Source organism: Gordonia iterans (assembly GCF_002993285.1).
In the GTDB taxonomy this organism is placed as follows: Bacteria; Actinomycetota; Actinomycetes; order Mycobacteriales; family Mycobacteriaceae; genus Gordonia; species Gordonia iterans.
The window spans coordinates 1,783,148-1,840,818 of record NZ_CP027433.1 but is presented as its reverse complement, the minus strand read 5'-3'; the positions used below and the strand labels follow the sequence as shown (position 1 = coordinate 1,840,818).

The 57,671-nt window shown below is 69.5% G+C and carries 46 protein-coding genes, 1 tRNA gene and 1 pseudogene (2 of these 48 running past the window's edge); 34 read left to right on the top strand and 14 right to left on the bottom strand.

The features are described 5' to 3' along the window. Both C6V83_RS08410 and C6V83_RS08405 read right to left on the bottom strand, forming a co-directional pair. Nucleotides 1-1,333, bottom strand: partial view of a LuxR C-terminal-related transcriptional regulator gene (locus tag C6V83_RS08410; RefSeq protein ID WP_105942018.1) — the 5' portion only. The gene continues 1,232 nt to the left of window position 1, outside the view; 1,333 of the gene's 2,565 nt are visible here — the first part of the coding sequence; its start codon is at nt 1,331-1,333; its stop codon lies beyond the left edge, outside the window. A gap of 196 nt (nt 1,334-1,529) precedes the next feature. Beyond that, on the bottom strand, nt 1,530-4,136 hold the full coding sequence (locus C6V83_RS08405) for a helix-turn-helix transcriptional regulator (protein ID WP_105942017.1): 2,607 nt from the start codon (nt 4,134-4,136) through the stop codon (nt 1,530-1,532). 136 nt (nt 4,137-4,272) lie between these two features. On the opposite strand from C6V83_RS08405, the gene cmrA reads away from it, so the two are divergent. The 3 genes from cmrA to C6V83_RS08390 all read left to right on the top strand — a co-directional run bounded on the left by cmrA (nt 4,273) and on the right by C6V83_RS08390 (nt 6,001). Further along, complete coding sequence (cmrA, locus tag C6V83_RS08400; protein WP_105943819.1) at nt 4,273-5,082, top strand: mycolate reductase; 810 nt, start codon at nt 4,273-4,275, stop codon at nt 5,080-5,082. Between the two features lie 148 nt (nt 5,083-5,230). Next, complete coding sequence (gene orn / locus C6V83_RS08395; protein WP_105942016.1) at nt 5,231-5,827, top strand: oligoribonuclease; 597 nt, start codon at nt 5,231-5,233, stop codon at nt 5,825-5,827. Between the two features lie 101 nt (nt 5,828-5,928). Next, nucleotides 5,929-6,001, top strand: a tRNA-His gene (locus C6V83_RS08390). Between the two features lie 251 nt (nt 6,002-6,252). On the opposite strand, the gene C6V83_RS08385 is transcribed toward C6V83_RS08390, so the two are convergent. The 3 genes from C6V83_RS08385 to C6V83_RS08375 form a co-directional block, all read right to left on the bottom strand. Further along, nucleotides 6,253-6,444 carry a hypothetical protein gene (locus C6V83_RS08385; RefSeq protein WP_159067477.1) on the bottom strand — a complete coding sequence of 64 codons (192 nt, stop codon included), beginning with the start codon at nt 6,442-6,444 and terminating at the stop codon, nt 6,253-6,255. A 96-nt stretch (nt 6,445-6,540) separates the two neighbouring features. Beyond that, nucleotides 6,541-7,023: a hypothetical protein gene (locus tag C6V83_RS08380; RefSeq protein ID WP_105942014.1), complete on the bottom strand. Its 483-nt coding sequence runs from the start codon at nt 7,021-7,023 to the stop codon at nt 6,541-6,543. Between the two features lie 103 nt (nt 7,024-7,126). Further along, nucleotides 7,127-7,453 (bottom strand): 4a-hydroxytetrahydrobiopterin dehydratase, encoded by a 327-nt coding sequence (locus tag C6V83_RS08375; protein ID WP_105942013.1) that lies wholly within the window; start codon nt 7,451-7,453, stop codon nt 7,127-7,129. 103 nt (nt 7,454-7,556) lie between these two features. On the opposite strand from C6V83_RS08375, the gene C6V83_RS08370 reads away from it, so the two are divergent. Together C6V83_RS08370 and C6V83_RS08365 are read left to right on the top strand one after the other, a co-directional pair. Next, entirely contained in the window at nt 7,557-9,644 is a 2,088-nt protein-coding gene (locus C6V83_RS08370; protein WP_105942012.1) for a sigma factor-like helix-turn-helix DNA-binding protein, read from the top strand. Nucleotides 9,645-9,748: 104 nt separating this feature from the next. After that, the gene (locus tag C6V83_RS08365; protein ID WP_105942011.1) at nt 9,749-10,516 is read left to right on the top strand and encodes a DUF6319 family protein; all 768 of its coding nucleotides are present in this window, start codon (nt 9,749-9,751) and stop codon (nt 10,514-10,516) included. 173 nt (nt 10,517-10,689) lie between these two features. On the opposite strand, the gene C6V83_RS08360 is transcribed toward C6V83_RS08365, so the two are convergent. Continuing rightward, a complete protein-coding gene (locus C6V83_RS08360; RefSeq protein ID WP_105942010.1) occupies nt 10,690-11,193 on the bottom strand; it encodes a GNAT family N-acetyltransferase in 504 nt (167 codons plus the stop codon). 150 nt (nt 11,194-11,343) lie between these two features. Here C6V83_RS08360 and C6V83_RS08355 point away from each other — a divergent pair, with 150 nt between their 5' ends. From C6V83_RS08355 to C6V83_RS18320, 20 genes and pseudogenes are all read left to right on the top strand, one after another. Then, nucleotides 11,344-11,769, top strand: coding sequence for a response regulator transcription factor (locus C6V83_RS08355; protein WP_105942009.1), 426 nt, complete (start codon nt 11,344-11,346; stop codon nt 11,767-11,769). Nucleotides 11,770-11,971: 202 nt separating this feature from the next. Next, entirely contained in the window at nt 11,972-12,334 is a 363-nt protein-coding gene (locus C6V83_RS08350) for an NADH-quinone oxidoreductase subunit A (RefSeq protein WP_105942008.1), read from the top strand. Between the two features lie 59 nt (nt 12,335-12,393). Next, nucleotides 12,394-12,948, top strand: a complete 555-nt coding sequence (locus tag C6V83_RS08345; protein WP_105942007.1) for a NuoB/complex I 20 kDa subunit family protein — start codon at nt 12,394-12,396, stop codon at nt 12,946-12,948. Between the two features lie 10 nt (nt 12,949-12,958). Then, nucleotides 12,959-13,687: an NADH-quinone oxidoreductase subunit C gene (locus tag C6V83_RS08340; RefSeq protein ID WP_105942006.1), complete on the top strand. Its 729-nt coding sequence runs from the start codon at nt 12,959-12,961 to the stop codon at nt 13,685-13,687. Continuing rightward, nucleotides 13,684-14,994, top strand: coding sequence for an NADH dehydrogenase (quinone) subunit D (nuoD, locus tag C6V83_RS08335; protein ID WP_105942005.1), 1,311 nt, complete (start codon nt 13,684-13,686; stop codon nt 14,992-14,994). Before C6V83_RS08340 ends, nuoD begins: the two co-directional genes overlap by 4 nt. Next, nucleotides 14,991-15,902 carry an NADH-quinone oxidoreductase subunit NuoE gene (gene nuoE / locus C6V83_RS19135; protein ID WP_105942004.1) on the top strand — a complete coding sequence of 304 codons (912 nt, stop codon included), beginning with the start codon at nt 14,991-14,993 and terminating at the stop codon, nt 15,900-15,902. The genes nuoD and nuoE overlap by 4 nt, the downstream gene beginning before the upstream one ends. Further along, nucleotides 15,899-17,296 carry an NADH-quinone oxidoreductase subunit NuoF gene (nuoF, locus tag C6V83_RS19130; protein ID WP_105942003.1) on the top strand — a complete coding sequence of 466 codons (1,398 nt, stop codon included), beginning with the start codon at nt 15,899-15,901 and terminating at the stop codon, nt 17,294-17,296. Before nuoE ends, nuoF begins: the two co-directional genes overlap by 4 nt. Then, nucleotides 17,293-19,833 carry an NADH-quinone oxidoreductase subunit G gene (locus tag C6V83_RS08320; RefSeq protein ID WP_105942002.1) on the top strand — a complete coding sequence of 847 codons (2,541 nt, stop codon included), beginning with the start codon at nt 17,293-17,295 and terminating at the stop codon, nt 19,831-19,833. Before nuoF ends, C6V83_RS08320 begins: the two co-directional genes overlap by 4 nt. Further along, a complete protein-coding gene (gene nuoH / locus C6V83_RS08315) occupies nt 19,830-21,146 on the top strand; it encodes an NADH-quinone oxidoreductase subunit NuoH (protein ID WP_105942001.1) in 1,317 nt (438 codons plus the stop codon). The genes C6V83_RS08320 and nuoH overlap by 4 nt, the downstream gene beginning before the upstream one ends. Further along, nucleotides 21,139-21,678: an NADH-quinone oxidoreductase subunit NuoI gene (gene nuoI / locus C6V83_RS08310; protein WP_105942000.1), complete on the top strand. Its 540-nt coding sequence runs from the start codon at nt 21,139-21,141 to the stop codon at nt 21,676-21,678. Before nuoH ends, nuoI begins: the two co-directional genes overlap by 8 nt. Further along, nucleotides 21,675-22,424, top strand: a pseudogene (locus C6V83_RS08305) (NADH-quinone oxidoreductase subunit J); the annotation flags it as partial. The gene nuoI and the pseudogene C6V83_RS08305, both read left to right, overlap by 4 nt. Nucleotides 22,425-22,657: 233 nt before the next feature. After that, complete coding sequence (gene nuoK / locus C6V83_RS08300; RefSeq protein WP_105941998.1) at nt 22,658-22,957, top strand: NADH-quinone oxidoreductase subunit NuoK; 300 nt, start codon at nt 22,658-22,660, stop codon at nt 22,955-22,957. Between the two features lie 4 nt (nt 22,958-22,961). Then, nucleotides 22,962-24,905, top strand: coding sequence for an NADH-quinone oxidoreductase subunit L (gene nuoL, locus C6V83_RS08295; protein ID WP_105941997.1), 1,944 nt, complete (start codon nt 22,962-22,964; stop codon nt 24,903-24,905). Next, nucleotides 24,902-26,452: an NADH-quinone oxidoreductase subunit M gene (locus tag C6V83_RS08290; protein WP_105941996.1), complete on the top strand. Its 1,551-nt coding sequence runs from the start codon at nt 24,902-24,904 to the stop codon at nt 26,450-26,452. Before nuoL ends, C6V83_RS08290 begins: the two co-directional genes overlap by 4 nt. Further along, nucleotides 26,449-28,119 (top strand): NADH-quinone oxidoreductase subunit NuoN, encoded by a 1,671-nt coding sequence (gene nuoN / locus C6V83_RS08285; protein ID WP_105941995.1) that lies wholly within the window; start codon nt 26,449-26,451, stop codon nt 28,117-28,119. The genes C6V83_RS08290 and nuoN overlap by 4 nt, the downstream gene beginning before the upstream one ends. Nucleotides 28,120-28,163: 44 nt before the next feature. Next, on the top strand, nt 28,164-29,186 hold the full coding sequence (locus C6V83_RS08280; protein WP_105941994.1) for an isopenicillin N synthase family dioxygenase: 1,023 nt from the start codon (nt 28,164-28,166) through the stop codon (nt 29,184-29,186). A 15-nt stretch (nt 29,187-29,201) separates the two neighbouring features. Then, nucleotides 29,202-30,221 carry a YihY/virulence factor BrkB family protein gene (locus tag C6V83_RS08275; RefSeq protein WP_105941993.1) on the top strand — a complete coding sequence of 340 codons (1,020 nt, stop codon included), beginning with the start codon at nt 29,202-29,204 and terminating at the stop codon, nt 30,219-30,221. 160 nt (nt 30,222-30,381) lie between these two features. Then, nucleotides 30,382-30,570: a hypothetical protein gene (locus C6V83_RS18325; RefSeq protein WP_159067476.1), complete on the top strand. Its 189-nt coding sequence runs from the start codon at nt 30,382-30,384 to the stop codon at nt 30,568-30,570. Then, complete coding sequence (locus C6V83_RS08270; protein ID WP_105941992.1) at nt 30,567-31,244, top strand: response regulator transcription factor; 678 nt, start codon at nt 30,567-30,569, stop codon at nt 31,242-31,244. Before C6V83_RS18325 ends, C6V83_RS08270 begins: the two co-directional genes overlap by 4 nt. Nucleotides 31,245-31,390: 146 nt before the next feature. Further along, the gene (locus tag C6V83_RS18320) at nt 31,391-31,750 is read left to right on the top strand and encodes a Rossmann-fold NAD(P)-binding domain-containing protein (RefSeq protein ID WP_159067475.1); all 360 of its coding nucleotides are present in this window, start codon (nt 31,391-31,393) and stop codon (nt 31,748-31,750) included. 32 nt (nt 31,751-31,782) lie between these two features. Here C6V83_RS18320 and C6V83_RS08260 read toward each other — a convergent pair whose 3' ends face one another. Next, nucleotides 31,783-32,805 carry an LLM class flavin-dependent oxidoreductase gene (locus tag C6V83_RS08260; RefSeq protein ID WP_105941990.1) on the bottom strand — a complete coding sequence of 341 codons (1,023 nt, stop codon included), beginning with the start codon at nt 32,803-32,805 and terminating at the stop codon, nt 31,783-31,785. A 174-nt stretch (nt 32,806-32,979) separates the two neighbouring features. Next, nucleotides 32,980-36,180, bottom strand: a complete 3,201-nt coding sequence (locus C6V83_RS08255) for a type I restriction endonuclease subunit R (RefSeq protein ID WP_234353927.1) — start codon at nt 36,178-36,180, stop codon at nt 32,980-32,982. A gap of 1,081 nt (nt 36,181-37,261) precedes the next feature. Here C6V83_RS08255 and C6V83_RS08245 point away from each other — a divergent pair. Then, entirely contained in the window at nt 37,262-38,968 is a 1,707-nt protein-coding gene (locus tag C6V83_RS08245) for an HNH endonuclease signature motif containing protein (protein ID WP_159067474.1), read from the top strand. Nucleotides 38,969-39,280: 312 nt separating this feature from the next. On the opposite strand, the gene C6V83_RS18315 is transcribed toward C6V83_RS08245, so the two are convergent. The 3 genes from C6V83_RS18315 to C6V83_RS08230 are packed head-to-tail and all read right to left on the bottom strand — an operon-like array spanning nt 39,281 to nt 44,057. After that, on the bottom strand, nt 39,281-40,444 hold the full coding sequence (locus tag C6V83_RS18315) for a restriction endonuclease subunit S (RefSeq protein WP_159067473.1): 1,164 nt from the start codon (nt 40,442-40,444) through the stop codon (nt 39,281-39,283). Beyond that, entirely contained in the window at nt 40,441-42,021 is a 1,581-nt protein-coding gene (locus C6V83_RS08235) for a type I restriction-modification system subunit M (protein WP_105943817.1), read from the bottom strand. Before C6V83_RS08235 ends, C6V83_RS18315 begins: the two co-directional genes overlap by 4 nt. Beyond that, nucleotides 42,018-44,057 (bottom strand): DNA-binding protein, encoded by a 2,040-nt coding sequence (locus C6V83_RS08230; protein ID WP_159067472.1) that lies wholly within the window; start codon nt 44,055-44,057, stop codon nt 42,018-42,020. Before C6V83_RS08230 ends, C6V83_RS08235 begins: the two co-directional genes overlap by 4 nt. 140 nt (nt 44,058-44,197) lie before the next feature. Between C6V83_RS08230 and C6V83_RS08225 the strand changes: the two genes are divergently transcribed. The 8 genes from C6V83_RS08225 (at nt 44,198) to C6V83_RS08185 (ending at nt 54,119) form a co-directional block, all read left to right on the top strand. Continuing rightward, on the top strand, nt 44,198-44,872 hold the full coding sequence (locus C6V83_RS08225; protein WP_105941985.1) for a DUF4352 domain-containing protein: 675 nt from the start codon (nt 44,198-44,200) through the stop codon (nt 44,870-44,872). 112 nt (nt 44,873-44,984) lie between these two features. After that, nucleotides 44,985-46,094, top strand: coding sequence for an AAA family ATPase (locus C6V83_RS08220; protein ID WP_105941984.1), 1,110 nt, complete (start codon nt 44,985-44,987; stop codon nt 46,092-46,094). Then, nucleotides 46,091-47,356, top strand: a complete 1,266-nt coding sequence (locus tag C6V83_RS18310) for a vWA domain-containing protein (protein WP_159067471.1) — start codon at nt 46,091-46,093, stop codon at nt 47,354-47,356. Before C6V83_RS08220 ends, C6V83_RS18310 begins: the two co-directional genes overlap by 4 nt. Further along, complete coding sequence (locus C6V83_RS08205) at nt 47,356-48,084, top strand: hypothetical protein (protein ID WP_105941983.1); 729 nt, start codon at nt 47,356-47,358, stop codon at nt 48,082-48,084. Before C6V83_RS18310 ends, C6V83_RS08205 begins: the two co-directional genes overlap by 1 nt. Continuing rightward, nucleotides 48,081-49,259: a hypothetical protein gene (locus tag C6V83_RS08200; protein ID WP_105941982.1), complete on the top strand. Its 1,179-nt coding sequence runs from the start codon at nt 48,081-48,083 to the stop codon at nt 49,257-49,259. Before C6V83_RS08205 ends, C6V83_RS08200 begins: the two co-directional genes overlap by 4 nt. 122 nt (nt 49,260-49,381) lie before the next feature. Further along, nucleotides 49,382-51,298, top strand: a complete 1,917-nt coding sequence (locus C6V83_RS08195) for a membrane dipeptidase (protein ID WP_105941981.1) — start codon at nt 49,382-49,384, stop codon at nt 51,296-51,298. After that, the gene (locus C6V83_RS08190) at nt 51,295-52,647 is read left to right on the top strand and encodes an MFS transporter (RefSeq protein ID WP_234353926.1); all 1,353 of its coding nucleotides are present in this window, start codon (nt 51,295-51,297) and stop codon (nt 52,645-52,647) included. Before C6V83_RS08195 ends, C6V83_RS08190 begins: the two co-directional genes overlap by 4 nt. Then, a complete protein-coding gene (locus C6V83_RS08185) occupies nt 52,644-54,119 on the top strand; it encodes a pyridoxal phosphate-dependent decarboxylase family protein (protein ID WP_105941980.1) in 1,476 nt (491 codons plus the stop codon). The genes C6V83_RS08190 and C6V83_RS08185 overlap by 4 nt, the downstream gene beginning before the upstream one ends. 13 nt (nt 54,120-54,132) lie before the next feature. On the opposite strand, the gene C6V83_RS08180 is transcribed toward C6V83_RS08185, so the two are convergent. The 3 genes from C6V83_RS08180 to C6V83_RS08170 all read right to left on the bottom strand — a co-directional run. Further along, a complete protein-coding gene (locus tag C6V83_RS08180) occupies nt 54,133-56,433 on the bottom strand; it encodes a protein kinase domain-containing protein (RefSeq protein ID WP_105941979.1) in 2,301 nt (766 codons plus the stop codon). 123 nt (nt 56,434-56,556) lie between these two features. Continuing rightward, the gene (locus tag C6V83_RS08175) at nt 56,557-57,114 is read right to left on the bottom strand and encodes a DM13 domain-containing protein (RefSeq protein WP_105941978.1); all 558 of its coding nucleotides are present in this window, start codon (nt 57,112-57,114) and stop codon (nt 56,557-56,559) included. 20 nt (nt 57,115-57,134) lie between these two features. Further along, a protein-coding gene (locus C6V83_RS08170; protein WP_105941977.1) for a wax ester/triacylglycerol synthase domain-containing protein crosses the window boundary here: on the bottom strand, nt 57,135-57,671 show its 3' portion. Its footprint extends 933 nt past the window's final position; only the last 537 of its 1,470 coding nucleotides appear in the window; its start codon lies beyond the right edge, outside the window; the stop codon is at nt 57,135-57,137.

Below are 57,671 nucleotides of genomic sequence, written 5' to 3'. Positions count from 1 at the left end.
CCGTGGACTCCACCCGCGGTTCGAACTTGTCGAGCACCGCGACCGCCGCAGCGTGATCACCGTCTCCCGCGGTGTGGTTGATCGCGACGGTGATCGCGTAGCCGGCCAGGTCCGCCTCGCGCAACGAGTCCGGTTCGACTCCGTCGAGCACGGCGAGCGCTTCACTGGCCTGGCCGATGCCGGACTTCGCCCGCGAGAGCTGCAGCAGCGCAGGCAAGCCTGCTCCCCGATCGACGGCCTCCTCCGCCAATCGGGCCGCGAGCGGGAGGTCGCCCAGGAAGTACGCCGTCGACGAGGCTTCCGTGAAGGGCGCCGCATCGAGGGAGATGCCGTACTCCAGACACAGTCGGGCCCGGTGCAACCCGGCGACCGGGGTCGCCACCTCACCGAGCGCGTCGACAAGGTCGACGACGAGCCCGCGGCGCTGCAACTCTCCCAGCTGAGCACGGCGGATCTCGGTGAACATCGCCTGTCCGGGAACAACGAAGTCGTCGAGTGGAAGTACCAGTTCGCCCTCGGCGGCACCGATCCCCTCGGTGAGTCCGAGGCGGTCCACCACTACCCGTGGCAACGGCTCGCACAGACTCAGGAGATCCAGAAGCCTCAGTTCGGCCGGGTCCGCCGACGCGAGTCGTTCCACACCCACGCGCCGCAACTCGTCACTCACCCCCGCCGGCCGACGCAGCCGCCAGACCCTGTCGGCGCCGGACACCAGATCTCCGGCGCGCAGCGCGCCGTCGACGTACTCGATCAGATAGAACGGATTGCCTCCGCACACCCGGTGAATCCGCACGGTATCCGCGACCGCGAGCGGCCCACACAGTCGTTCCTCCACCAGCTCCGTCATCGCGCGAAGATCCAGCGGCGCCAGCGTCACCTCGACGATACCCGCCGCATCCAGCACCGTCCGCAGAGCTGGATCGACGGCGGTCTGTGTCGTGACGAATCCGGCGCCTGCTATCGACGTGAAGACTCGGCCCACGACCGCGGCAGATGTGGAATCCAGGTGTTCGGCCGCCTCGACGACGAGGACCGCTCCCCCGGCGAGCCGTGCGCGCAGCTTCTCCACGATCGCCCCGACATCGTCGCCGGCGTCGATGTGCACCGCGGCGCTCACCGCGCCGAGCGGTGTATCCGCCATCGCGGGCGTTCCGATGATCCAGAACGGCGTCCGGCCCAGAGTCCCGGCGAACTGTCGCGCGAGCGTGGTCTTGCCCAGTCCCGGCGCACCGGTGAGCAGGATCGGGCGCCCAGCCTCCCAGGCCGAGGTCACCGCATCGAACTCGGCGGTGCGGCGGTATCTCCACGCGACCACCTTCGGATTATCGGCCACGACAGGGTCGTCTCCGGACGATTCCGGCGGATCCGGGCGCACACCTTCTGAGCGGCCGACACCCGACGACCGCTGGCACGTCCGCTATCGAGACCGGTGAGCCGGTACGCCGGTGTCGGCCATGTACTTGGGGATGCCGTAGACGCGAAGCCGGTGATGCACCTGGTTGATCAGATACCTGTCCACGGGGAGAGCATCAGACGGACGATCCCAGATCACGCCAGCACTCGGCGAGTGCCCTTCTGTCGCGGACTCCGAACTTCCCGCAGGCGCGCAGCAAGTGTCCTTCGACGGTTCGTACCGAGAGCTGCAATCGTTCGGCAATCTGTGCGTTGGTGAGTGACTCGGCGGCCAGACTCACGATCTCCTGCTCGCGCCGGGTCAGGACCGGCGCGACGACCACTCGCTGCATCGGTGTTGCGAGACCACCCACCTCGCTGACCAGCTTGTGCGCCGCAGACGCACTCGCCAACGCCGCGTCGGTACGGCCGTCCACGCGGTGCGCGGCGGCAGCCTGGACCAACGTGTCCGCCGCGACCGGCAACTCTCCCCGGCACCGGAACTTGTCCGCAACGACGTCGAGACCTTCACCGTCGACTTCGAGGATCGCCCTCGCATACTCGGCGAGGAGCTGGACCCGAGACACCGGCTCCATCTGCTGCTCAACAGTGTCGGCGAGCCCAGCCAGCCGGCGCGACTCGGCCGTGGCCCCCGGGACCAGGAACCGTGCAGCGGTCTCCAGCTGCTCGACGGCCAACGCGGGCGCAGTGTCGACCATCCGCTCGCCGGCGCCGAGAAGAAGGTCGACGGCAGAGCCGGCCTCGCCCGCAGCCGCCAATGCCCACGCCCGGTCCAATCCACGCTCGGCCGCGGTGATCAGATCGTACGGATCGACCGGAATCGCCTCCGCGGCCTCCGCTTCAGCCGACTCCACGCCATTCCCCACGGCGCCGTCCCCCTCCGAGCGCGACGGCCCAGCGCCGGTCATCGCCTCGACGCGCCTGATCAGGCGAGACGGCCAGTCCGCGAGCCGCGTCCGGGCCAGAAACGGCGCGCAATCACGCAGTTCTCGCACAGCCTCGCCGAACCGCCCGGCACCGGCATGGGCGACGCCACAGGTGAAGTCGGCTGAGGCACACACCTGGTCACTGCGCCAGACGTTGGACCGCCGTTCCTTCTCCGCCAGACCGCTCGCCGACGCGCTTCCGGCAACCAGCTTCTCGAGCCGCTCGTCGACCAGCACCAGATGGAAGATGAGCAGGCCGTCGTCTTCGGCCGCCGGTCGCGCGGTGTCTAGCAGTGCGCGCGCCTCTCGGCAGCGGCCGGTCAACACCGCTGCCTCAGCGACCAGAACGCCGAACCAGGCACCGCTCAGCCGATCCCGGATCATCCACTCGGCGACGCTGCCGAGCAATCCTCCGTGCGCCGAATCGTGCCGAGCAAGAAACTCCCGCGAACCCACAGCCCTTCGTTCAGCGAACTCGACGAAGAAATCTGCGAGTCCTCGCCAGGCGGGCAGTGGATCCTCGCCCCATTCGCCGAGCATCCCGTAGATGGCCTCGTTGTCGTTCAGGTGGACGAGCGCCCACGTCGCAAGCGCGGCGAGCTCGGGATCGCGCGCCGAGTCCGGCGCGGTGCTCAGAGCGGCGAGGGTTCGGGCGGCCGCAGCGTCACCGAGACGCAGAGCGCCACGCACTGCGGCGCGTCGTTCCGCCGCTGAAGGCCGGCCGAGCGACGACCGCGTCAACAGGCCGGTCAGTGTGAGGGCCTCGGCACCTCGGGCTTCCGATGACCTGTCCGAGGCCTTCTCGATCGCACGGGCGAGTTCGCCTGCCAATTGCGCCCGCCGCAATGCCGGGGTTCGCGCAGCCACCACGTCCGCCAGAAACGGAACGGTGAGTCGAACGCGTGTCGAGTCGGCGATGATGACACCGCAACGCTCTGCCTCCAGGAGGGCGTCCATGCCGGCAAGTTCCACCATCGGCGGCAAGGGCAGCCAATCGAGCATTCGACCGCCGATCACCGGGATCGCCGCCCCGAAAGCTTCGACGACCGACAGGATCTCCGGCGGCATCATCTCCACCGATGCCGCCAGCGTCTCCACGAGGTCGGGCGGCGGCACCGGGCGGTCCGCCAGTATCGCCACCCCGTTGATCACCTGCCACTGACTCGTCACCATCGACGAAGCCACCAAGTCGACGAGAACTCCCGGGTCGCCTCGAGACCAGCGGGTGAACGCATCGATGTCCCGAACCGTCACCGGTGCCCCGACCACTTGCTCGAGGTAGTCACGCACCTCCGTATCGCCGATCGGCGCCAAATCGATTCGCGGCAGGTATCCGTCTTTCCACAACGATCGCAGCACCGGTGGGATCGACGGGCCGCCGTCGACCGCGACGGCCAGATAGACCGGCACCGCGTCGTGCACGACCAGTGAATGGACGATCGACGCCGCATCCGCGTCCAACTGATCGGCATCGTCGATGAAGAGCGCGGTCACCGCCCGCTCCTGAATCTCGTCTGCCACCGCCCAGCGCAGCCAGATCGCGAATCGACTGTCGCCCGACTCTTCCGGCACAAACTCGGACAGCAGATGCCCGAACACCAGGCCCGCAGTCTTTCGCAACCCGCTGATCTCGATGACCGGGCCGACGATCCGGTCCCGCAACGCGGCCAGTGCCGTCGTTTTACCCGACCGCGACCGCCCGGTGAGGACGCAGCCTTGCACCGGAAGGTCTCGTTCCATGCCCACGCGCTTGAGCACCTGAGCAGAGCGGATACCCGCCTCATCTACCCCGGTCATCGGTCGATTATCACTCCGATGACCGGGAGCCGCGCCAGTACCGAAGGTTGTCGGTTATGTCCGGTCGGCGTTGCAGTGAGGCCGGCGCGCACACTCGGACGGAGGTGCCACCGGTCCGCCCCCTAGGATGACCGGCATGGCCCTTCCCGCACCGAACCCCTCCGCCCGCGCCGTCGTGACCGGTGCCTCGTCCGGCATCGGCATGGCGCTGGCCTGCGTCCTCGCCGACCGCGGCCACTCCCTGATCCTGGTCGCCCGGCGCGGCGAGATCCTCACCGAACTCGCCGACGAGCTGGAACGGCGCTGCGGAGTCACCGCGGAGGTCCGTGCCACCGACCTCTCCGACCCCGTCGCCACGAAGACTCTGTGCGACGAACTCGCCGGTCGGGAGATCTCGATCCTGTGCAACAACGCCGGCATCGCGACGTTCGGCCCGCTCACCGAGCTTGATCCCGACTACGAACGCGCCCAGGTGTTGCTGAACGTCAACGCCGTTCACGACCTGACCCTGGCCGTGCTGCCCCAGATGGTGGAGCGCGGCGCCGGCGGAATCCTCATGGTCGGCTCGGCCGCCGGGAACATGCCCATCCCGAACAATGCGACCTACGCCGCGACCAAGGCCTTCGTGAACACCTTCAGCGAGTCGCTGCGCGGTGAGCTCGGCGGCACCGGCGTGCACGTGACGCTGCTGGCGCCCGGGCCGGTCCGCACTCACACGCCGACCGAGGAGGAAGCCTCCATCGTCGACAAGATGGTGCCCGACTTCCTGTGGCACTCCAGCCAGCGCGTCGCTGAGATGAGCCTGGATGCCTTGGGCCGCAACAAGATGCGTGTGGTGCCGGGAACCCTGTCGAAGGCGATGTCGGTGGCCGGCGGATACACGCCGCGCGCGATCGTCGCCCCCATCGTCGGGACCTTCTATGCCAAGCTCGGCGAAGATTCCTGACCGTACTGTGGCATAGAACTGCGGTGAGAGCACTCGTCGCGGGCGTTCTCCCAGGCTCACGCGTTCGAGGCGCTCGGTGTACGCCACAGTACGGTCAGCGAGCACTCCCCTCCGGCGCGACGACCGCGCCCGGTTAGGCTCAGTACCCGTGGAAGACAAACTCGTCTGGATCGACTGCGAGATGACCGGCCTTGACACCGGGTCGGACAAACTCATCGAGATCGCGGCCCTGGTCACCGACAGTGACCTGAACGTGCTCGGCGACGGTGTGGACGTGGTGATCCACGCCGACGACGCCGCCCTGGCGTGCATGCCTCCGGTCGTGGTCAAGATGCACCGTGACTCGGGCCTCACCGAGGAGGTGCGGGCGTCGACGGTGTCAGTCGCCGAAGCAGAGCAGATGGTGCTGACCTACCTGCGCGAGCACATTCCGGGCGGCGGCGTGCCGCTGGCCGGCAATTCCATCGCCACCGACCGCGCCTTCATCGCCCGCGACATGCCCGAGCTGAACGGCTTCCTGCACTACCGGATGATCGACGTCAGCTCGATCAAGGAACTGTGCCGCCGATGGTTCCCGGCGATCTACTTCGGCCAGCCGGAGAAGGGTCTGGCGCACCGAGCGCTCGCCGACATCCGCGAGTCGATCCGCGAACTCCGCTACTACCGGCAGGCCGCGTTCGTTCCGGAGCCGGGCCCGGACGCCGAAGCCCTCGAGGCCATCGTCGAACAGCTCGGACCTGCGTGAACGACACCGGGGTAATCCGATTGGAGTTTCACCCCGGATAGCGGCTAGAGTATGAGCCTGGCTCGCACGCAACGTGGAAGCGAAGCGAACGGGCCGAGATGGTGACCGTAGTTCAGTTGGTAGAGCACCAGGTTGTGATCCTGGCTGTCGCGGGTTCGAGTCCCGTCGGTCACCCCGAAGAGAAGGACCCCGGCCAGATGGCCGGGGTCCTTCCTCGTTCATCGCCGCGACCGCTTCGGCGGCGAGGGCCTCGGCCCCCACGCCCCAACGTCCGCATGATCGATCACGAGGTCGATTCGACCAGCGTCGCCATCGAAGTCGGTGTTCGCAATGCGCTCCCCGCCAGGCCCGCGATTCAAGTGCGCGAGCTCTTGATCGTCCCGCCCGGCAGCAGGCTCCTGGCGAATGACGCGTCTCGCCGAGAATCAGTCTTCCGGGGGCCGCCGCTGCTGGTAGCCCACCGACATCGCCCCCACGACGACCCCGAGGCCGGCGCCCACCGCGACCCACACCGCGAAGTCGCCCAGCAGCAGGCCGAGCACGATCCCGAGCGCGGTGAACAACGCGATCGAGGTGCCCACGTTCCAATAGTCGGCCATCTTCCGGGGTGCGGTCACGACCACTCCTCTGCCCTCGCCAGGCGGGCGATCCGCCCGGGGATCCGCCCCCAGGCTAGTGGCTCGCGCGAGGTCCGGCTCTCCGAGCGGCTTCGCTCAGTAGACGACGATCCGGGCGGGCGGCGCCGCGATGTGTGCCAGGGCGGGCGCCAGAGCGAACTCGACCGCGCCGGAGCCGGTCCGGACGTAGCGCTCGATGCCGCGACCCGGCGCCGGCGCCACCGAGATCACCCCGGACACCACTCCGCCGAAGCTGCCCGCGGCGCCGGTCCGCAGGTTGCGCCAGTGCACACGCACGGAGAGGTCACACGGGTAGGGAGTGCCCGAGATCCCGAGGAACGAGCCCTGCACCCAGAACCGGACCATCCCGCGGTTGTCGACGGTCGACCCGTCGGGATTGTGCAGCCGCGGAGCCGACGTGGCCGAAACCGTGGAGAAGCCGCCGCAGACGGGACCGTTCGCCTGAGTCCAGGTCTCGGCCTGACTGACCTGCCGGACCGCCTGCGCCGGAGCCGCCGCAGCCAGCGAGACTCCCAGCACCGCATACAGCACGACTACGACGTATCCGATTCGCCGCATCGTCGCTCAACCTCCACCGGGTTCGACGATTTTCCTGCTAATGGGAGAATCGGCAACCCAGTGCCGGACGTTACCCACGACGGCGAGTCGCTGCGCGCCGCGGCTACGCGGTGTTGCGCGGCTCAGGCGTCAGTCCGCGCGCTGCGGCGATCTCTGCGATCGTCTGGGCGAGTCCCACATCGGCCGTGGTCAGTCCGCCGGTGGCATGCGTCGAAAGCGTGAACCCCACGACGCCGTAGCTGAGTTCCACGTCCGGGTGGTGGTTGACGGCCTCCGCAGCGATCACGACCCGGTTCACGAAATCGAGACCCTTGATCATCGAGCCGGTGCGGTAGCCGGCCGAGAGCTCGCCGTCCCCGACGAACCAGCCTTCCGGGGCCTGCGCGGCAGCCTGCGCCTCGGTCAACGTCGTGTAATGCTGATCGCCCATGCAGTCGAGTGTAGGCCGCGACGGCGAGAGCCGAGGCCGCTCGCGACACGCGCACCAACGCTATCGGGCACGCGAAGGCCGCCGGTACGCAAGACTGACACCCATGAGCACGGCTCCGCCCGAGGGCTCGTCGCCGGGCTTCGAAGAGCCTCCGGTGACGTGGGCCCGCCTCGCACCCTGGCTGGAAGACCGACACAGCGACCCGGAATTCTTCTGGCTCGACGACGACCCCGCCGACACCGATCCCGAGGTCCGGAAGGCCAACTACGACCTGATCGCGGTACTGATCGCCGAGACCCGCGACGAGGTCCCCCTCGGCGACCTGCTGCCGCTCCTGCCCGACGGCATCGATCTGATCCCGGACGAGACGCTCCCTTCCCGCGCCGCGAACTGGCTCCTGCAGTCGTCGACGTTCACCACCGGCCGGATCAAGGACATCACCACCGCTCACCTGCTGAATCAGCGCGGGATGGGCATCGGCTCAGTGCTGCCCCTCCTGGCCCGGCTGGTGGAACTCTCGACGCGCCGGCCCGGTCACGGCGCCGACGCGGCCGTCCGTTCCGGCGACGCGCTCCTGGCCGACCTGTCCGTGATCGCCCGCTGGCGCACCGCACTCGGGCAGTCCTCGACACCGCTCCTCGCGCCGCTGCCGGATTTCGCGCCCGCAGAGCTCCACGCGGCCCGCGCCCGTCTTGACGCGCTGACGGCCCGGGACCCAGCGCTCGGCGGACCGGCGCGCGCGAGCGTCGCTGAGCAGCTCTCCGCCCGCCTGGACGACCTCGGCGAGCGCGACTTCGAGGTCTTCCTCGCACGACGCCTCCGGGACGACCGCACGCGCCTGGAAGCACTCGGCGAACGCTTCGGCGTCTCGCGCGAGCGGGTGCGCCAGTACGAGGCCCGCGCGCTCGACGAGCTCCAGCTGTGGCTGCGCGACACCGCCGACGCCCGGTTGCTGGTGGACGCGCTCACCCGGGTCATCGGCACCGTCCGGCCGCTGGCCGACGTCCTCGAGGCGGTACCCGCCGCCGGGGAGCGCGTCGCGGCCGCGGACCTGCCGCTCTGGCGGGTGCTGGCCGGGATCGGCGTGCCGTTCGAGGTCTCCGGCGACTGGGCCGCCGCACCGTCGATCGACGCCGCCCGGCAGAGCACCGAGCATCTGCTGACCGAGCGGGCCGACGATCACGGTGTGGTCGATCCCGCCGACCTCGCCGAGGCCGGCGCCCGGACGCCGGGCGGCGCCCAGTGGCAGACCCGCTGGGCCCGCGAACTCGGGCACGTGGTGTTCGCCGACCGGATCCTGCTCCGCACCGCCACGGTCGAGGACTACGCCGCCGCGATCCTCTCGGTCCGCGGCGAGCCGATGACGGCCGACGAAATCGTGGACGCCTTCCACGTCGAACGCTCGGCGCGATCGGTGATCAATCAGATGACCGGGGACGACCGCTTTCAGCGCACCACCCGCACCGGCTGGGGCCTGAGCGCATGGGGCGGACCCGGCTACCGCTCCATCCGCGTCGCGATCGGAGAACTGCTCGACGCCCGCGGCGGCGAGGTCGCGCTCACCGACCTGGTCGCGGAGCTGACTGCCGCCTACGACGTCAAGTCCAGCAGCGTGGCCGCCTACGCCGCAGCGCCGCCCTTCGTCACGCACGACGGCGTGGTCCGACGGGCCGAGCAGGCACCGCAGGCCCGGAAGTCACCGGCGCAGACTCGCAACCTCTATCGTGTCGGCCGCGCCTGGAAGCTGCGCATCTCGGTGAACCGGGAACACCTGCGCGGGAGCGGCACGCCGCTCCCGGTGGCCCTGGCGACCGCCCTCGGCCTGGAGCCGGGCGAGACTCGCGGCCTGGTCTCCCCCGACGGCGAACAGCACCTGTCGTGGACCGCGCTCCAGCCGACGCTCGGCAGCACCCGCCGGTTCTTCGCGGCGCTGGGCATCGCCGACGGCGACGAGGCCTTCTTCGTGTTCACCGACTGCGGCGGGTTCGACGTCGAGGCGGTCTCCCGCGCCGGATCGGGCGCGGCCGGGCTGCTCGCCCTCATCGGCGCCCAGAAGACAGACGAACCCGACACGGTGCTGGCCGCCCTCGCCGCGGCGGTCGGTCTGCCCGCCGACAGCACCGTGACCGCGATCCGGGCCGCGTACCAGGCACGCGGCGAGGACGACGTCGTCGCCGGCCTCGGCGGCTGAGCAGACCCGATCCGCACGCCTGTTCGATTCCGCCGGACCGGTATGACACAGTGGACACCACGGAGCGAAACAACACCCGCAGTTCACGACCGGAAGGCCCGCTCATGCCACCGCGCCGCCGCTCGGCCACCGCCGACTCCCTGACCACGGATGACCTGGCGAGACTGGCCGCCGCCGTCGCCGAGGGCAAGCGCGCGACGGTCTACCTTCGCGAGGGCACCCCCAGTCTCGGTCTCGCGCCAGGCAGTTCCGCGCGGGTCGTCTCCGTCGACGGCACCACCCTCGTCGTGCGTCCGCGCGGCGTCGACGACGAACTCCCCTACGAGGCCGACGAGCTGCGCATGACCAAGAACGTCCCCGAGGCGCCCGCCCCGAGAACCGCCAAGCGCTCGGCGAAGCCGGCCGCCGGCTCCGGTGAGCGCCCGTCCGCACCGGCGCGACGTGCCGCGACTCAGCCGGCACCGGCCGCAGCGGCGAAGCCGACCGTCGCGCCCGCGGCCCCGAGCACGCCGACCGCACCGGCCGCCCCGTCGAGTACCGGGTCATCCTCCCGGAAGGCGACGCCCGGCCCCGCGGCTCGTCGTTCGGCGGCGCGAGGAGCGCCCAAGTCGGTCACCGTGACCCTTTACGGCTCCGCGGAGAACGAGTGGTCGGTGGCCGTGACGCGCGGGGCCCGCAAGCCCCAGCGCTCACGAAAGGTGACGCCCGAGTCCGTCGACGCCGCGGTCCGCGAACTCGGCGACCCCGCCGCCGCCGAGGCGGTCACGACGCTGCTGCACGCCGCACGCGAGGAGGCCCAGCGCCGCGTCGAGGAGCTCAGCCGCGAACTGGAAGCCGCTCGCCAGGCCCTCGCCGCCCTCGACGACAGATAAGGGCCGAAGCAAGGGTGCCGGGCACCCCGATCTCGGTCTGGCACCGTCGACTGGGGGTGCCAGACCGAGCCGGAGGTGCCGGGCACCCCTGTCTCGGGCCGCACCATGATCACACCCGGGCGAACCGGCCACCTCGGTGCAGTCGGTGTAGTCGGCGCAGGGCGGCGCGAACCCTAGCCGAGGAAGTCGCGCTGGAAGATCGCCATCCGGGTCACGTCCTGATAGGCCCCGTCGGCGAAGTACTCCTGCCGGAGCACCCCTTCGGTGACGAAGCCCGCCTTCTCGTAGACGTGGATCGCCGCCTTGTTCTCATTGTCGACCAGCAAATACACCTTGTGGAGGTTCAGCACCGCGAACGCATACCGCAGTGCGGCGCGGGTCGCCGCGCCCGCGTATCCCCGGCCCTGACACTCCGGGTCGACGATGATCTGGAACTCGCAGTTCCGATGCCGCAGATCGATGCTCACCAGCTCGACGATGCCGCAGCGCCGCCCGCCGTCGTCGATCACGAAGCGGCGCTCGCTCTCGTCGTGCATGCGCCGGGTGTACTGGTCCTCCATCGCGGCCAGCGAATGGGTCGGTTCGACGAACCAGTAACGCATCACCTCCGGGTCGTTGAACAACCCGTGCACGAAGGGGATGTCCGCCCGCTCCAACGTCCGCAGTTCCGCCGTCATCGACTCGTCTCCCGACTGTCCGGCGCCTTCCGCCGGATCCGCTTCCAGCGTAGGCGGTGCACGACGCACACCGCTTCGCAGGCCCGGAGCCCGAACCGTCCCGCCCCAACGTCCCCCGCCCGCCGATGGCACCCACTAAGGTCGGGACCCATGAGCAGCCCCCAGGGTCCACGGCCCCCGGACGACGGAGTCGTGGTCCGGGTGCTGGTGTACTCCGACGCCGCCACCACTCGCCGTCAGGTACGGCAGGCACTCGGTCCGCGCCCACACCCGGACCTCCCGGAGTTGGAGTACGTCGACGTCGCCACCGCGCCGATGCTGCTGCGCGAATTCGATCGCGGCGGCCTGGCCCTGGCGATCCTCGACGGCGAAGCCAGTCCGGCCGGCGGTCTCGGGCTGGCCAAGCAACTCCGCGACGAGTACGAGCCGTGTCCACCGCTGCTGGTGCTCGTCGCCCGTCACGCCGACCGGTGGCTGGCGGACTGGTCGCGTGCCGATGCCAGCGCGACCCTCCCGGTGGATCCGATCGAACTCCCCCGCACCGTCGCCCGTCTCCTGCGCGGCGCCCGCGACTGACACCGTCGCAGACCCGACCCGCGAAGCGGTGACCGGCCCCGATCCTGCGCAGGTCGCCGCCCAGGTCAGCAGCCCGCGCGACGACATCCCCGTGAATCGACGAGCAATTTCCGGCCACCGCGATTAGTGTGTGTTGTGGGTCACACCATCGACCCGACCACGCAAGTGAAATCGGTTGCCCCACAAGGAGGACTGAGTCGGTATGAACGCGTACGTACCGATCCTGGTCCTGGGCGCGATCGCCGTGATCTTCGCCGCGGTCTCGGTGGTGATCGCGTCCGTGGTCGGACCGCGCCGCCTCAATCGGGCCAAGCTCGAAGCCTACGAATGCGGAATCGAGCCCCTGCCTCCGACGGCCGGTCTGGTCCAGCGGTTCCCGGTGAAGTACTACCTGACCGCGATGCTCTTCATCATCTTCGACATCGAGATCGTGTTCCTCTACCCGTGGGCGGTCGCCTCGGACAGCCTCGGCTGGTTCGGCCTGATCGCCGTCGGCCTGTTCCTCGTCAACGTGTCGGTCGCCTACGCCTACGAGTGGCGACGAGGGGGGCTGAGCTGGGACTAGACCTGCAGTGTCGATCACGACCAGCCCACGCACGATCGATCGGAGAACGGAGGACCCGCATGGGGATCGAAGAGCAGTTGCCCGCAGGCTTCCTGCTGACCACCGTCGAGAAGCTCGCCGGTTTCATGCGGAAGGGATCGCTGTGGCCGGCCACCTTCGGTCTCGCCTGCTGCGCCATCGAGATGATGGCGACGACCTCCGGCCGCTACGACCTCGCGCGCTTCGGCATGGAAGCCTTCCGCGCCTCCCCGCGCCAGGCGGATCTGATGATCGTCGCCGGCCGGGTCAGTCAGAAGATGGCACCGGTGCTGCGGCAGATCTACGACCAGATGGCCGAGCCGAAGTGGGTGCTGGCGATGGGCGTCTGCGCGTCGTCCGGAGGCATGTTCAACAACTACGCGATCGTGCAGGGCGTCGACCACGTCGTCCCCGTCGACATCTACCTTCCGGGCTGTCCGCCGAGGCCGGAGATGCTGCTCAACGCCATTCTCGCGCTGCACGAGCAGATCGGCGACAGCCCGCTGGGCGTACACCGCGAGGAGGCGATCGCGGCCGCCGAACACGCCGCGCTCAGCGCCCCCACGACCCTCGAGCTCAAAGGACTGCTGCGATGAGGGGCCCGCGATGAACGACGAACTCAACCCCGCCGACGCCGGGAGCGCAGCGATCGGGCCGACGGGTACCCGCCGCGACCGCGACGTGCGCGGCGTCGCGCGCGGACTCTTCGGCCCGCCGGGCACCGGTGACACGTCCGGTTTCGGCGGTCTGGTGGCCCGGATCGAATTCCCGGCGGCCGCCGAGCGTCCGTACGGGGGCTGGTTCGACGAGGTGGTCGACGAGCTGCGTGCCGGGCTGACCGCGCGCGGAGTGGACCCCGATGCGGCGATCTCGCGGGTGATCGTCGACCGCGAGGAACTGACGCTCGTGGTCGCCCGCTCGGGTCTGCTCGCCGCGGCCGCCACTCTCCGGGACGAGCCGCAGCTGCGCTTCGAGCTGTGCCTCGGCGTGAACGGCGTGCACTACCCGGAGCAGCGCGGACAGGAATTGCACGCGGTGTACCCACTGCGCTCGATCACCCACAACCGCCTGATCCGGCTGGAGACCACTGCGCCCGACGCCGATCCGCGGATTCCGAGCCTCATGGGCGTCTACCCCACCAACGACTGGCACGAGCGCGAGACCTTCGACTTCTTCGGCATCGTCTTCACCGGCCACCCGTCGCTGACCCGGATCGAGATGCCCGACGATTGGGAAGGCCATCCCCAGCGCAAGGACTACCCGCTCGGCGGAATCCCGGTGGAGTACAAGGGTGCGACGGTGCCGCCGCCGGATGAGCGGAGGGCGTACCGATGACGGGGTCGCAGCAGACCGAGAAGACCTTCACCGTGGGCGGACGGGACTGGAACGACGTCGTCGACGCGGTGGCCGATCTCGGCTCGGCCGAAGAACGGATCGTCGTGAACATGGGGCCGCAGCACCCGTCCACGCACGGGGTGCTCCGCCTGATCCTGGAGATCGAAGGCGAGACGGTGACCGAGGCCCGGTGCGGCATCGGGTACCTCCACACCGGAATCGAGAAGAACCTCGAGTACCGGAACTGGACGCAGGGCGTGGCGTTCGTGACCCGAATGGACTACCTCGCACCGTTCTTCAACGAGGTCGCGTACTGCCTCGGCGTGGAGAAGCTTCTCGGCATCACCGATGCGATCCCGCAGCGCGCCAACGTGATCCGCGTGTTGCTGATGGAGCTGAACCGGATCTCCTCACACCTGGTGGCACTGGCCACCGGAGGCATGGAACTGGGTGCGGTGACGCCTATGTTCCTCGGCTTCGGAGCCCGCGAGACCATCCTCGACCTGTTCGAGGAGATCACCGGGCTCCGCATGAATCACGCCTACATCCGGCCCGGCGGTGTCGTGGCGGATCTCCCGGAAGGCGCCGAGCGCCGGATCGCCGACGTGCTCGACGCCCTGCCTGCCCAACTCGGCGAGGTCGAGGCGCTGCTGACCGAGAACTACATCTGGAAGGCGCGGACACAGGGAATCGGGTACCTGGACCTGACCGGATGCATGGCACTGGGCATCACCGGCCCGGTGCTGCGCTCGACCGGCTTACCGCACGATCTACGGAAGTCCGCCCCCTACTGCGGCTACGAGAACTACGCGTTCGACGTCGTCACCGACACCGCCTGCGACTCCTACGGCCGCTACCTGATCCGGGTCCAGGAGATGTACGAGTCGATCAAGATCGCGCGCCAATGCCTGGAGGCGCTGGAACCCGGACCGGTGATGGTCGCCGACCCCAAGCTCGCCTGGCCGGCCGACCTGACCGTCGGCCCCGACGGTCTCGGCAACTCCCCCGCGCACATCGCCCGGATCATGGGCGTCTCGATGGAATCGCTGATCCACCACTTCAAGCTCGTCACCGAGGGGCTGCGGGTACCGGCCGGACAGTGCTACGTGGCGGTGGAAGCCCCGCGCGGGGAGCTCGGCGTGCACGTCGTCTCCGACGGCGGCACCCGACCGTATCGCGTCCATTTCCGGGATCCGTCGTTCACCAACCTGCAGGCGGTGGCCGCGATGTGCGAGGGCGGGCTGGTGGCGGACGTGATCACCGCCGTGGCCAGTATCGACCCAGTGATGGGAGGCGTTGACCGATGACCACCGAACCGGTGTTGCTGAAACTCACTCCGCCGGGAGCGTTCACCACCTCGACCCCTCACCCACCGGTCGAGTTCGCCGGCCCCGAGAACTACTCCGAGACCGACGCCGCGACGCTGCGCGCCGACGCCGCCCCGATCATCGCCCGCTACCCGCAGGCCCGATCCGCGCTGCTCCCCCTGCTACACCTGGTTCAGGCCCACGACGGCTACGTCACCCGCGCCGGCATCGGCCTGTGCGCGGACCTGCTGGATCTCACGCCCGCGCAGGTCGCGTCGGTGGCCACCTTCTACTCGATGTACCGCCGCGAACCGACGGGCGAGCACCTCGTCGGAGTCTGCACGACGACGCTGTGCGCGGTGCTGGGCGGCGACGCGATCCTGGCCGAGCTGACCGATCGGCTCGGCGTCGCGCCCGGCGGCACCACCGACGACGGCACGGTGACGCTGCAGCACGTGGAGTGCAACGCCGCCTGCGACTTCGCCCCGGTGGTGATGGTCAACTGGGAGTTCTTCGACGACCAGACCCCGCAGTCCGCGGCGCGGCTCGTCGACGAGCTGCGCGCGGGCAGTCCGGTCACGCCCAGTCGCGGTGCGCGGTCGCTGTGCTCGTTCCGGGAGAACGAGCGCCTCCTGGCCGGTGCCCCGCCGGTGATTTCGACTCCTACGACCCCCTCGACGGTTGAGCGAGCGCAGCGAGTCGAAACCAAACCCCCCAACGAGATTTCGACTCCTTCGTCGCTCAATCATCGAGAGAACTCCGGCCCGTCCCCCTCGACGGGTGAGCGCCCGTCCCCCACGACGGCCGAGCAAACGACCCCCTCGACGAGTGACCGAGCGACCCCTTCGACGGTTGAGCGAACGCCCCCTTCGACGGTTGAGCGTCGAAAGGAGGAGGGCGAACAATGATCACCGTCGACCTCCCCTCCGCTGAGCCCGAGCCCGCGCAGGCCCCCGTCCTCAGTCGGCACTGGTCCGACGACGAGTCGTGGACCTTGAGAAACTACCTGCACCGCAACGGGTATCAGGGACTCAAGGCCGCCTTGCAGATGCCGCCGGACGACGTGATCGACCTGGTCAAGGCCTCCGGGCTGCGCGGGCGCGGGGGCGCCGGATTCCCGGTCGGGCTGAAGTGGAGCTTCATCCCGCAGGGCGACGGCAAGCCGCACTACCTCGTCGTCAACGCCGACGAGTCCGAGCCGGGCACCTGCAAGGACATGCCCCTGATGCTCGCGGCCCCGCACATGCTGATCGAGGGCATCGCGATCGCGGCCTACGCCATCCGCGCTCAGCATGCGTTCATCTACGTCCGCGGCGAGGTGGCCCCGGTGATCCGCCGCCTGCGCGAGGCGGTGCGCGAGGCGTACGACGCCGGGCTCCTCGGGCAGGGGGTTCTCGGCTCGCGGCTCGATCTGGACCTGGTGGTGCACGCCGGCGCCGGCGCCTACATCTGCGGCGAGGAGACCGCGCTGCTCGACTCGCTGGAAGGACGGCGCGGGCAGCCCCGGTTGCGTCCGCCGTTCCCCGCCGTCGCCGGGCTGTACGCGAGCCCCACCGTGGTGAACAACGTCGAATCCATCGCCAGCGTGCCGTCCATTCTGCGCAACGGCACCGACTGGTTCCGCTCGATGGGCACCGAGAAGTCGCCCGGCACCACGCTGTACTCGCTGTCCGGGCACGTCACCCGGCCCGGTCAGTACGAGGCGCCCCTCGGGATCACGCTGCGCGAGCTCCTCGATCGCGCCGGCGGCATCCGCGCCGGCCACACGCTCAAGTTCTGGACGCCGGGCGGATCGTCCACCCCGATCCTGACCGCCGAACACCTCGACGTCCCGCTCGACTACGAGGGCGTCGCCGAGGCCGGTTCGATGCTCGGCACCAAGGCGCTGCAGATCTTCGACGAGACCACCTGCGTGGTCCGTGCGGTGACCCGTTGGACCGAGTTCTACGCCCACGAATCCTGCGGCAAGTGCACCCCCTGCCGCGAGGGCACCTACTGGCTGGTGCAGCTGATGCGACGGCTGGAGTCCGGGGAAGCCACCGAGGCCGATTTGGAGACGCTGACCGACATCACCGACAGCGTGGTCGGCAAGTCGTTCTGCGCGCTCGGCGACGCCGCCGGCAGCCCGATCATGAGCTCCCTCGAGTACTTCCGCGACGAGTACCTCGCGCACTTCCCACACGACGGTCACCCCGGCGGCTGCCCGTTCGACCCGTCCCGCTCCACCGTCTTCTCTGAGCAGGCCGAGGCTCACGCCGATCGACCGGAGCCCCCCGCTGATCGAGCGGAGTCGAGATCATGACCATCAGCGACCGCAGCCTGGATTCCGCCCGATCGGCGGAGGACGACCTGGTGACCCTCACCGTCGACGACGTCGAGGTCTCGGTCCCGAAGGGCACCCTGGTGATCCGCGCCGCCGAGCTGATCGGCGTGGAGATCCCCCGCTTCTGCGACCACCCGCTGCTGTCTCCGGCGGGTGCCTGCCGCCAGTGTCTGGTGGAGATCGAGGGGCAGCGCAAGCCGATGGCCTCGTGCACGGTCGCGGTGAGCGAGGGCATGGTGGTCCGCACCCAGCACACCTCGGCCGAAGCGGCCAGGGCGCAGAGCGGCGTGATGGAGTTGCTGCTCATCAACCATCCGCTGGACTGCCCCACCTGCGACAAGGGCGGCGAGTGCCCGCTGCAGAATCAGGCCGTGTCGGCCGGGCGGCCGGAGTCCCGGTTCGACGGCCTCAAGCGCACGTTCACCAAACCGGTGCCGCTCTCTGCCGAGGTGCTCCTGGACCGCGAAAGGTGCGTACTCTGTGCGCGCTGCACCCGCTTCTCCACCGAGATCGCCGGCGACCCGTTGATCGAGCTGTCCGAACGCGGTGCCCTGCAACAGGTCTCGGCATATCAGGACGAGCCGTTCGATTCGTACTTCTCCGGCAACACCGTGCAGATCTGTCCCGTCGGCGCGCTGACCGGTGCTGCCTACCGGTTCCGGGCGCGCCCCTTCGACCTGGTCTCGTCGCCGAGCGTCTGCGAGCACTGCGCCGGCGGGTGCGCGCAGCGGACCGACCACCGCCGGGGGAAAGTCCTGCGACGCCTGGCCGGCGACGATCCCGAGGTCAACGAGGAGTGGAACTGCGACAAGGGCCGCTGGGCGTTCGCCTACGCGCAGCAACGCGACCGGCTGACCACCCCGCTCGTCCGCGGCGACGACGGCGCCCTCGCGCCCGCCTCATGGCCGCACGCACTGGCCGCGGCCGCGCGCGGCCTCGCCGGGACGCCCGCCGCCGTGGTGTGCGGCGGCCGGGCCACGGTCGAAGACGCGTACGCCTACGGGAAGTTCGCGCGCACCGTGCTGGGTACCAACGACGTCGACGCCCGCGTCCGTGAGCACTCGGCCGAGGAGTCCGCATTCCTGGCCGCACATGTGGCGGGCACCGGGATCGGGCTGACCTACTCGGCCCTGGAGCACGCCCCGGTCGTCGTGCTCGCCGGACTCGAACCCGAAGAGGAGTGCGGAGTCCTCTTCCTGCGCCTGCGCAAGGCGGTCCGTCGGCACGGAATGCGGGTGAGGACGATCGCGCCGTGGCTCAGCCCGGGCGCGGCCAAGCTGTCAGCGGACCTGCTCTCCTGTGTGCCCGGGCGCGAGGCGGAGCTCCTGGCCGGTCCCGCGGTGACCGAGCTGCTCGGTGAACCCGGCGCGGTGCTCGTGGTCGGCGAGCGGCTGGCCGGAGCGCCGGGCGCGCTGACCGCCGCCGCGGCGGCGGCCGCCGCCACCGGCGCCCGCCTGGCCTGGGTCCCCCGGCGGGCCGGCGAACGCGGCGCGCTCGACGTCGGCGCCGCACCGAACCTGCTGCCGGCCGGTCGGCCCGCCCGATCGGCTGAGGCCCGCCGTGACCTCGCGGAGACGTGGGGCGTCATGCCCCCGACCGATCCGGGGCGCAGCACCAGCGAGATCCTCGACGCGCTCACCGACGGAACGCTCGGCGCGGTGCTGACCGGCGCCGTCGACCTGCACGACCTGCCCGATCCGGCCGCGGCCGCGGCCGCCCTCGAGCGTGCCTTCGTGGTCAGCCTGGAGCAGCGTCCGTCGACGGTCACCGACTACGCCGACGTGGTGCTGCCGGTCGCGGCGGTCGCCGAGAAGGCCGGCGCCTTCGTCGACTGGGAGGGCCGCCCACGCCCGTTCGCCGCCGCCCTTCCGCCGCCGCCCGACCGCCCGCAGCCGCTGTCGGATCACCGGGTGCTGCACGCCCTGGCCGCCGAGCTCGGCGTCGACCTGAACTGCGACAGCACCGAAGCGATCCACCGCGAGTTCGGCGAGATCGGACCGTGGGCAGGTGAGCGCGCGGTTCTCCAGGACGGCGTTTCGACACGAGGGATCGTCGCACGCTCCTCCCCCTCGGCTCAACGCGCGAAGACCAAGACTCCCCCCGACGACGACCCAACGCCCGCGGCTCAACGAGCGAAGGCCGGCCCACCGCTCGTTGAGCCGGGCGACGAAGGAGCCCGAGTCGAAACGCCGCCGCACCCGGGACTCGTCCTGACCCTCGCGTCGTGGAAGTTGATGCTCGACTCCGGCCGGCTTCAGGACGGCGAACCCCATCTGGCCGGAACGGCGCGCCCCAGCGTCGTGCGCCTGTCGCCCGCCACCGCCGCGCGGCTCGGCTGCCGAGACCAGGACCCGGTCAGCATCGCGACCGACCGGGGAGAGCTGACCCTGCCGCTGGTGATCACCGACATGCACGACGACGTCGTCTGGCTGCCGCTGAACTCGCCCGGTTCGCACGTGTACCGGACGCTGGCCACCGTGCCGGGCGAGCCGGTGACGGTTCGGAGCGCCCGATGAGCGTCGCGCACAGTCTCGCCCACGGCGAGTTCCCGACCCTCGCCGATTTCGGCCGGGACCCGTGGTGGCTGGTGCTGGTCAAGGCGGTCGCCGTGTTCGGCTTCCTCGTCCTCACCGTGCTGGTGGCGATCCTGGCCGAACGCAAGGTGATGGCGCGGATGCAGCGCCGCCTCGGCCCGAACCGACTCGGCCCCGGGGGCCTGCTGCAGAGTCTGGCCGACGGCGTCAAGCTGGCCCTCAAGGAGGGGCTGACGCCGGCCGGCGTGGACAAGCCGATCTACCTGCTGGCGCCGGTGATCGCGGTGGTCCCGGCGATCATGGCGTTCGCGGTGATCCCGATGGGCCCGATGGTCTCGGTGTTCGGCCACCAGACGCCGCTGCAGCTGACCGACCTGCCCGTCGCCGTGCTCTACGTCCTGGCGATCACGTCGATCGGCGTCTACGGGATCGTGCTGGCCGGGTGGGCGTCGTCGTCGACCTATCCGCTGCTCGGCGGGCTGCGTTCGACGGCCCAGGTGATCTCCTACGAGATCGCGATGGGGCTGAGCTTTGCGACGGTGTTCTTGCTCGCGGCCACCATGTCGACGTCGGGGATCGTCGCCGGGCAGGGCGGGCGCTGGTATGTCCTGGTGCTGCTGCCGTCGTTCGTCGTCTACGCGATCTCGATGGTCGGCGAGACCAACCGCGCGCCGTTCGACCTGCCGGAGGCCGAGGGCGAACTGGTCGGCGGCTTCCACACCGAGTACTCGTCGCTGAAGTTCGCGATGTTCATGCTCGCCGAGTACATCAACATGGCGACGGTGTCGGCGCTGGCCACCACCCTGTTCCTCGGCGGCTGGCAGATCACCTGGCCGATCAGTCTGATCCCCGGCGCCAACTCCGGCTGGGTGCCGCTGGTGTGGTTCACCGTGAAGATGTGGTGCTTCCTGTTCGTGTTCATCTGGCTGCGCACCACCCTGCCCCGGTTGCGCTACGACCAGTTCATGAGGCTCGGCTGGAAGGTCCTCATCCCGTTCGCACTGGCCTGGGTGATGGTGGTCGGAGTGATCGTCCAGGCCACCCGCGGCATGGCGGCCTGGACGTCGGGGCTGATCTTCGGCGCGGTCGGCATCGCGGCCACCGCGCTGCTGGTCCGGGCCGTGGTGGCCGTGGTCGGCGCCCCGGCGGCTCCGCCTGCCGATCCCGCGGACCCCGGCACCCCGTTCGACCCGATGGCCGGCGGCTTCCCGGTGCCCCCGCTCCCGGGCCAGGTGCTGCCCGGGGCCCGACTGAGCTCGTCCGGCACACAGACCAAGGAGAACGCCGATGCCTGAGCTGCCCAAGCCCGTCGCCGGCTTCGCCGTGACGTTCGGCACGATGTTCCGCGAGCCGGTCACCGAGCAGTACCCGGAGGAGAAGCGGCCGCCCGCCGCCCGCTTCCACGGCCGACATCAGCTCAATCGCTACGACGACGGCCTGGAGAAGTGCATCGGGTGCGAGCTGTGCGCGTGGGCGTGCCCGGCGGACGCGATCCTGGTGGAGGGCGCGCCCAACACCGAGGAGGAGCGCTACTCCCCCGGCGAGCGATACGGACGCGTCTACCAGATCAACTATCTGCGCTGCATCGGTTGCGGGCTGTGCATCGAGGCCTGCCCGACGCGGGCCCTGACCATGACCGACGACTACGAACTCGCCGGGCCCAGCCGTGCCGGGCTGATCTACGAGAAGGACCAGCTCCTGGCCCCGCTCGACGACGACATGACTCCGCCACCGCACCCGATGGCGCCCGGGACCCGGCCGGAGGACTACTACCGCGGTGACGTCTCCGCACGGCCGGCGCGGCCACAGCCCGGGGAGGCGCCTTGAGCGCCGCCCTCCTGGCCGCCGAAGCCGCCCGGACCGGCACCGGCGAAGCCGTCACCTTCTGGGTGCTCGCCGTCGTCGTCGTGCTCGGCGCACTCGGAGTGATCGGATCGCCGAAGGCGGTGTACTCGGCGGTGTTCCTGGCGATGACCATGATCATCCTGGCCGTCTTCTACGTGATGCAGGGTGCACTGTTCCTCGGCGTGGTGCAGATCGTCGTCTACACCGGCGCGGTGATGATGCTGTTCCTGTTCGTGCTGATGCTGATCGGCGTCGACTCCTCGGAGTCTCTGGTGGAGACCATCCGGGGACAGCGGGTGCTCGGCACCGCCCTGGGCGCCGGGTTCGCGGTGTTGCTGATCGCCGCGATCGGACACGCCTCCCTGGTGTCCACCGGCACCGCCGGCCCGCCGGAACTGAGCGATCAGTCGATCCGGGCGCTGGCCGAACTGATCTTCGTCGACTATCTGTGGGCATTCGAGCTCACCGGAGCGCTGCTGATCACCGCGACGCTCGGCGCCATGATCCTGGCTCACCGGCAGCGCCTGACGCCCAAGCCCGGACAGCGGGAACTCTCGATCCGCCGCTTCGCCGACGGCGGCCGCGCCACCCCGCTTCCCCCACCCGGGGTCTTCGCGCGGAACAACGCCGTGGATGTGCCCGCGCTCGAGCCCGACGGCACTCCGTCGGCGCAGTCGGTGAACGCCCTGCTGAGCCCGCGGGACCTTTCGACAAGCTCAAGGAGCGAAGGCGGAGGCACAAGGAGCGAAGGCGGAGGCACAAGGAGCGAAGGCGGAGGCTCAAGGAGCGAAGGCGGAGGCACAAGGAGCGAAGGCGGAGGCACCAGGAGCGAAGGCGGAGGCACAAGGAGCGAAGGCGACAGGTCAAGGAGCGAAGGCCGAGGCTCAAGGAGCGAACCGAAAAGCTCGGGGAGCGAGCCGGAGGGCTCGAGGAGCGAACTGGACGGCGACGGGGGCGGCGCGTGAATCCGGCGAACTACCTCTACCTCTCGGCGATCCTCTTCGCCATCGGTGCGTCCGGTGTCCTGCTGCGCCGCAACGCGCTCGTGGTGTTCATGTGCGTCGAACTGATGCTGAACGCGGCGAATCTGGCCTTCGTCACGTTCGCCCGCATGCATTCGAGCCTGGACGGGCAGGCGATCGCCTTCTTCACGATGGTGGTCGCCGCCGCCGAAGTGGTGGTCGGCCTCGCGATCATCATGACCATCTTCCGCACCCGCCGATCGGCCTCGGTCGACGATGCCGATCTGCTGAGGCGGTGAGCCGATGACGACCGGACTGTGGGCCGATCTGCTCTGGGCGGTGCCCGGGCTGCCCGCCCTCGGCGCTCTGGTGCTGCTGCTCGGCGGCAGGCGGACCGATGCGTGGGGACATCTGCTCGCGACGGCCCTGGCGGCGGCGTCCGCGGTGGCGGGCATCGCCAGTTGGCTCGCCATGCTGGGCCGCGCCGAAACCGAACGCACGGTGATCGCCGGCGGCTGGACCTGGATCCGCGCCGGCGACTTCTCCGTCGAGGCCGCGCTCCGGCTCGACCAGTTGTCGATGTGCTTCGTCCTGCTGATCACCGTCGTCGGCACGCTGATCCACGTCTACTCGATCGGCTACATGGCCGACGATCCCGATCGGCGCCGTTTCTTCGCCTACCTCAACCTGTTCCTGGCCGCCATGCTGATCCTGGTGCTGGCCGACGGCTATCTCGGCGTCTACCTCGGCTGGGAGGGCGTCGGCGTCGCGTCGTACCTGCTCATCGGGTTCTGGCAGCACAAGGCCTCGGCGGCCACTGCGGCCAAGAAGGCCTTTGTGATCAACCGGGTCGGCGACGTCGGGTTCGCCGTCGCACTGATGGTCATGTTCGCCGCCTTCGGCTCCGTCGGCTTCGCCGAGGTGTTCGCCGGTGCCGGCGGCGCCGCCGAGTCGACGGTCACCTGGATCTGCCTGCTGCTGTTGCTGGCTGCGTGCGCCAAGTCGGCGCAGGTGCCGCTGCAGGCGTGGCTGCTCGATGCGATGGAGGGTCCGACGCCGGTGTCGGCGCTCATCCACGCGGCCACCATGGTGACCGCGGGCGTCTATCTGATCACCCGATCCGCACCGCTGTACGACCTCGCCCCGCACGCCCAAACCGCCGTGGTGGTGGTCGGCGCGGTGACCGTGCTGTTCGGCGCGATCATCGGCTGCGCGAAGGACGACATCAAGAAGGCGCTGGCGGCGTCGACGATGAGCCAGATCGGCTACATGGTGGTCGCGACCGGTCTCGGACCGGTCGGCTACGTGTTCGCGATCATGCATCTGCTGACGCACGGATTCTTCAAGGCCGGGTTGTTCCTCGGAGCGGGGTCGGTGATGCACGCGATGGACGACGAGACCGACATGCGCCGCTACGGCGGTCTGGCCCGCCTCCTGCCGATCACCTTCGTCACCTTCGGCGTCGGCTATCTGGCGCTGATCGGCATCCCCCCGTTCTCCGGATTCTTCTCCAAGGACGGCATCATCGAGACGGCGCTCGCCGCCGGCGGGGCCCGCGGTCCGATCCTGTTCGCGGTGCTGGTCCTCGGCGCCGGGATCACCGCGTTCTACATGACCCGCGTGATGGCGATGACCTTCTTCGGCGCCCCCCGGTGGTCTCGACCGGGCCCGGACGGGGAGTCCCCCCGGCGATCGAGCGGAGTAGAGACCCGTCCGCACGAGGCGCCGCGGTCGATGACGGTCCCGATGATCCTGCTGGCCGTCGGGTCGCTGGGCCTGGGCGCGCTGCTGGCGCTCGGTGGACGTCTGGAGCACTGGCTGACCCCCGTCGTCGGCGAGCCGGTGCACCATGAGAGCCCGCTGTCGGTGGCCGCGGTGACCGTGATCGTCCTGGCGGTGGTCGTCGCCGGTGTCGCCGTCGCGTGGGCGATGTACGGACGACGACCCGTCCCGGTCACGGCACCTCCCGAGGTCTCCGCGCTGACCGCGGCGGCCCGCAGAGACCTGTACGGAGACGCCGTCAACGAGGCGCTCTTCGAGCGACCGGGCCGCCTGCTCACGCGCGGGGCCGTCGTTCTCGAAGACGACGGTCTGGCGCGCATCCCCGCCGAGGTCGGAGCCGGGGTCGACCGGATCTCGGTGCTGACCCGCCGGCTGCAGACCGGATACGTCCGCTCGTACGCCGCGTCGATCCTGGTCGGCACCGTGGTGATCGGACTGATCACGTGGGTGGTGAGCGTGCTGTGACGATCCCCTGGCTGACCGTCCTCTGGGTGATCCCCGCGATCGCCTCGCTCGTGCTCGTGCTGCTCCCCGCGCATGCCGCCGAGACCGCGAAGCGCCTCGGCCTCGGTGCGGCCGTCGTGACCGCGGTCTGGGCGATCGTCGTGGCGACCCGGTTCTCGGCGTCAGGCGGCGAACGCTTCCAGCTGGTCGAGGACGTGAGCTGGATCCCGGCGATCGGCGCACGCTACTCGCTCGCGCTCGACGGCATCGGGCTGGCGCTGATCCTGCTCACCGCCTGTCTGACCCCCGTGCTGCTGCTGGCCGGCTGGCGCGACGCCGATGCGCGCCGCGGCGACGGCGCGCCGCGCGCCGTGCACGCCTACGCAGCTCTGCTGCTGGCGATCGAGGCGATGGTGCTGATCAGCTTCGTCGCCACCGACGTGCTGCTGTTTTACCTCGTCTTCGAGGCCATGCTGATCCCGATGTACTTCCTGATCGGCGGCTACGGGACCAACGCCTCCCGGGCCGCGGTGAAGTTCCTGCTGTACAACCTGTTCGGCGGCCTGATCATGCTGGCCGCGGTCATCGGCCTGTACGTGGTGACCGCGCGGACCGGACCGGGCACGTTCTCGCTGACCGACATCAGCGCCGCGGCGCAGCGCGGCGAGCTGGACGCGTCGGCGACCACCATGAATCTGCTGTTCCTCGGCTTCCTGGTCGCCTTCGCCGTCAAGGCCCCGCTGTGGCCGCTGCACAGCTGGCTGCCCGACGCCGCCGTCGCGGCCACCCCCTCCGCCGCGGTGATGATGATGGCCGTGATGGACAAAGTGGGCACCTTCGCCATGCTGCGCTTCTGCCTCGGTCTGTTCCCGGAGTCCGCGGAGCGCTTCGCACCGTTCGTGTCCGCGCTGGCCGTGGTGTCGATCCTCTACGGCGCGATCCTGGCGATCGGCCAGACCGACGTGATGCGGCTCATCGCCTACACCTCGATCTCGCACTTCGGATTCATCGTCCTCGGTGTGTTCGCCATGACGAGTCAGGGGCTGGCCGGGTCGACGCTGTACATGGTCAATCACGGAATCTCGACGGCGGCACTGTTCCTGGTGGCCGGGTTCCTGGTGAGCCAGCGCGGCAGCCGGATAATCGCCGACTACGGCGGACTGCAGAAGGTCGCTCCCGTGCTGGCGGGCACCTTCCTGGTCGCCGGGCTGGCGACGTTGTCGCTGCCGGGTCTGGCACCGTTCGTCAGCGAGTTCCTGGTGCTGATCGGCACCTATGTCCGGTACCCCGCGGCGGCGGTGCTGGCCGCACTCGCCCTGGTGGCGTCGGCGCTGTACATCCTGTGGACCTACCAGCGCATGTTCGGCGGTCCGGTCCGCGAACCCGAGGTCGCCGTCCGCGACCTGAACCTCCGACAGCGGGTCGTCGTCGCCCCGCTGATCGCCGCGCTGCTGGTGCTCGGCTTCTTCCCCGGTGTGATCCTGAACTTCGTCGACCCGGCGGTGGGCCACACCATGACGACGATCGGCCGGACCGACCCGCCCTCCGTGGCCGGAGGTGAACGATGACCCTGGCGATCGAGGCGCCCGAGATCGCGTACTCGCTGCTCTCCCCCATGCTCGTCGTGTTCGGGATGGCGGTGGTGAGCGTGCTGGTCGAGGCGGCGCTGGTGGTCGCGCCGGGAGTCAGCGGCGCTTCGGCGGCCGCGGTGTCCCGGCTGCGGTACCGGATCCAGCTCGCCCTGGCGCTGATCACGCTGGCCGTCGCGTTCGTCCTGGTCGCGGTGATCGCCGCCGGCGACCGCGCCGCGCAGTCGACCATGTCCGGCGCCGTGGTGGTCGACGGGCCCGCACTGTTCCTGCAGGGCGCGGTACTGCTCGTCTCGATCGCCGCGGTCGCCTTCATGGGCGAACGCCGCCTCGACCGTGTCTGGGCGCCGACCGAGGTGCAGACCGCTGCCGGCCGACGGGTGGCCGCCGACAGCGGCGGGCGGATCGTCGACGACGACCTGCCCGCCGACGCGTTCACCCCCGCGGCCGCCACCGCGCCCGGCTCCCCGGACGAGTTGCTGGCCGCCCGGTTCGCGATCACCACCGAGGTGTTCCCGCTGACGCTGTTCGCGGTCGGCGGGATGATGCTGTTCGGCGCGTGCGGCGACCTGCTCACGATGTTCATCGCGCTCGAGGTGCTCTCCCTCCCGCTCTATCTGCTGTGCGGCCTCGCCCGACGGCGTCGTCTGCTCTCCCAGGAGGCCTCCCTCAAGTACTTCCTGCTCGGCGCGTTCGCCTCGGCGATCTTCCTGTTCGGCGCGGCTTTCGCCTACGGCGCCACCGGATCCCTCTCGCTGGAGACCATCGGGCTGGCGCTCACCCACGGCTCGGCCGACCGGACGCTGGCGCTGATCGCGACGGTGCTGGTGACGGTCGGCCTGCTGTTCAAGGTCGGAGCGGTGCCGTTCGGGTCGTGGGTGCCGGACGTCTATCAGGGTGCGCCGACTCCGGTCACCGCACTGATGGCCTCGGCCACCAAGGTGGCGGCGTTCGGCGGCCTGCTCCGCGTGCTGCACGTGGGCTTCGCGCCGCTAGAGCCGGATTGGCGGATCCCGATGTGGGCCGTCGCGATCGCCACCATGGTGATCGCGACGTTCATGGCCGTCACCCAGACCGACGTCAAGCGCATGCTGGCCTACTCGTCGGTGAGTCACGTCGGCTTCGCCCTCGTCGGCGCCGTCACCCTCGGTGCCGCGGGCGCCGGGAGCACGCTCTTCTATATCGCGGCGTACGCGGTCGCCTCGTTCGGCGGGTTCGCGCTGCTCGCGGTGGTGCGTGACGAGACCGGCCGCGAACAGGCGTCGCTGTCGGCGTGGGCGGGGCTGGGTCGTCGTCGGCCCTTGGTCGGGCTGCTGATGTCGCTGTTCTTGCTCTCGTTCGCCGGAATCCCGTTGACCAGTGGTTTCATCGGAAAGTTCGTCGTCTTCGCCGCGGCCGGGGGCGACGGCGCATGGGCGCTGGTGATCGTCGGCGTGCTCTGCAGCGCGGTGGCGGCCTACTTCTACGTGCGGGTGATCGTGTCGATGTTCTTCGCCCCCTCACCCGCCGATGCTCCCGACGTGCTCACGCCGAGCGCGCTCACCACCGTCCCGATCGGGGTGTGCGCGACGCTGACCGCGCTGCTCGGCTTCTTCCCGCAGCCGCTCCTCGAGCTGGCCGAGGCCGCCTCCACGTTCCTGCCCTGAGAGGTGGCTAAGGTGAGGGACGACGACCCCGACGAGGAACCCTGATGACCCGGACCCTGACCGAACTGCCGATCGTGGACATGTCGCTGCTCGCCGGCGACGACGCCGACCGTGCCGCCTTCGGGGACGCCCTGCGCGCGGCGACCCACGAGGTCGGATTCTTCTACCTCGTCGGACACGGAGTCGACCGGTCCGTGCGCGAGCGGCTGTTCGACACCGCCCGCGAATTCTTCGCTCTGCCGGAGCTGGACAAGTTCACCGTCGAGATGCTCGCCAGCCCGCAGTTCCGCGGCTACACGCGCTTCGGCGGCGAGTACACGCAGGGCTCGATCGACTGGCGCGAGCAGATCGATGTGGCCGCCGAGTACCCGCCGCTGGGCGCCGGGAGCGGCACCGACGACGACCCCGCCTATCTCCGCCTGGACGGCCCGAACCTGTGGCCGCTCACCCTCCCGGACTTCCGGGAGGTGATCCTGGACTGGCAGCGCCGCTGCAGCGACCTGGGTCTGCTGCTGATGCGGGAGTGGGCGCTCAGCCTCGGCGCCCCGGCCGGTGTGTTCGACGATGCGTTCGCCGATCGGCCGTCGACACTGATCAAACTGGTGCGCTATCCCGGCCGCGACGAAGGAGACGATCAGCAGGGTGTCGGCGCGCACAAGGATCCGGGAGTGCTCACCCTCCTGCTCGTCGAACCCGACAAGGGCGGACTGCAGGTGCAGTACGGAGACGGCTGGATCGACGCTCCCCCGGTCGACGACGCCTTCGTCGTGAACATCGGCGAGCTTATGGAGTACGCGACCGACGGCTACCTGAAGGCCACCATGCACCGGGTGGTGTCGCCGCCCGCCGGCACGGAGCGGCTGTCCGTGCCGTTCTTCTTCAATCCGGCGCTCTCGTCGACTATGCCGCGGATCAGCCTGCCGCCGGAGTTCGCCGCCGAGGCGCCCGGGGTCACCGAGGACCCCGACAACCCGATCTCGGGGACGTTCGGCGACAACATCCTCAAGGCCCGGCTGCGCGCGCACCCCGACGTGGCCCAACGCCATCACGCCGATCTGCTGGACTGAAGCGGGAAGCATCCGGTGTCGTTCGCCGCTCGTGTCGACGCGTTCTCGTTGCGGCATCCGAAGACGGGCTTTCCGCTCGCGGTCCTGTACAAGTACTTCGACGACCAGGGCGGCTACCTCGCCGCCCTGATCGCGTACTACGGCTTCGTCTCCCTGTTCCCGCTGCTGCTCGTGTTCACGACGGTGCTCGGGATCGTGCTGGAGCATCGGGAGGGTCTGCGCGACCAGATCGTCGACTCGGTGCTCAACCAGATCCCGGTCGTCGGCGATCAGCTCGGCGATCCCGCGGGCCTCAGCGGCGGCATCCTCGCCGTGGGCATCGGACTGGCGGGCGCAATCTACGGCGGGCTCGGAGTGTCAGTCGCCTCGCAGAACGCGATGAATCAGGTGTGGGCGGTCCCCCGCAACAGCCGGCCGAATCCGATTCTGGTGCGAGTCCGTGGATTCGTCCTGCTGATCACCGTCGGAGTCGCCATGATCGGCCTGGTGGTGCTCGGGACCTTCGCCGCACGCATCCACCTCGGCTGGGCGGCCACCCTGTTCACCGTCGCCGGAACCACCGCCCTCACCCTCGGCGTGTTCGTGTTCGCATTCCGGTTCGGCACCGCGCGGTCGGTCAGCGTCTCGGACGTGCTGCCCGGCGCCGTCGTGGCCGCCGTCGGTTGGCAGGCCCTTCAGCACTTCGGCCGCGTCTACGTCGAACACGTCATCGCGCGGGCGAGTGCCGTCACCGGCGTCTTCGCCACGGTGCTCGGCCTCATCGCCTTCCTCTATCTGGCCGCCGTGCTTCTGGTGTTCAGCTTGGAGATCAACGCGGTCCGCGTAGACGAGTTGTATCCGCGTTCGCTGCTCACCGAGTTCACCGACGACGTCGTCCTCACTCCGGGCGACGAGCGCACCTACGAGGGGCTGGCGAAGGCACAGCGCAACAAGGGGTTCGAGACCATCTCGGTCGAGTTCGACAACCCGCTGGATGCCACCGGCCCCGCTGGCCGCCGGCATTCCGGAGACACCGGGCCCGACCGGCAGGCCTGACGCAGGCCGAGCTCTTGGTGGCCGGCGCGGCCGTCGGTCAGCTGCGGACTGCGTCCGCCACGGCGATGCCCCCGTTCTCCGGGATCATCGTCACGTTCCGGTGCTTCGGGCGTTCTGCCGGACGGTTCGTGGTGCGCAGGTCGGCTTCGGCCTCAAAGGCATGGCGTCGAGGGTCGAGACCTGCGGGGGGGTCCTCTCCACCCGGCATGCCGAGGGGCAGTGGTTCGTCGAGGCCTACTTCCCGGGCGTGGACGAGACTCTCTTCCCGGCCGCGGACGAGGCGGCCGCCGGCTGCCTGCTCCGCGGTCCGGCAAATCCCGTGCGGGAGCCAGGAGTGGCCGGCACGTGAACGACCAGCCGATCCGGGTGCTCCTGGTGGACGATCAGGAACTGGTGCGCGCAGGCCTGCGCCGGATCCTGCGGCGCGGCGACGGCTTCGAGATCGTCGCCGAATGCGCCGACGGCGACGACGTGCTCACCGCCGTCGCTTCCCGCGCACCGGACGTCGTCGTGATGGACCTCCGGATGAAGCGGGTCAGCGGGATGGAGGCCACGCGGCGGCTCCGGGCGTCCGACGGCGAGCGTCCCGGACCTCCGGTCCTGGTGCTCACCACCTTTCAGGACGAGGAACTGCTGTCGGAGGCGTTGCGCGCGGGCGCAGCGGGGTTCGTGCTCAAGGACTCTCCGGCCGAGGAGTTGATTCGCGCGGTCCGGCTGGTCGCCGGCGGAGGCGCCGTGCTGGATCCGGCGGTGACCGGACGGGTCCTCGAGACGTACCGGGCGGCGAGGCAGGCTCCTCGCGACCCCGACGACGGCGCGCTGAATCGGCTCACCGCACGTGAACTCACCGTCCTCGAACTCATCGGACGCGGCATGAGCAACGAGGAGATCGCCGCCGAGCTGTACATCTCGGTGGTCACCGTGAAGAGCCACGTCGGCGGCATCTTCCGGGCGCTCGGGGTCCGCGACCGGGCGGCGGCCGTGGTCTTCGCATTCGACCACGGCGTGGTGCGGCCGCGCTGACGGTCGGAGCGCAGTCCGCGGTCCCGCCGTCGAGCCTGACACCCGGACGCCGACCGGACCTCGAACCGGACGCGGCAACGGCTGCTGCCAGCGTGTTGACAGTCCGGCCACATCGTCGTCACAGCGTCGAGGACTGGAATGGCGGCGTGACCTCATCGCAGCGGCGACCCGCCGCACCTGCCGATCGCCCGGCCGGACCGCACCGTCCGCGCGACGCCGTGCTCATCGTCGCCGACGGAAGCCGCCGAAGCGCGGCGGTCGTCGACCAGAGCCTGGCCTGCGGTCTCGGCGTCGTCGTGGTCGGGCTGCCGATGCCCGAGATCGCCGCCTTCCTCGACGCACGGCACGGCGGGCAGGTCTGGCCCGTCCGCGCCGATCCGGCGTGTCCGGAGCAGATCGCCGAGGTCGTGGGGCGCGCACCCCGGCACGTCGGCCGGGTCCGGATGGTCATCGACCCCTCCGGACTGCTGACCGACATCGCGGCCCTCGACCGGCAAGTGGCCTGACCGTGGTCTCGGACGAGGACCCCGCGGAGCCCTCAGCGCCAGCCGAGCGCGGGCGCGACGTGGGTCAGGATCGACTCCAGGACGTGCGCGTTGTACTCGACGCCGAGCTGGTTCGGGACGGTCAGCAGCAGCGTGTCCGCCGCGGCGATCGCCTCGTCCTCACGGAGTTGCTCGATCAGCTCGTCCGGCTCGGCTGCGTACGACTTCCCGAACCGGGCCGTCGTTCCGTCGATGATGCCGACCTGGTCTCCCGCGTCTCGGCCGCGCATGCCGAAGTAGGCGTGGTCTCGCTCGTCGACGAGCGCGAAGATACTGCGGCTCACCGAGACTCGAGGTTCGCGGCCCCAGTCGTGGCGGGCCCATTCCTCCCTGAACAGGTGGATCTGCTCTGCCTGTAGCCGGTGGAAGGGCACTCCGGTGTCTTCGGTCAGAAGAGTCGAACTCATCAGGTTCATGCCCTGACGCGCAGTCCATTCCGCGGTCGCGCGGGTGCCCGAGCCCCACCAGATGCGGTCGCGCAGGCCCTCGGAGTGCGGCTCCAGGCGCAGGAGACCGGGTGGGTTCGGGAACATCGGTTGCGGATTCGGCTGGGCGAAGCCTTCGCCCTTGAGCAGTTCCAGGGTCAGCGCGGTGTGCCGGCGTGCCATATCGGCGTCCGTCTCCCCCTCATCCGGCGCGAAGCCGAAGTAGCGCCAGCCGTCGATCACCTGCTCGGGTGAGCCCCGGGAGATGCCGAGCTGGAGCCGGCCGTCGGCGATGAGGTCGGCGGCGCCGGCGTCCTCGACGAAGCCGAAGGGGTTGACGTAACGCATGTCGATCACCCCGGTCCCGATCTCGATGGTCGAGGTCTTGGCGCCGACCGCCGCCAACAGCGGGAACGGCGAGCCCAATTGGCGCGCGAAGTGGTGCACGCGGAAGTAGGCGCCGTCGGCGCCGAGTTCTTCGGCGGCCACGGCGAGATCGATCGACTGGTGCAGCACGTCCGACGCACTGCGCGTCTGCGACCCGGCTCCGGCCGACCAGTGTCCGAACGAGAGGAATCCGATCTTCTTCATGTCCCATATAACCGGGCCGTGGTCCGTTTATTCCCGGCGGCAGTCTTCAGGCTGCCGCATTCTGTTCGTGCTGCCGCACTCGGTTCATGCTGCCGCGATACTCCGGCAGCACGAGTCGAATCCAGCAGCCGGAAGCGAACCCGGCAGCACGGCAGCCGGAAGAACCGCGATTCGTCAGTCGGCGGACGCGAAGCGGGGTGCCATCGACTCCATCTGGCTCATCACCTCGGCGATAGCCGCGGGCTGCTGGTCCGGCGGATAGCCGTACTTGCGCAGCAGCCGCTTGATGGACGTCCGGAGCTTGGCGCGAACGTCTTCGCGGACCGTCCAGTCCACGCGGGTGTCGCGGCGCATCGTCGCCACCAGATCCCGCGCGATCTGGGCCAGCACGTCGTCGCCCATCACGTCGACGGCGGCCTCGTTCTGGTGGACCACGTCGTAGAACGCGAGCTCGTCGTCGGACAGCGGCGGATCGAAGGTGGCTCCCCTGTTCGATTCCGCGACGGCGTCTCTGGCCAGCTCGGCCATCGCGGCGAGCACTTCGGCAGCCGTCAGCTGCTGGTTGGTGTACTTGATCATCAGGTCGTTGATCCGCTGCGAGAACTGCTTGCTCCGGACCTGATTGGTCGCCGTGGACCTGCGCACTTCGTCCTGCAGACTCGCCTTGAGCGCCTCGATCGCCAGGTGCACCTTCGACTCGGATTGCGCGTCCCGCACCCACTCGGGCGTCAGATACTGCAGGTCCGGCAGTTCGAGTCCGGCCTCCCGATAGATGTCGACGACGCCGTCGCTGCGCGCCGAATCGACGACGATCCCGGCGAGCTGCCGCCGGATGTCGTCCGGGATCGGCTCACCCCGGCTGAGCCGCGCCTGGGCGTCCACCTTGGCGAGCCAGGTGCGCACCTCCTCGTAGAAGCGCACTTCGGGGCGCACCCGTTCCAGGTCCAGGTTCTCCGCGCCCCCGGCTGCCAGCGCCCAGGTCCGGGCCAGCTTCGCGGTCAGCTCCCGGAACCGGTCGGCGAGAGGTCGTGCGTCCGGATCGTCGGGAACGGAATTGCCCGGGGTCGACGGTGCGCGCAGCATGCTGGTCACCTGAGCGGCCGCCTTCCGATAGCCCGCGGCCTTGTCCGCGCGGACCGTCGCCCGCCAGTCGTCGCCGACGATCTCCCGGATCTTCGCCAGGTACTCCAGGAGTAGCACGGTCGCTTCGGCGACGTCACGGCCGACCAGCCGCTCGCCGTCGGCGTCGACGTCCCGCGTGAACTCGCGCAGCGCCTTGGTCAGGTTCTCGGTGAGCGGCGAGTAGGCGACGAGCAGGCCGTCTTGTTTACCGCGATACGTGCGGTTCACCCGCGCCAGCGTCTGCATCAGCAGGGCGCCCTTGAGCGGCCGGTCGACGTACAAGGTGTGCAGCGCGGGAGCGTCGAACCCGGTGAGCATCATGTCCTTGACGATCACCATCTCGAGGTCGTCGTCGGGGTCCTTCATGCGCTGCTTCACCGCCGCGATCGCACTCGGCCTCCGGAGATGCTTGGTGATCTCCGCGGGATCCCCCGGGGCCGCGGTGTACACGACTTTGATCTTGCCCTTGTCGTCGGCGTCGTCGTGCCAGTCCGGCCGCAGCGTGACGATCTCTTCGTACAGGCGCGCCGCGATCGACCGAGTGGCGCAGACGACCATCGCCTTGCCCGGTCCGCCGATGAAGGGGACCATCACCTCGCTGCGAACTCCCCAGTGCGTCACCAGGTCTCGGGCCAGCTCCTCGAGTCGCTGCGGTGCGCCGTACACGGTGTCGAGCACCGCCACACCGCGCTGGATCCGCTCCTTGTCAGCCTCGTCGAGGCTGCCGGTCAGTTCCTCGGCGGCGTCGTCGATCTCCTCGTCGGTCAGGTCGGGCACGCGCTCGAGGTCGATCATGCGCTGCTCGAACAGGACGGGGACGGTCGCGCCGTCGGCGACGGCGCGGTGCAGGTCGTAGACGTCGATGTCGTCGCCGAACACCTTGCGGGTGTCGCGCTCGGCCTCCCGGATCGGCGTGCCGGTGAAGGCGATCAGGGTGGCGTGCGGGAGCGCGTCGCGGAGATGACGCGCGTACCCGTCGATGTCGTCATAGTGACTACGGTGCGCTTCGTCAGCGATGACGATGACGTTGCGGCGGTCGGACAGGAGAGGATGATCGGCCCCCGCGTTCCGTTCCGCCTTGGTCAGTCCGAACTTCTGCAACGTCGTGAAATAGATTCCACCGCTACGACGTTGAGCGAGCTCGGTGCGCAACTCCTCCCGGCTGCCGACCTGCTTCGGCTGTTCTGGAAGGAGCGTCGACGCCTTGAAGCCGTCGAACAGCTGCGAGTCGAGCTCGGTGCGGTCGGTGAGCACGACGACGGTGGGGTTCGCCAGCCGCGGGTGGCGCATCACCTTCGCGGTGTACAGCTCCATCTCCATCGACTTGCCCGAGCCCTGCGTGTGCCAGACGACGCCCGCGCGGCCGTCGGAATCGACGGCCACGACGGTGCTCGCGACCGCCTTGGTGACGGCGAAGTACTGGTGCGGCTTGGCCAGACGCATCTTCAGTCCCGAGTCGGACTCGTCGTACGCGGTGAAGTCGCGCAGCAACTGACCGAACCTCTCGACGTTGTAGACGCCCGGCAACAGGAGGTCGAGGCCGAAGGCGGGCTCGCCGTCGTCGCCCGGTGTGCCGGGTTCCACGGCGGCACCGTCGTCGTCGACGTTCCACGGCGCGAAATGATTCCACGGCGTGAAGGGGGTTCCGTAGCGGGCGGTGACGCCGTCGCTCGCGACCACCAGGTTCGCGAAGCGGAAGGCCATCGGGAGCTCGCGCAGGTAGGTCTGCAGCTGGTTGTACGCCACCTCGCTGGTGGCTCGGAGCGATCCCGCCTGCTTGAGCTCGATGATCGAGACCGGCAGGCCGTTGAGGTAGAGCACGACGTCGAACCGGCGTTCGTGCTCACGGCTGCGGACGGTCACCTGACTGACGGCGTGGTACTTGTTCCGCACCGGGTCGCCGGCGACGAACCGGATGGTCGGGGTCACCTCGCGGCCCTCGTGGTCGGTGTAGGTGATCCCGCGATAGCCGTTGACGAGGATGTCGTGGATGCGGAAGTTCTCGGTGATCGCATCCTGCGAACGCGGCGAGACCACCTCGGCCATCGCCTGCTCGAGATATCCGATCGGCACCTCGGGGTTCAGGTTCTCCAGTGCCTGACGGAGAGTGCCGAGCAGGACGATGTCCCGCCAGGACTCACGTTCTCCGCTGCCCGGTGCGACGTCTCTGCCCGCGCGGTACTGCCAGTCCAGGCCGGCGAGCTGGTCGAGCGTCCACTGCTCCCAGTCGGCTTCGTTCATGACCCCGGCCATCGGCGGACCCTCCTGATGCGTTGCTCCCGCGGCGATCGGATACCGATCACTCGTTGCCGCAATCATGCCCGGCGAGCACCGGACAGCACGTGCACCTGTTGATAGGACCGGTTCTCGTGTCGCTCCTCCGCTGCTGCCGCAGCGAGGGCACCGATCGCCGTAGCCTCGCCGGTGTGATCGATACACGCCCGGTACCACCGATGTGAGCGCCGTCCGCGACGGGCTGCTTCATGAGTGCGGATTCTCGAGCAAACCATGACCGGCGTCGACGCGATCGCGGGCGCGTCCGACTCTCTACCGGATGTCCCGCATATCGCCCGTCGGCTCTGGCGCGACCCCGGGTTCCGGAAGCGCCTGACCATCACGCTGGACACACCGCTACCGGATCACGACTCCAGCAGCACAGTTCCCGGCTGCTCCCGTTTCCCGGCCGCCGCAGAGTTTCAGTCGCCGCGGGGCGATCGTCGACGCACTTCCCCTCGACCGAATGTCACCCCAGCGGTCTGGACACCTTCGCGCGGCCGCCGGGCCGGCGTTCGGGATCTCGGTGATGTATGTGAAGGACGACCTCGCTCCGAATGGGCCGCCGGTCGTGTTCCCGTCCCAGAACGACCACCTGACGAAGTGGAACATTCCGAACAAGCTCAGTCTGATCGACGAGGCCCTCGGCCGCATGATCGTCCTCCGCAACCGCGGCACCACCCTTTCGAGCGCGACGCATGGATGGTCGCCCGCGAGCTGTATCGCGCCGGTGAGCACTTCCTCGCGGTGCGATGGCTTTCGGGTCTGCCACCGGAACATCCGATCTGGCGAACCGCCGACGAGGGTTCGCTCGCCACCTTGTATCTGGTCATCTGGAGTCAGGAGGGCGGTAAGACTCGCGCAGACGTGCTGCCGAGGTTGACCAGTCTGTGGCGAAGCTTGTTCCCGGGAAGCTGGGACTCGGCGCCCGATCCGGCGTAGCCGTAGAGGCGGACCATCCATGTCGTACCCCCGTCGTAGAGTGGATTTCAGAAGGTAGAGAAGAACCGGAATTACCGGTTCTACCAGCGGGAACAGCACTTCGGGGGAGGTGAACACCGTGACCGTCAACGGCATCTCGTACAACGACGACGCCGCCCGGAGCGCGCCCAGCACCGCACGTCTCGACACCGCTGGTTTCGACCCCGACACGCTGATCGCCGGCCTGTCGCCCGCAGAGTTGCTGGCGGTGCAGACCGCCGCCGAGAAACGCTTGAGCGCCGAGGCGACCAGGTTGTTGGCCGCCGAATCCGACAACGGTCTGCTCGGTCTGCTCGATGCCCGGGAACAGACCCACCGCCGGGCCGAAGTGTTCGACGCCGCCCTGTACGTCGAAATCTCTGATCGGGGCGTGTACCGGCGTGCCGGGCACATCTCGACCCACCAGCTGTATGCCCACGGCGCCCGCCTGGGTGTGGGTGAGGCCCGCCGACGCCGAGTCACCGCCGAAGGGATCGGTGCGATGGGTGCCCTGACCGGTGAACGCCTCGAACCCCGTCTGACGGCGACCGCGGCGGCGGTCGCCGACGGGGACGCCGGCGGCGCCCACGTCGCCGCCGTCACCGAGATCATGGACAAACTCCCCTCCGCGGTCACCCATGACCAGCGGGTCAAAGCCGAAGCCATGCTCGCCGACGCCGCCCGCCGCCTGGACCCTGCCGCAGTCACCGTGGTCGGCAACCGGATCCTGGCCTGGCTCGACCCCGACGGCACCCTGGCCGACGACACTGATCGGAAACGCCGCCGCACCCTGAACCTGCAGCCGCAGAATAGGCAGTTGATGAGCAAAGTCCGCGCTCTCCTGACCCCGGTGCTGCGCGCCAAACTCGAAGTACTCCTGCACCAATGGGCCACCACCGGGATGAACAACCCCGACGACCCCGACTCCCCACGCGGGGCCGCCGACCAACCCGGCCTCGACCCCGCCGTACTCGCGGCCGCAGCAGAGCGGGACACCCGCACACTCGGGCAGCGTCAGCACGACGCCCTCGAAGCCCTCTGCGACTGGGCCCTCGCACTGGCCGGACAACCCGCACCCACCCGAATCCCCTCACAAGTCGTAGTCACCGTCACCGATGAGGATTTGGCGCGGCAAGCCGGGATCGCCTGGACGGCGACCGGCACCCGCATGCCGGTGTCTGATCTGGTGCAGTTCGCCGCCGACACCGTTCCGTATCTGGCGGTGTTCTCCAAGGCCACCGGACAGGTCCTGTATTTGGGGCGGGCCAGCCGGTTCGCGACGGCGGCGCAACGGTTGGCGTTGTTCGCCCGCGACCGGGGCTGCACCGCACCGGGCTGCACCGTCCCGTTCATCCGCACCCAAGCCCACCACATGCCCGACTGGACCGACGACGGCCAGACCGATATCGACCGCTTGGGTGGGGCATGCGGACGGCACAACCGGATGAACGGCACCACCCCTGGGCATTGGGAATCGACGGTCCTCACCTTCGGTCCCGACGCCGGACACGTCGGGTGGCGGCCCGTCGGGCGCGGCACCCCATGGCAGAGCAACATCATGTTCCACCCCGAACGCCTCGCACCCGACCCCGCCCGTGTCCCAGCAGCAGGTGAACCGACCGCCGACACCGGACCACCCGACACGACCGACTCACGCGAAGACACCGACGGACCGCGCGGCAACACACGAATGCCCGACGTCAGCGCATTGCGTGAAGTAATCGCTGCACCGGACGCGACCGGGCCACCGGGCGAACACCAGACTGCCCGTCCATTCCGGATCGTGCACGGACACTGGGTCGCCTGACACCGGGCCACTCGGCGACCCCGCACCACCCGAGGATCTCGGGCCACCCGAGGAGCAAGACCAGGACCTGGACTTCGACGACGATCGATCGAATCCGACGATCATCGTCCAATACCGGCCGTCCCCGATCCAGGTGATCGCCCCGATCGACCCACCCTCGGGAGCCGAAAAGATCCTCGCCCGACTCCTCACCCGAGCATCCTGACCGCACCACCGCGGTCAGGCCGCCCGTGCTGCCTGCGACGAACTTGCGCGGACGCGGGAGATCACAGCCTGCCCCGAACCGAATCGACAGTGAGTCGTCGAGGCAGCTCAGAGGACCCGAGCTGCGGTATCCGCGGCCTGGCGCACCGAGATCCGGCCGTCCATGAGAAGTGGGAGGAGTTCGTCGCGGGTGCGAGCAAGACGCTCTGACTCCGTCTCCGCCGCGAGCGCTCGCTGCCACAGCATTTCACCGAGCGCGTTCAATTCTGCATTAATAGTCTCGGGCCATGCTACCGGGTCGTCGAGGTGGTGACGCTGTATGTGACCCATCGTCGTAGCCTTGTCTGCAGCGAGTGACCTGAAGTACGGCATCTGCGATTCCACCGCACAGGCAACCGCCCAGTGCGGGTAACCCTGATCTGAGATGACCTTGAAAATGTGCTGATTGACGATCGCCTCATCACGGAACCAACGTCGTGTTACCAATGAACCAGACCAAGCCATCAAGAGGTCTCCTGGCCGAACTGTGTTGTCATCTGCAACCTCGATATCGTTGTACACGGTCGACGAGCCGATCCCAGAGTTGAGTTCAGCGATTCGAACCACGACGCGCCCAGTGCCGGTTGCGTCCTTGGTGAATGCCCTCCCGTTTACGAACCGTGCCACCGTGCTGAGCGCTTCTAAACGCGCGCCGGCAAGAATCGCACCCTGCCACAGTTCTGATCGGAGCAAGTCGCATCTGTCGGCAACGTAACGGTTCGCGGCGATCTTGTCGTCCAGTGCACCAAGCACCTCAGCGACTCGGTACTGCCGATCTAGTGAGGGGCAAGGCACATCAAGTCGCCCGAGGTCAGACGATCGGATACCAGCCGCTGCGACCTGCTCGACAATCGTCGCCATCAGCCGGCGACCCTGTGGACTACGAAAGTAGTAATAGAGGAAGGTTGGGTCTGATTTCGCAGTATCGACTCGCGCGCGAAGAATCGAACTCTCCCATGTCGTTGGTTCCGGGACTTTCGCAACAATCGCACACTGACCTGCTCCTTCAGCAGTCAGTGAGCGCCGAGCGAAGAGGAGGTCGCCGCTGCGGAGCAGATACCGTTCCTCGTCAACGTCGCCGAGTTCGACACGGGCCATATCAACGTCACCAAGCTGGCGGTGTGCAAAGAGCTCCCTCATGTTTACCATTCGAATACCACTCCCGCGGGCTGAAGCAGCCACAGTGACGCCGCTGCGGAGCGGATACGAAAGCAGATCACCGAATTTCGTCACGACAGCCTTCCCAGCTGCTCGCGAACGACAGCATCCAGTCGCGCGGACTCGTCCAGCGCTGCAGTGAGTTCCTTGGTCAACCGGGCGATCTTCTCGTCGATGGGTTCGGAATCCTCCGGAGCGGGAGGGGCGCCCACATACCTGCCCGGGGTCAATGCGAAGCCCGCTTCGCGGATCTCGTCGAGGGTGACGCTCTTGCAGAAGCCGGGGACGTCCTCGTACTCCCCGACCGCCGACTCGCGACCCCGCCAGGTCCGGTAGGTGTTCGCGATCAGCTCGATGTCGTCGTCGGAGAGGTTGCGCTCGACGCGGTCGACCATGTGCCCGAGCTCGCGGGCGTCGATGAACAGCACCTGGCGCGAGCGGTCCGTCGAACCACCCGCCCCACTGGCCTTGGAGCGGGCGAAGAACCAGACGCACACCGGGATCTGCGTCCCGCGGAACAACTGGCCGGGCAGCGCGACGATGCAGCTGACCGTGTCCGCCACGACCATGTTCTTGCGGATCTCCCCCTCGCCGCCCGTGTTGGACGTCATGGTGCCGTTCGCCATCACCACGCCGGCCTCGCCGCCGGGCGCCAGCTTCGACCAGATGTGCTGCATCCACGCGTAGTTGGCGTTGCGCTTGGGCGGCACGCCGAAGCGCCAGCGGTCGTCGTCCTCCCGCCGCGCCCAATCCTTGATGTTGAACGGCGGATTCGCGAGCACGTAGTCCATCTGCACGCCCGGATGGATGTCCCGGGCGAACGTGTCCTGCCACCGCGACCCGAGCCCCTGGGTGTCGATCCCGTGGATCGCCAGGTTCATCTTGGCCATCTTCCAGGTGCGCTCGTTCAGTTCCTGGCCGAACACCGAGATCCGCGTCGGATCCTCGTCGTGCCGCTCCAGGAACTTCTCGGTCTGCACAACCATGCCGCCAGAACCGCAGCACGGGTCGTACACACGGCCCTCGTGCGGTTCCAGCACCTCCACCAGCACCCGCACCACCGACGGCGGCGTATAGAACTCCCCACCGCGCTTGCCCTCGGCCTTGGCGAACTTGTCCAGGAAGTACTCGTACACCTCCCCGAGCAGGTCTCGCGCCCGTGACGCTCCCCCACCGGCGAACTGGACCGAGTTCATCAAGTCGACCAGCTCGCCGAGGCGGCGCTGGTCGATGTTGTCCCGCCCGTAGATCGTCGGCAGCGTTCCGCCCAGCGACTCGTTCTCGTCGGCCAGCAGCCGCATCGCGTCGTCGATCAGCTTGCCCACACTCTGCGCGTCGTCGGTGCCCGACGCCGCGATGCCTTTCGCGTTGGCGGCGATGAAACTCCACCGCGCGGTCGGCGAGACCCAGAACACGCCCTCGGCGCGGTACTCGTCCGGGTCTTCCAGCGTTTCGGCGATGTACGCCTCGGACTCGCCGTCGAGCTCGTCGCGCAACTTCTCGCGACGCTCCTCGAACGCGTCGGAGACGTACTTCAGGAACACCAGACCCAGGACCACGTCCTTGTACTGGGACGCGTCCATCGACCCGCGCAGTTTGTCGGCCGCCTTCCAGAGCGTGTCCTTGAGTTCCTGCGGGGTGGACGGCGTCATCGGCTTCGCCACGTGGCGTTCTCCTTCTGCTCCTCGGGATCACTTGTCCCGCTAGTGAATTCTGCTCTGAGCAACCCACGGGTGATGCCGCGGGTCAATGATCGTTCAAGCTGGTCGAGAGCGGCGAGCTCCGAGCGGAGCTCGCCGCGCCGGGCCTCGATCCGCTCGCGTGCCTCCGCGACGACATCGGCCTGATCGGCCGGCACGGTGCGCAGCCGCCACGCGTCCACGTTCGCCGACCGCTGCTCGGCGATGTCGGCGGCAACGATGTGCGGCAACAGCTTTCGTCCGGCGAGCTCTACGTCACGACATCTGGCGATGCGTGCAGGCGTCACCACCAGCCGGCCGCCGACATCGTCGACCATCGCCGCCGGATCAGCAGTCCGCAGATAGACGACGTCGCCTGGCTCGGTGAAGGTGCTGTTGGGCGCGATCTGCTCCAGCGCGAGCCGGTCGACCCCTCGACGACCGATCGTTCCAGGATTCCGGAGCTCGCACTCGCCCAGCACCGTCACGCTGCCGCTCACGGCTGCGCCGATCGACTCCGCGGGCACGCGCACACCCGGGATCAGCTGCACCGGACGTCCCCGCCCAGACGTCGCGACCTGCCATGGGACGCTCGCCCCGTCCTCGCCGCGGTCGGCGCCCGCCGCCATTCCGATCCCCTCCAGCACCGGCGCTTGAGTGTGCGACGACGCCTCCCAGACCTGCGCGAGCAGATCGCCGCCGTCGAGCACACGCTCGTCGGTCACCGAGACCCGGAGCCGATGCTGCGGGACCACCACACGCGAGGCGCGCACAGTCCCTCGCAGAAACGTGTGACTGCGGCGTTCCCGCTCGCCGGCGGCCGCCGCCGCCACGTCGGCGGCCAGCGCCTGCACCTCCACTTGTCCGGTCAGCGCGGAATGGTCGGCGATCACCGTCGCGGCCTTCTGCTCGTCCCCGGATGGCGCAACCACCCAGACCGCCAGCTGACGGCGACCGGCCGAACGCACCAGCCCCTTCGGCAGTCTCGCGGCGAAACGCAGCGGCGCGAAGTAGTCGGCGCCGCCGAGCACCTCGGCCCGGCGCTGACGCTCCTCTCCGGACAGGTCGTCGATCAGCAGCTCGGCCGGACCGATCACGACCGCACGTCCGCCCGGCCCCAGGCTCACGACGATGTCGTCGATCCACGCGAAGAACTCGGCAGCCTCCGTGCGGGCCGCCGAGGCCCATTGCGCGAGCACCGTCGCATCGGCCAGGACCGGATCGCCGGCGACCACCTGCCGGACCGACGCCCCGCCCGCCAGCAGGGCCCGCCACCGCGCGCGCTGCCAGGCGAGTGCACGAGTACTCGGCGCACACGCGAACTCGGTCGCCTCGTGCTCGTCGAGCAGCCCGACAGCGCCGTCGAGCAACACGAGGCCCCCGGGGCCGGCCGGAGCGACAAGTCCTGGTGAGCTCCGGATCAGTTCCGCACCAACGGTATTGACGATGTGGAGTCCCTCGTCGGTCAGCAACTCGACCTCACCGGCGGGGTCGGCCGCACACCCCAGTTCGGCCAGTCGCCGAATCACCGGAACCGGACCGTAGGCAGCCTCTGACAGCCGGTCGACGGCGGCCACGGTCTGGCTGTCGGTGAGCGCACTCTCCACGTCGTCGAGCGAAGCCAGGTGCTGGTCCGCGAGTCCGGCCGCGATCTCGAAGGCCTGTCCCTGATCGAGGTCGGCCGCCGGGCCGCCGGCTCGCGCACTCAGAAGCGCCAGCAGGGACGCGGCATCGGTCGCCCGCACAGTGTCGTGCAGCAGCGAGGTGTGCAGAGCGACGTCGTCGGCGGCCTCCGGATTGTTGCCCCGGCCGGTGTCGCGGAACCAGCGGGCCACCTCCTCGGCGTCGAACCGTGAATCGCCCGGTGCGACCGGATCCGGAAAGGGAAACGGCCCGTCTGTGTACCGCGTACGCCACATCGACACGACCGGCCGGCGCACCCGGGCGACGTCGGCGATGTCCTGCATCGACATCACCGCACGTACTGCTCGCCCCGTTCCTGAAGTCACGGACAGAACCGTACAGGACCTCCGAACGCTTGACACGACTATATCGATAAGGGACCTTATCGATTCCTCGTGCGAAGATGTCGGACCTGCGAGGCACAGTGATCACCGTCCGAGACACACCACTCACTCAAGGAGCTCCCATGACGACACCGCAGAATCACCCCGCCGGTCAGACCGGACCCCACCAGCACGGCCCGCACTACCCGGCGCACCCGGCCCAGCCCGGCGCACCCGCACCGGGTCTGCCCGCGCAGCCACCCGCTCCGAAGAGCAGGAAGAAGTGGCCGTGGATCCTGGGTGGCGTGGTGGTGCTGATCGCTCTCATCGCCGCAGTGAGCGGTGGCGGCGACCCGAGTCCGGCTGGCGACGCCGGAAGCGGAGCCACCGTGGCCGCCGACGACGCCGAGTCCCGTGCCGCGGGCCCGAACACGCCCGTGCGAGACGGCAAGTTCGAGTTCGTCGTCACCGGTGTGGAGAGCGGCGTCAGCGAAGTCGGTGACAACGAGTTCCTCACCGAGAAAGCCCAAGGCCAGTTCGTGATCGTCACCATGACGGTCAAGAACATCGGCGACAAGAGCCAATCGTTCAGCCCGAGCGAGCAGAAGCTGAAAGACACCGACGGCCGCACCTTCGAGACCGACTCGAGTGCGCAGATCGCCTTGGGCGGCACCGACATCGCGGTGTGGGACAAGGTGAATCCGGGCAACACCGTGACGGTGAAGCTGGTCTACGACATGCCGTCAGGCGCCAAGCCCGCCACCCTCGAGCTCCACGACTCCATGTTCTCCGGCGGCGTGACCGTCGACCTCCGATAGTCGCCCGACCTCCGCTGATCACCGCGCCGGTCGGCCGCGACACCAGACCGGCTGGCGCAGGCGATCCGCACCCGACGATTCCCCAGCCACCACGACGACGAGGACTCCAGACATGAACGACTCCTACCAGCACACCCTCGACGCCCTGGACCTCTGCGTCGCCGCCGGAATCCCGGCGATCCTGTGGGGTAATCCCGGCGAGGGCAAGACCTCGATGATCGAATCGGCGGCCGCCCGCGGCGTCCACGTCGAGACGGTCATCCTCAGTCAGTCCGAGCCGTCCGACCTGGCGGGCCTGCCCGTCGTCTCCCCGGTCGGCGACGTGGTCCTCGCACCGCCGAGCTGGACCAGGCGCCTCGCCGACCACGACGGTCCAGCGCTCTGCTTCTTCGACGAGTTCTCCACCGCCACACCGGCATTGCAGGCCGCGGCGCTGCGCGTGCTGACCCATCGCGAGGTCGGCAACCTGCAGCTCCCCGGCACCGTCACCTTTGTCGCGGCAGCCAACCCGGTCGAGGTCTCCGCCGCTGGATGGGACCTCGCGGCTCCGACGTCCTCACGCTTCGTCCACCTCGATTTCGCGATGACCCCGGAAGTCTTCACTCGCGGCTCGGTGACCGGCGACTGGCCGGCCCTGCCCGGCCGGGATCTGCCCGACGACCACGACGAGCGCGTAGCGCAGGAGATGGCGTCGGCCTGCGGATTTCTCCGTGCCCGCCCGAACCAACTGAGCGTGATCCCGAAGGACCACTCCCAGCGGTCGCGCGCGTTCCCCACGCCGCGAACCTGGCGGTTCGCCGCCGAGCTCACCGCGCTGGCACAGGCACACCACCTCCCCGACGAGGTGACAGCTCTGGTCGTGACCGGCGCGATCGGCGAGGCCACCGCTCACGAGTACCTCTCCTGGCGTGCCAACCTGGATCTGCCCGATCCCGGAAGCCTGCTCGACGGCTCCTCCACCATCGAGTTCTCCGGCCTGCGCGCCGACCGCGTGTTCGTGGTCCTGCAGGGGGTCGTCGCCGCACTCGGCGACGACCCCCGCCCCGAGCGCTGGAGCACCGCATTGCGACTGTGCTGCCAGGCCGCCGACCAGGCCGGACTGGACCCGGCCGTGCCCGCCGTCCGCGCTCTGGTCTCGCCGGAGCGGCGTCCCGCGGGCGCACCGATCCCCGCAGAGATCAGCGTCTTCGCACCGGCGCTGACCGAAGCAGGCCTGCTGTGATCCCCGGAACGGGACGTCTGACATCGGCACGGCTGTGGGTGATCAGCGCACCGCACCCGCACAAGCGGTACGACGGGCCGGCACCGCGCGGCCAGGCCTATCTCGCCCACGCGCTCTTCAGTCTGACCGCGGTCCCGTCCGGCGAGGTGGCCCGCATGACCGTCGACGAAGCGTGGCGCCTGTACGTCAATCTCGACTGGCTGGCCGCGACCGACATCCCGGAGATCGGACGCGAACTGGTCCATCTGGTGTGGCACCTGCTGGACCGGCACGCCAAGCGGGCGCGCGCGTGCGGTGTGGACGAGGGCAGCGCCCCGCTGTGGCGCACCGCCGCCGACCAGTCGATCAACGTGCTGACCCAACCCGCCGGCCTGAGTCCCACGCATTTCGAGCGGAGTCGAGGCGTGGCTGACGACGCCCTCGTCGAGCGCCGTTTCACGGAGCTGGACGACCACTGCATCCCCTTCGGCCAGAAGGACTCCCACGGCCTGGACGTGTGCGGCAGCGGTGCGGACGGCGTCCCGCGGAAGCACGAGCTGCACGACAGCCACGACCTGCCCGGCGTCACCAGGCTCGACGCCGATGCGCTCCGGCGCACCGTAGCCCAAGCCGTGCTCGACGACCCGGGCGCGGCGAAGCGCCTCTACGGCGCCGGACCCGGGTCTAAGGCGATCCGGAACTGGGCGCGCAACATCGTGGAGTCTCGAGTGCCCTGGGAACAGGTACTGGCTAGCGCGGTGCGCCGGGTAGTCGCCACGGTGTCCGGCAGCGGTGACTACTCCTACCGCCGTCCGGCCCGGCGCAACGCGGCGACGCCGGGTGTGGTGTTGCCCGGCCGTCACCGACCGACTCCCGAGATCGCCGTCGTCGTCGACACCTCCGGCAGCATGGATCAGCGGCTTCTCGGCCGCGCCGTCGCCGAGCTCGACGCGATCATCACCGCGGCAGGCCTCGGCGCGCACGGCCTCACGGCGATAAGCGTCGACACCCAGGCGGTGGCGTGCCGGATCCGGCAGGTGTCCGACGTCGACCTCGTCGGCGGTGGCGGCACGGACATGGCGCTGGGGCTGGCGGTCGCCGCCGAGTTGCGACCGCGGCCCGAGCTCACCGTCGTCATCACCGACGGCTACACCCCGTGGCCCAACGCCCCGATCCCCGGGATGACGGTGATCGTCACCGTCGTCGGACACGGTGACCGCGAGGATCTTCCGCCCACGCCCGACTGGATGGTGCGGGTCGAGTGCACGGACGACGACCGCTGATGGCAGCGCCGAAGTTCACTCTCGACGAATCGCTGGAACTGCGGATCTCGTGCGCCACCCACGACGACTACGCCACCCGCCGGACTCACTCGATGACGCTGAATCCGGACTGGACCTTCGAGGTACCGCACGACCTCGAGAACGAATCCGCGGCCGCGGTGTTCGGCGCACGACTCTCCTGCCTCGATCTTCCGAAAGCGATCGAAGCGGTCCGTCTCCACGTGGCGCTGAACCTGCGGCGCGCCTGGTACGACATCCTCCCGCTGGGAGGGTCCTGGTCCATCGGGGAACGCCGCCGAGCACCCGCGGTGAGCCGGCCGACGGTACATCTGGCGGCGATGTACGTCCGCTCTCCGCGATTCGCGGCGAGTTGCCACCGGGTGCCGGCGTGGCAAGTGAGCGAGATGTCCGGGCAACTTCCGTGGACCGAATGGTGGGACCGTCCGAGCGCGAGCGAACTCCTCGGCCCGCATCCGCGAATCGCCGAACGCGGCGGTCTCGAGCTGCTGTGGGAGGCCGGCATCCACCCGGACACGGTGGCCTCGATCGCTCCGGAGATCGGGCCCGGTCCACACTCGGCCGACCTGCTGATCCACCGCGCGTACCGGCGGTACAGCGCCAAGCAGATTCGCCGTATCCACGACCGGGTGTGCGGTGCGCCGAACGCGACCGACCTGCTCGGCGGGCGACCCGCGTCCACTCGCCGAGGGCGGGGCCGAGGCACATGATCAACCTTCGCCTCGTGCCGGCGATCGCGCTGCGAACCTTCGAACAGTTCTCGGCCGCCGGTCTCCTCGATCCCCGGCCCCCGGTCCCCTCGCACGGGTTCGGCACCGCCGCGCCAGGCTGTGTCTCGTTCCCGGAGTCGTGGACTCCCGACGTGATCGCCCGCCGTACCGACGACATGCTCGCCGGTACGCCGCAGCCGCTCTGGTACTCGATCTACGACCGGCGGATCGCCTTCCGGCGGTACGACGGCTTGTGGCTGATGATCCTCACTCATTCACCTGAACCCATCCGCGGGGCCGACCGGGCGGCCCAGGTCATCGCCGTGTTCCCGCACGACAGCGGTCCGGCGATCACACCCCCACGCCACTCGGTCGCGGGTCGCTATGAGCGAATCTTCACGCAGGCGCTGGAAGCCTTCGACGACCTTCACAACTCACGAGCGACCGAGTTCAGCGGAGTCGCAGTGTGGCTCTGCCACAGCGGATTGATCGCCGAAGCACTCGTCTGGCTACTCCTGTGCCAGAAGCACTTTCCCGCACACTTCGGTGAGGACACGTGGGCCGCGCTGCACGCGATGGCCGTCGCCGGCATCTTCGACGACTGTCCGGGCTTCGACGCCCTCACCCACATCGAGACGCAGTGGGCATTGCAGTACCCGGCCACTTGGGGCCTGGCGAGCCGGGCCCGACGTCACTCGCAACCGATCATCGTGGAACACTCGCGTCTACCCGGCTCCGACGAGATCACCCGGGTGTGCCGACAGTGGATGGAGGGTGCCCTGCCGAGCCACGTCCGAGCCCACCCCGAGACACGGGTGACGGCGGGACCTCGTACGACGAGCAAACTCACCGTCGTCCTCACGCTGCCCCGCGGCCGCGCCGCCCTGGAAGTGCTCGGTGACCTGGAAGGCCGGCACAACGGGCTCACGGTGACCGCGATCGAGCACGCCGCACATCCTGGCGACCGGCTGGCCGGGCTGATCCTGGCCCTGGCGCTCTCCGAACTCCTCGGCGGCGACCGCGGCTACGTCACGTTCCCCGAATCGTTCGTCGCCGAGGTCGACAGGCCGCGACTCCTCCGAGCGGAAACCAGCACCTCCGACCTCGCGCGCCTGGTGCTGCTCGACGTCGACGCCCGCGGGCGCACTCACACCGACGACCTTGCCGGAGACTGATCCGCCAGGCCGAGGCGAGGGTGCCGGGCCCCCGCCCTGTGCAATACAGAATTGTATCGATTTTCGCCCGGCGCAACCGAAATCCCCGTGTTCTGGACCGGAGTTCACTACGCTCGCGCAGCATGAAACGGATTCGGGGCGGCATTCGCCCGCGCAACGGGCTGGCCGTGGTCCTGGCCGGCCTCCTGGCGGTACTGGGCATCGTCGTCGCACCTTCGTCGACTGTCCCCCCGCCGGCGTATGCGGACCCGGGCGGCGAGCCGGCTTACGCCCTCGCCGGGAACTGCTATCAGCTGCGCGGTGCCGGCGTGCCCGGCGGGCGCTACTACGCCAAGGCCGCCGCCCTCGGCCAGTTCCTCCTCTACGACACGCGCGGACGCCTGCTCACGGCCGCCGACGGAAAGCCCGTCTTGCGCAGCGCACCGTCGAACGCGGCCATTTGGTCGGTCACCCACGCCGCCGGCAAGTACCGGCTCGCCTCGACCGCTCCGCGCGGGGTCGTCCGCACCGTCGCCCTGACCCACGCCACCGGCTGCCGCGCGTTCCCCGAAGCCCAGCTCAACGTCGAAGGCTCTCCCGTCGCGGGTGTCGATGCGCAGGGCCGGTTGCGGGGCTTCGTCGACGGTCACGCCCACTTGATGGCCGAGCAGTTCCTCGGCGGCGGACTCCACTGCGGAAAGCCGTTCAGCCCCTTGGGAATCACGGTCGCTCTTCAAGACTGCCCGGACCACGGCCGCGACGGCTGGCCGGCGATCGCCGAGCACATCCTGTCCGAGCCGGGTCCGCACAGCGCCGACGGCTGGCCGACGTTCCAGGGCTGGCCGCAGTGGTACTCGCTGACCCACGAGCAGAACTACTACCGCTGGATCGAGCGTGCCTGGCGCGGCGGCGTCCGGCTGATCAACAACTACTACGTGCAGAACCGCGTCCTGTGTGAGATCTATCCGCTCGGCGACGAACCGTGCGACGAGATGGAGTCGGTCCGCATCCAGCATCGTCGTCTGATCAAGCTGCAGCAGTACATCGACGCGCAGGCCGGGGGCCCCGGCAAGGGCTTCCTGAAGATCGTCACGAGTGCCGCGCAGGCGCGGTCGGTGATCGCCGCGGGCAAGCTCGCCGTCTCCCTCGGCATCGAGATCTCCGAACCCTTCGGCTGCCGGATGATCAACGACGTCCCCCAGTGCACCCGCGCCGACATCGACCGCGGCATGGACGAGCTCAAGCGGATGGGCGTGCGCCAGATGATCCTGACGCACAAGTTCGACAACGCTCTCGGCGGCGCGCACATCGACGAGGACTTCACCGGTGTCGCCGTGCAGACCGGTCAGATCATCGCCACCGGGCAGCCGTGGAAGACCGAACCGTGCCGCACCCCGCAGCGCGACCATCAGGCGCCGTTCGACGCTCCCGGCCGATGCAACGCCCGGGGCCTGACCGATCTCGGGGCGTATGCGGTGAACGCGGCGATCAAGCGCCACATGGTGATCGACATCGACCATCTGTCGGTGAAGTCGGCCGACCGCGTACTCCGTATCGCCGAGGCCAGGCGCTACCCCGGCATCACCACCACGCACTCGTGGACCGATCCGACCAACTACCGCCGGATCCTGCAACTCGGCGGCGCGGTGGGCCTCTACGCGAGCGGCGCCGAGCGCACCCCGGGCGACAAGCACAGCGAGTCCTTCGTCGACGAGTGGCGCAAGGTGCGCCGGGCCGCGAACGGCCAGGCGGTCGGCGTCGCCTACGGCGCCGACATGAACGGTCTGGGCAAGCAGGCTCCGCCGCGCCCCGGCGCCGCAACGAACCCGGTGCGCTATCCGTTCCGGGCCGAGGACGGCACGCTCATGTTCCGGCACATCTCCGGCACCCGGGTGTTCGACGTCAACACCGACGGCACGGCACACTACGGCCTGATCCCCGACTGGATTCAGAGCCTCCGCCTGGCCGCCGGACGAGACGGCGACGCCGTCGTCTCGGACATGTACGCCGCAGCCGACGCTAAAGTCCGGATGTGGCAACTGACCGAGAACCACCGGTGACCTCGACCGTGTCGTCGGCGCCGGTGCCGCCGCTGCCTCGTCATACCTCCCTCGGGTACGCCGCGGGAAGTGTCGGCACCGGCGCGTTCGGCGTGCTGCCCGGCCTGGTTCTGGCCTACTACCTGACCGATTCCCTCGGCGTCGCCGCATGGCTTGCCGCGATCGTGGTGGTGATCCCGAAAGGCATCGACGTCGTCATCAACCCGCTGATCGGCACGCGAAGCGACCGCGATGCCGCGACGACGGGCCGGCGCACCCGCCTGATGTGGATCGGCACTCTCGCCATCGTGCCGCTCTTCGTGCTGACCTTCTGCGCCCCGGCCTCGGTCTCGCCGGGCCTCGGCGCCCTCTGGGTGCTGATCCTGTTCTCCCTCACCGCCGTCGCGTACGCGCTCTTCCAAGTGCCGTACATCGCGTTGCCTGCCGACCTCACCCGTGACTACGACGAACGGACGTCGCTGATCGCGGACCGGATCGTGGTGCTCGCGCTCACGATCCTGGTGGTCGGCGCCGGAGCTCCGGCCATCCGCGATGCGCTCGGCGGCGGCGTGAACGGCTACGCGGTGATGGCTGCCGCCACCGCCGGGCTGATCGGCATCGGAATGGCGTCGGCGACGTTCTGGGCCGGACGGGCCGCGGCGCGGCGGCGCCTGCCCGGCCAGTCAGCGAGCGGCCACAGTTTCCGGGACGGCTTCGCGGCCTTCCGGAACAATCGGCACTACCGGATCCTGCTGTCCGTCTTTGTGATTCAGGCACTGGCGTCGGCGGTCATGCTGGCCGGCGCCCAATACCTGGCCACCTACGTACTCCAAGACAAGACCGCCCTCACCCCGCTGTTCGCGTCCCTCATCGCGCCCGCACTTCTCGTGATGCCGGTATGGGTCCGAGTCGGCAGGCGCTACGGCAAGCGGCGCGGTCTGACGATCGCCGCCACTCTGTTCATGCTGGCGGCGCTGTCCCTCGCCGTCGCTGTCGTCGAACCCGGCGCCTGGGTCTTCGCTTCGGTCGCGGTGTGCGGCGTCGGTTACGCCGGCATGCAGACCTTCCCGCTCGCCATGCTGCCCGACGTGATCGACGAGCAATCCGGTCGCACCGGCCGCGACCAGGGCGGCGCCCTCGCCGGTCTCTGGACCGCCGCCGAGACCTTCGGTCTCGCGATCGGTCCCGGCCTCTACCTCCTCGTGCTGGCGGCGAGCGGCTTCGTCTCCTCCACCGGCACGGAGACCGCCGACCAGCCGCAGAGCGCCGTCGTCGGGATCACCGCGGGCTTCGCCCTGCTCCCGGCCCTGCTCATCGCGGTCAGCCTGGCAGTACTGACTCGCTACGACAAACAGGAACAGCCCTCATGACCAGATCCCCCGACGACGTCCTCGCCGAACTCGCACGACGACGCGCCACAGACGCCCCCACGCACGGCGGCCGCGTGCTCTCCTACGTGTACGACTCGGGTCTCGCCGAGATCGACGACCTCGCTGCACGGGCAGCGGCCCTGGTCCAGCCGGTCAACGGCCTGGACCCGACGGTATTCGGGTCCGTCGCGGCAATGGAACGCGACCTCATCATCTTCTGCCGCAACGCATTCCACGGACCTGAGGCGGTGGGCACGGTCACGTCGGGCGGCACTGAGAGCTGTATCCTCGCGGTGAAGTCGGCCCGCGACAGCGCCGGTGCCGCGCCCGGCACCGGCTCGATCGTGCTGCCGTCGACGGCGCACGCCGCGTTCGACAAGGCCGCGCGCCTGCTCGGCCTGCGCGCCGTCCGCGTCCCGGTCGACCCCGTCACCACCCGTGTGAGCGTCAGCGCGATGGCCGAGGCGATCGACGACGACACCGTCCTGCTGATCGCGTCCGCGCCGAACTACCCCACCGGTGCGCTCGACCCGATCGCAGAACTGGGCGCTCTCGCCGTCGAACGCGGCCTGCCGCTGCACGTCGACGCGTGCCTGGGCGGTCTGGCCCTGCCCTGGTGGCCGGACCCGTTGCCCGCCTGGGATTTCCGGGTACCGGGCGTCTCGTCGATCTCGGCGGACCTGCACAAGTACGGCTACGCGCCGAAGGGGGCGTCGGTGCTCCTGCACGCCGACCGGGATCGTCACCGCGCGGGCTTCTTCGCCACCACCGACTGGCCCGGGTACCCGGTCGTGAATCCGACGCTCCTCGGGTCGCGCTCGGCGGCCGGACTCGCGGCGGCGTGGGCGATCGTCGAGCACCTCGGCACTGAGGGGTTCACCGGGCTGGTCACGAAGGTCGCCGCCAGCACCGCCCGGCTGCGCGCCGCAGTCGACGGGATCGAGGGTCTGCGGGTGGCGGGCGAACCGGACGGCCCGGTCTTCGCTGTCGTCGCCGACCACGCGGCGTCGTCGCCGGTCGATCCGCATCGCTGGGCGGCCGCCGTCGCCGAACGCGGCTTCGTGTTGCAGCCGCAGCCGCAGTACACACAGTCCGACGGCACCGTGCTGCCATCGAGCACGCACCTGACCATCACGCCCGTCACTGCGAGCGTGCTCGACGAACTGATCGCCGCGCTGCGAGACGGGGCCGATGCAGCCCGCGGCCTCGCCTCGGCTGCTGCCCCCGCGGCGCTCGCCGCATTGGCCGGGGCCTTCGCCGACGGGTCGATCAACGTCGACGACGTCCTCGCGCTGCCCTCCGAGGCCGTCGAGGCCGCGCTGACCGGCGCCGGGATCGATCCGCACACCGATCCGTCGTCGGCGACCGCGGCCCTGGACATGCCCGCGATCGTCGCGGCGATCGAAGCCCTGCCCCGCCCGGTGACGGCCCGGATGCTGACCGAGTTCCTGGCGGCCTACGGCAATCCGTGATCGCGGCCGGCCCTCACGCCGGCAGGTCGATCTTCACCGGGGTGAGCACCTCGTCGCCGGCGTCCTTCGCGAACAGGTTGCCGAAATTGTTGCCCCAGCAGTGCAACTCGGGATCGTCCCGGCCGTCGACCTTCACCTGCGCGCAGGTCCGGCTCGACCCGGTGGTGATCGCGACCGGAGTGCCCGGCAGACCCTTCACCTCGGTCGGCGAGGTCCGGTTCTCCTTGGTGCCGTCGCCGAGCTGACCGAGCTTGTTGTTGCCCCAGCAATAGGCCTTGCCGCTGGCGATGGCGCAGGTGGAGCCGATGTCGGTGGTCACGGCGGTCACCTCCGACAGGTCCGGAACCTTCTCCGGCGCCCGGCGCGTCTCCTTGGTGCCGTCGCCCAGCTGACCGACGACGTTGGCGCCCCAGCAGTAGAGGTCGCCGTCGGCCACCGCGCAGACGTTGTACATCCGGCGTTCTTTGTCCTCGTGTGTCGGCTTCCCGTTGCCCGAGCCGACGGCGACCGCCGACACGCGGCCCGGCAGGTCGACGGCGGTCAGGCCGGTCAGGTAACGCTCGTGCCCCTGCCCGAGCTGCCCGTCCTTGTTGGCGCCCCAGCACGAGAGCGAGCCGTCGTGCACGGCGCACGACGTCTCCTGCGCCACCGCGACCGCCGTGACCGTCGACAACTCGCTGATCTGAACCGGGCGAGCGGACGTGCTGTACTGGTCGGCGCCGAGGTTGCCGCCCCAGCAGTACAGCGCTTCGGCGGCGGTCACCGCGCACGCATTGCCACCCTGGGCGCTGAGCAGCACCGCATCGGACACGCCGTCGACCTTCACCGGAATGCTGCTTCCGGCGTAGCCGGCCGAGGTGACCTTGGTGCGGCCACTGCCCCAGCAATACACGTCGCCCGCGCTGATTGCGCACAGGTTGGAGTGGAACTCCCCCGCCAGCGGGTTGTAGTCGCCTCCGGACACCGCGGTGGCGTCGGTGATCAGCACCACCTCTTTCGGATCGTTCTGCCACCCGTCGTTCTGGCCGAACCCGGTCGCGCCGTCGTCGTTGGCACCCCAGCAGAAGAGCGTGCCCGTCGCGTTCACCGCACACGCCGTCTGCCCGGCGATGACCATCTGCTGCGCGCGGTTCTCCGGGGGCGCCTCCGCCGTCGTCTCGGAGTCCCCGCCCAGCAACAGATAGGCCGCCGTGCCCGCCGACGCCAGCACCAGGACCACCACCAGCGCGAGGATCAGCATCGTGCGTCCGCGCTTCGGCGGGCGTCCCGGGGCGCCGCCCGGAAAGCCGTTGCCGGGCACACCGGTGAGACCCGGGGGCCCGGTCGGGGCTCCGACCGGTCCCGGGTAGGTCTGCCACGAGGACGGGTCCGTTCCGGGCGCGGTCGTCGTCGTCGGCACCGGGAACGGGGCGCCCGGCGCGGGCCGTCCCGGCGCCGTCGTTCCCAGCGGCGCGGTACCGCGAGGCCGCGACCCGGGTGCTTCCGATCGCGCCGCGGCCTCCCCGAGGGCCGCCGCCAGCGCCCGCGCGAACGAACGGCAGTCCGGGAAGCGCGCATCCGGATTCTTCGCCAGCGCGCGCTGAAAGACCGGATCGACGACGGCCAGATCCGGCCGCGTCGCCCGCACCAGCGGCGGCGCCTTGTAGAGATGCGCGGTAGCGGTGGCCATCGGAGTGGCGCCGTCGAACGCGAACGGCGGCCGTCCGGTCAACAGCTCGTAGGCCACACACGCCAGCGAATACTGGTCGGCGCGCGGATCGGCACGACCGTCCAGGGTCTCCGGCGCCGAGTAGCTGACGGTGCCGATGAACGCTCCCGTGATGGTCAGCTGCGTGGAATCGGCCAGCTTCGCGATGCCGAAGTCGAGCAACGTCACCCGGTCGAGGCCGCCGTCCGGTCGGCGCGTGGTCATGATGTTGGCCGGTTTCACGTCGCGGTGGACCATGCCTCGCGAGTGCGCGTAGTCGAGTGCGTCCGCGATTCGCCCGACCACCTCGACCGTCTCGGCCACCGGCAGCCTCGCGTCGGTCAGATCCGCGCCGTCCACGTACTGCATCGCGTACCAGGGCCGCCCGTGGTCGATGCCCGAGCTGTAGATCGTCACGATGCCCGGATGGTCCAGCGTGGCGATCGCCCGCGCTTCGCGCCGGAATCGTTCCTCGAAGCCGCCCTTGGCGCTGGCCGCCACGGAGACGACCTTCATCGCCTCGCGGCGGCCGAGTTCGGCGTTGTCGACGAGGTAGACCTCACCCATCCCGCCGACACCGAGACGGCCGACGACGGTGTACCTGCCGATCCGCTCGCCTGGCTGCATGCCCGTTCCTTCCCGACCTGCGACATCGCAGTCATTCGATCAACGAGCACTATTCCATAGGCGTGACCGCGCCCCTCGGCAGCGCGGTCACGCCACCGGCCGTCACTGGATGCGCGACGGGGGTCACGCCCGGTGCAGTTCGGCCGCGCCGAAGGACACGCTGAAGCGCACACACCACAGCACGACGGACCCGTACCGTGCCAGGTCGACGTCCGCCGGAATCGGGTACACCTGGTTGCCGCGATTGCCCTTGAGGTCGCCGAGGTCGACGCGTGGTGCGTCAGCCGCGGTGAACCATCCCGCCCGCCCGGGGATCACCTCGCCCGCCGACAGCCAGACATTGACGTCCGGCCCGGTCGTCGTGCTCAGATTCTCGATCGCCAGGAGCCTGGAACCGTCCGGGTTCTCGATGATCGACGCGCTGCCGGTGGTGGTGTGCTCGTGACTGATGAAGCTGCCCGTCGACAGGATCACCGGCCCCGACGGCGCGGGAGACGCCCCGGACGGATCGGCCTGCGCGCGTGTGGTGGCCGACGGGATCGCGTCGTCCACCTCGTTGTTCACCCAGAGCAGCCACGGCTGAAAGACCGCACCGGCCACGACCAGCACCACCGCGACCACGACGGCGACCCCGCCGAGAACCCATGCGGTCCGGCGACCGTCTCGCTGCTGTCGTGGCATACGTCACACGATACGGGTCGTCACTCCACGCGGATCATCGGCGGCAGCGGCGGCTCGTCGTCGGAGGTGGCCGCCAGCGCGATGACCTCATTGAACCCGTCGACCAGGCACTCGGCGAACAGGTCCGGATCGACGATCGCCGCGGCGTCGAAGTTCAGTCCCAGGCAGGCGATCCCGTTGTGCGTGATCATCGTGGCCATCACCGCGCAGCCGGGCAGCGGACCGAACGGGAACATCCGCTCCACCTTGGCACCGGCGACGTAGGTGTCCCACGGGATGCCGGGGACGTTGCTGGCCTGCAAGTCGTTCCCGGCGGTGGTGCCGCTGAACTGCGCGAGCAGCTGGCCGGGCATCCAGGCCAGCACCGGACCCGCGGTGTTGAACACGTCGACCGCCGGCTCGTTGCGGGCGGCGCGCACCTGCTCGCGACAGGTGAGCACCCGCTCGAAGGCGTCGTCGATGCCGACGGGGCCGGCCAGCCGGCCGACCGCGATCCGGTTGCCGCCGCCCTGTTCTCCCTCCTCGCGCACGGAGATCGGGATGGCGACCGGGATCGC

Coding starts and splice junctions, on each gene's coding strand:
- C6V83_RS08340 (WP_105942006.1), top strand. CDS start 12,959: ATGAACGACGAACTCAACCCCGCCGACGCCGGGAGCGCAGCGATCGGG.
- C6V83_RS08200 (WP_105941982.1), top strand. CDS start 48,081: ATGATCAACCTTCGCCTCGTGCCGGCGATCGCGCTGCGAACCTTCGAA.
- C6V83_RS08260 (WP_105941990.1), bottom strand. CDS start 32,805: ATGAAGAAGATCGGATTCCTCTCGTTCGGACACTGGTCGGCCGGAGCC.
- nuoI (WP_105942000.1), top strand. CDS start 21,139: ATGCCTGAGCTGCCCAAGCCCGTCGCCGGCTTCGCCGTGACGTTCGGC.
- C6V83_RS08255 (WP_234353927.1), bottom strand. CDS start 36,180: ATGGCCGGGGTCATGAACGAAGCCGACTGGGAGCAGTGGACGCTCGAC.
- C6V83_RS08320 (WP_105942002.1), top strand. CDS start 17,293: ATGACCATCAGCGACCGCAGCCTGGATTCCGCCCGATCGGCGGAGGAC.
- C6V83_RS08180 (WP_105941979.1), bottom strand. CDS start 56,433: ATGCAGCCAGGCGAGCGGATCGGCAGGTACACCGTCGTCGGCCGTCTC.
- C6V83_RS08370 (WP_105942012.1), top strand. CDS start 7,557: ATGAGCACGGCTCCGCCCGAGGGCTCGTCGCCGGGCTTCGAAGAGCCT.
- nuoF (WP_105942003.1), top strand. CDS start 15,899: ATGATCACCGTCGACCTCCCCTCCGCTGAGCCCGAGCCCGCGCAGGCC.
- nuoE (WP_105942004.1), top strand. CDS start 14,991: ATGACCACCGAACCGGTGTTGCTGAAACTCACTCCGCCGGGAGCGTTC.
- C6V83_RS08365 (WP_105942011.1), top strand. CDS start 9,749: ATGCCACCGCGCCGCCGCTCGGCCACCGCCGACTCCCTGACCACGGAT.
- C6V83_RS08350 (WP_105942008.1), top strand. CDS start 11,972: ATGAACGCGTACGTACCGATCCTGGTCCTGGGCGCGATCGCCGTGATC.
- nuoH (WP_105942001.1), top strand. CDS start 19,830: ATGAGCGTCGCGCACAGTCTCGCCCACGGCGAGTTCCCGACCCTCGCC.
- C6V83_RS08405 (WP_105942017.1), bottom strand. CDS start 4,136: ATGACCGGGGTAGATGAGGCGGGTATCCGCTCTGCTCAGGTGCTCAAG.
- C6V83_RS08195 (WP_105941981.1), top strand. CDS start 49,382: ATGAAACGGATTCGGGGCGGCATTCGCCCGCGCAACGGGCTGGCCGTG.
- C6V83_RS08185 (WP_105941980.1), top strand. CDS start 52,644: ATGACCAGATCCCCCGACGACGTCCTCGCCGAACTCGCACGACGACGC.
- C6V83_RS08375 (WP_105942013.1), bottom strand. CDS start 7,453: ATGGGCGATCAGCATTACACGACGTTGACCGAGGCGCAGGCTGCCGCG.
- C6V83_RS08380 (WP_105942014.1), bottom strand. CDS start 7,023: ATGCGGCGAATCGGATACGTCGTAGTCGTGCTGTATGCGGTGCTGGGA.
- C6V83_RS08205 (WP_105941983.1), top strand. CDS start 47,356: ATGGCAGCGCCGAAGTTCACTCTCGACGAATCGCTGGAACTGCGGATC.
- C6V83_RS08355 (WP_105942009.1), top strand. CDS start 11,344: ATGAGCAGCCCCCAGGGTCCACGGCCCCCGGACGACGGAGTCGTGGTC.
- C6V83_RS18325 (WP_159067476.1), top strand. CDS start 30,382: ATGGCGTCGAGGGTCGAGACCTGCGGGGGGGTCCTCTCCACCCGGCAT.
- C6V83_RS08175 (WP_105941978.1), bottom strand. CDS start 57,114: ATGCCACGACAGCAGCGAGACGGTCGCCGGACCGCATGGGTTCTCGGC.
- C6V83_RS08360 (WP_105942010.1), bottom strand. CDS start 11,193: ATGACGGCGGAACTGCGGACGTTGGAGCGGGCGGACATCCCCTTCGTG.
- C6V83_RS08280 (WP_105941994.1), top strand. CDS start 28,164: ATGACCCGGACCCTGACCGAACTGCCGATCGTGGACATGTCGCTGCTC.
- C6V83_RS08345 (WP_105942007.1), top strand. CDS start 12,394: ATGGGGATCGAAGAGCAGTTGCCCGCAGGCTTCCTGCTGACCACCGTC.
- C6V83_RS08235 (WP_105943817.1), bottom strand. CDS start 42,021: ATGACGCCGTCCACCCCGCAGGAACTCAAGGACACGCTCTGGAAGGCG.
- cmrA (WP_105943819.1), top strand. CDS start 4,273: ATGGCCCTTCCCGCACCGAACCCCTCCGCCCGCGCCGTCGTGACCGGT.
- nuoL (WP_105941997.1), top strand. CDS start 22,962: ATGACGACCGGACTGTGGGCCGATCTGCTCTGGGCGGTGCCCGGGCTG.
- nuoD (WP_105942005.1), top strand. CDS start 13,684: ATGACGGGGTCGCAGCAGACCGAGAAGACCTTCACCGTGGGCGGACGG.
- nuoN (WP_105941995.1), top strand. CDS start 26,449: ATGACCCTGGCGATCGAGGCGCCCGAGATCGCGTACTCGCTGCTCTCC.
- C6V83_RS08225 (WP_105941985.1), top strand. CDS start 44,198: ATGACGACACCGCAGAATCACCCCGCCGGTCAGACCGGACCCCACCAG.
- C6V83_RS08220 (WP_105941984.1), top strand. CDS start 44,985: ATGAACGACTCCTACCAGCACACCCTCGACGCCCTGGACCTCTGCGTC.